This window comes from Stutzerimonas sp. Brlt_14 (assembly GCF_051948915.1).
GTDB classification, from domain to species: Bacteria; Pseudomonadota; Gammaproteobacteria; order Pseudomonadales; family Pseudomonadaceae; genus Stutzerimonas; species Stutzerimonas stutzeri.
Genome location: NZ_JAYJLM010000002.1, coordinates 573584 through 630490, shown reverse-complemented (window position 1 = coordinate 630490; position 56907 = coordinate 573584). Strand labels below are relative to the sequence as shown.

50 protein-coding genes, 4 tRNA genes and 1 pseudogene (2 of these 55 only partly in view) are annotated in these 56907 nt (G+C 62.5%); 32 read left to right on the top strand and 23 right to left on the bottom strand.

Features of this window, described 5'->3' with window-relative positions; translation table 11 throughout:
• The 3 genes from VF716_RS06770 to VF716_RS06760 form a co-directional block, all read right to left on the bottom strand.
• Window positions 1–308 carry the 5' end (the start) of a hypothetical protein gene (locus tag VF716_RS06770; RefSeq protein WP_036999343.1) on the bottom strand. Its footprint begins 466 nt before the window's first position, so 308 of the gene's 774 nt are visible here — the first part of the coding sequence; it begins with the start codon at window positions 306–308; the stop codon falls past the left edge of the window.
• A 775-nt stretch (window positions 309–1083) separates the two neighbouring features.
• Window positions 1084–1160: transfer RNA gene (locus VF716_RS06765), tRNA-Met, on the bottom strand.
• A 167-nt stretch (window positions 1161–1327) separates the two neighbouring features.
• Window positions 1328–1404, bottom strand: a tRNA-Met gene (locus VF716_RS06760).
• A gap of 399 nt (window positions 1405–1803) precedes the next feature.
• On the opposite strand from VF716_RS06760, the gene VF716_RS06755 reads away from it, so the two are divergent.
• The 3 genes from VF716_RS06755 to VF716_RS06745 all read left to right on the top strand — a co-directional run bounded on the left by VF716_RS06755 (window position 1804) and on the right by VF716_RS06745 (window position 3507).
• Window positions 1804–2124, top strand: coding sequence for a hypothetical protein (locus VF716_RS06755; RefSeq protein ID WP_125460480.1), 321 nt, complete (start codon window positions 1804–1806; stop codon window positions 2122–2124).
• 28 nt (window positions 2125–2152) lie between these two features.
• Window positions 2153–2452, top strand: a complete 300-nt coding sequence (locus VF716_RS06750; RefSeq protein WP_044315759.1) for a hypothetical protein — start codon at window positions 2153–2155, stop codon at window positions 2450–2452.
• A gap of 80 nt (window positions 2453–2532) precedes the next feature.
• Window positions 2533–3507: a tRNA dihydrouridine synthase gene (locus VF716_RS06745; RefSeq protein ID WP_125460470.1), complete on the top strand. Its 975-nt coding sequence runs from the start codon at window positions 2533–2535 to the stop codon at window positions 3505–3507.
• A 5-nt stretch (window positions 3508–3512) separates the two neighbouring features.
• Here VF716_RS06745 and VF716_RS06740 read toward each other — a convergent pair whose 3' ends face one another.
• On the bottom strand, window positions 3513–4259 hold the full coding sequence (locus VF716_RS06740) for an SDR family oxidoreductase (protein ID WP_239330576.1): 747 nt from the start codon (window positions 4257–4259) through the stop codon (window positions 3513–3515).
• Window positions 4260–4390: 131 nt separating this feature from the next.
• Here VF716_RS06740 and VF716_RS06735 point away from each other — a divergent pair, with 131 nt between their 5' ends.
• Window positions 4391–4837, top strand: a complete 447-nt coding sequence (locus tag VF716_RS06735; protein ID WP_013982514.1) for an Hsp20 family protein — start codon at window positions 4391–4393, stop codon at window positions 4835–4837.
• 57 nt (window positions 4838–4894) lie between these two features.
• Here the strand turns inward: VF716_RS06735 and VF716_RS06730 are convergent, their stop codons facing one another.
• Window positions 4895–5770 (bottom strand): LysR family transcriptional regulator, encoded by an 876-nt coding sequence (locus VF716_RS06730; protein ID WP_125460468.1) that lies wholly within the window; start codon window positions 5768–5770, stop codon window positions 4895–4897.
• Window positions 5771–5916: 146 nt separating this feature from the next.
• On the opposite strand from VF716_RS06730, the gene leuC reads away from it, so the two are divergent.
• The 14 genes from leuC to VF716_RS06660 all read left to right on the top strand — a co-directional run bounded on the left by leuC (window position 5917) and on the right by VF716_RS06660 (window position 22542).
• Entirely contained in the window at window positions 5917–7344 is a 1428-nt protein-coding gene (gene leuC, locus VF716_RS06725; RefSeq protein ID WP_440552323.1) for a 3-isopropylmalate dehydratase large subunit, read from the top strand.
• An 11-nt stretch (window positions 7345–7355) separates the two neighbouring features.
• Window positions 7356–8003, top strand: coding sequence for a 3-isopropylmalate dehydratase small subunit (gene leuD, locus VF716_RS06720; protein ID WP_079328721.1), 648 nt, complete (start codon window positions 7356–7358; stop codon window positions 8001–8003).
• 183 nt (window positions 8004–8186) lie between these two features.
• Entirely contained in the window at window positions 8187–9269 is a 1083-nt protein-coding gene (leuB, locus tag VF716_RS06715; RefSeq protein WP_011912927.1) for a 3-isopropylmalate dehydrogenase, read from the top strand.
• Between the two features lie 54 nt (window positions 9270–9323).
• On the top strand, window positions 9324–10436 hold the full coding sequence (gene asd / locus VF716_RS06710) for an aspartate-semialdehyde dehydrogenase (protein ID WP_011912928.1): 1113 nt from the start codon (window positions 9324–9326) through the stop codon (window positions 10434–10436).
• A gap of 134 nt (window positions 10437–10570) precedes the next feature.
• Entirely contained in the window at window positions 10571–11581 is a 1011-nt protein-coding gene (locus tag VF716_RS06705) for an aspartate-semialdehyde dehydrogenase (protein WP_011912929.1), read from the top strand.
• A 144-nt stretch (window positions 11582–11725) separates the two neighbouring features.
• The gene (locus tag VF716_RS06700) at window positions 11726–14470 is read left to right on the top strand and encodes a FimV/HubP family polar landmark protein (protein WP_011912930.1); all 2745 of its coding nucleotides are present in this window, start codon (window positions 11726–11728) and stop codon (window positions 14468–14470) included.
• 2 nt (window positions 14471–14472) lie between these two features.
• Window positions 14473–15333 carry a tRNA pseudouridine(38-40) synthase TruA gene (gene truA / locus VF716_RS06695; protein WP_011912931.1) on the top strand — a complete coding sequence of 287 codons (861 nt, stop codon included), beginning with the start codon at window positions 14473–14475 and terminating at the stop codon, window positions 15331–15333.
• A gap of 82 nt (window positions 15334–15415) precedes the next feature.
• A complete protein-coding gene (locus VF716_RS06690; protein ID WP_440552320.1) occupies window positions 15416–16039 on the top strand; it encodes a phosphoribosylanthranilate isomerase in 624 nt (207 codons plus the stop codon).
• A 215-nt stretch (window positions 16040–16254) separates the two neighbouring features.
• On the top strand, window positions 16255–17148 hold the full coding sequence (gene accD / locus VF716_RS06685) for an acetyl-CoA carboxylase, carboxyltransferase subunit beta (protein WP_017245300.1): 894 nt from the start codon (window positions 16255–16257) through the stop codon (window positions 17146–17148).
• Window positions 17145–18449, top strand: coding sequence for a bifunctional tetrahydrofolate synthase/dihydrofolate synthase (gene folC, locus VF716_RS06680; protein ID WP_041755454.1), 1305 nt, complete (start codon window positions 17145–17147; stop codon window positions 18447–18449). Before accD ends, folC begins: the two co-directional genes overlap by 4 nt.
• Window positions 18424–19068 carry an SPOR domain-containing protein gene (locus VF716_RS06675; RefSeq protein WP_013982528.1) on the top strand — a complete coding sequence of 215 codons (645 nt, stop codon included), beginning with the start codon at window positions 18424–18426 and terminating at the stop codon, window positions 19066–19068. Before folC ends, VF716_RS06675 begins: the two co-directional genes overlap by 26 nt.
• Before the next feature lie 98 nt (window positions 19069–19166).
• Complete coding sequence (locus VF716_RS06670) at window positions 19167–19712, top strand: CvpA family protein (RefSeq protein ID WP_017245303.1); 546 nt, start codon at window positions 19167–19169, stop codon at window positions 19710–19712.
• A 71-nt stretch (window positions 19713–19783) separates the two neighbouring features.
• On the top strand, window positions 19784–21289 hold the full coding sequence (purF, locus tag VF716_RS06665; RefSeq protein ID WP_011912937.1) for an amidophosphoribosyltransferase: 1506 nt from the start codon (window positions 19784–19786) through the stop codon (window positions 21287–21289).
• 41 nt (window positions 21290–21330) lie between these two features.
• Window positions 21331–22542, top strand: coding sequence for an O-succinylhomoserine sulfhydrylase (locus VF716_RS06660; RefSeq protein ID WP_014596456.1), 1212 nt, complete (start codon window positions 21331–21333; stop codon window positions 22540–22542).
• An 89-nt stretch (window positions 22543–22631) separates the two neighbouring features.
• On the opposite strand, the gene gspD is transcribed toward VF716_RS06660, so the two are convergent.
• Both gspD and VF716_RS06650 read right to left on the bottom strand, forming a co-directional pair.
• A complete protein-coding gene (gspD, locus tag VF716_RS06655; RefSeq protein ID WP_011912939.1) occupies window positions 22632–24566 on the bottom strand; it encodes a type II secretion system secretin GspD in 1935 nt (644 codons plus the stop codon).
• 3 nt (window positions 24567–24569) lie between these two features.
• Window positions 24570–25214 (bottom strand): type II secretion system protein N, encoded by a 645-nt coding sequence (locus tag VF716_RS06650; protein WP_011912940.1) that lies wholly within the window; start codon window positions 25212–25214, stop codon window positions 24570–24572.
• A gap of 256 nt (window positions 25215–25470) precedes the next feature.
• On the opposite strand from VF716_RS06650, the gene VF716_RS06645 reads away from it, so the two are divergent.
• Both VF716_RS06645 and VF716_RS06640 read left to right on the top strand, forming a co-directional pair.
• Window positions 25471–25546 (top strand) — tRNA-Val (locus VF716_RS06645).
• A gap of 37 nt (window positions 25547–25583) precedes the next feature.
• A tRNA-Asp gene (locus VF716_RS06640) sits at window positions 25584–25660 on the top strand.
• A 133-nt stretch (window positions 25661–25793) separates the two neighbouring features.
• On the opposite strand, the gene soxR is transcribed toward VF716_RS06640, so the two are convergent.
• From soxR to VF716_RS06600, 8 genes are all read right to left on the bottom strand, one after another.
• Window positions 25794–26270, bottom strand: a complete 477-nt coding sequence (gene soxR / locus VF716_RS06635) for a redox-sensitive transcriptional activator SoxR (protein ID WP_011912942.1) — start codon at window positions 26268–26270, stop codon at window positions 25794–25796.
• Window positions 26271–26396: 126 nt separating this feature from the next.
• Window positions 26397–26993, bottom strand: a complete 597-nt coding sequence (locus VF716_RS06630; protein WP_011912943.1) for a LysE family translocator — start codon at window positions 26991–26993, stop codon at window positions 26397–26399.
• A gap of 168 nt (window positions 26994–27161) precedes the next feature.
• Entirely contained in the window at window positions 27162–27857 is a 696-nt protein-coding gene (locus tag VF716_RS06625) for a GNAT family N-acetyltransferase (protein ID WP_011912944.1), read from the bottom strand.
• A gap of 279 nt (window positions 27858–28136) precedes the next feature.
• A complete protein-coding gene (locus tag VF716_RS06620) occupies window positions 28137–28451 on the bottom strand; it encodes a DUF2149 domain-containing protein (protein ID WP_011912945.1) in 315 nt (104 codons plus the stop codon).
• On the bottom strand, window positions 28451–28927 hold the full coding sequence (locus VF716_RS06615; RefSeq protein ID WP_020306125.1) for a MotA/TolQ/ExbB proton channel family protein: 477 nt from the start codon (window positions 28925–28927) through the stop codon (window positions 28451–28453). The genes VF716_RS06620 and VF716_RS06615 overlap by 1 nt, the downstream gene beginning before the upstream one ends.
• Window positions 28928–28946: 19 nt before the next feature.
• The gene (gene cobN, locus VF716_RS06610; RefSeq protein ID WP_041755456.1) at window positions 28947–32816 is read right to left on the bottom strand and encodes a cobaltochelatase subunit CobN; all 3870 of its coding nucleotides are present in this window, start codon (window positions 32814–32816) and stop codon (window positions 28947–28949) included.
• Between the two features lies 1 nt (window position 32817).
• The gene (locus VF716_RS06605; protein ID WP_197860934.1) at window positions 32818–34773 is read right to left on the bottom strand and encodes a TonB-dependent receptor domain-containing protein; all 1956 of its coding nucleotides are present in this window, start codon (window positions 34771–34773) and stop codon (window positions 32818–32820) included.
• Between the two features lie 89 nt (window positions 34774–34862).
• Window positions 34863–35120 carry a type B 50S ribosomal protein L31 gene (locus VF716_RS06600; RefSeq protein ID WP_011912949.1) on the bottom strand — a complete coding sequence of 86 codons (258 nt, stop codon included), beginning with the start codon at window positions 35118–35120 and terminating at the stop codon, window positions 34863–34865.
• 328 nt (window positions 35121–35448) lie between these two features.
• Between VF716_RS06600 and VF716_RS06595 the strand changes: the two are divergent.
• Window positions 35449–36495 (top strand): annotated as a pseudogene (locus VF716_RS06595) (threonine aldolase family protein).
• A 61-nt stretch (window positions 36496–36556) separates the two neighbouring features.
• Here VF716_RS06595 and VF716_RS06590 read toward each other — a convergent pair.
• Window positions 36557–37345 (bottom strand): helix-turn-helix transcriptional regulator, encoded by a 789-nt coding sequence (locus VF716_RS06590; protein ID WP_197860933.1) that lies wholly within the window; start codon window positions 37343–37345, stop codon window positions 36557–36559.
• Window positions 37346–37404: 59 nt separating this feature from the next.
• Between VF716_RS06590 and VF716_RS06585 the strand changes: the two genes are divergently transcribed.
• Window positions 37405–39015, top strand: a complete 1611-nt coding sequence (locus VF716_RS06585) for an MFS transporter (RefSeq protein WP_440552314.1) — start codon at window positions 37405–37407, stop codon at window positions 39013–39015.
• A gap of 131 nt (window positions 39016–39146) precedes the next feature.
• On the opposite strand, the gene VF716_RS06580 is transcribed toward VF716_RS06585, so the two are convergent.
• Window positions 39147–39494, bottom strand: a complete 348-nt coding sequence (locus VF716_RS06580) for a MerR family transcriptional regulator (RefSeq protein WP_197860930.1) — start codon at window positions 39492–39494, stop codon at window positions 39147–39149.
• 75 nt (window positions 39495–39569) lie between these two features.
• On the opposite strand from VF716_RS06580, the gene VF716_RS06575 reads away from it, so the two are divergent.
• The 4 genes from VF716_RS06575 (at window position 39570) to VF716_RS06560 (ending at window position 44651) form a co-directional block, all read left to right on the top strand.
• Window positions 39570–40409, top strand: a complete 840-nt coding sequence (locus VF716_RS06575; protein WP_197860929.1) for an aminotransferase class IV family protein — start codon at window positions 39570–39572, stop codon at window positions 40407–40409.
• A gap of 167 nt (window positions 40410–40576) precedes the next feature.
• Window positions 40577–41272 carry a response regulator transcription factor gene (locus VF716_RS06570; RefSeq protein WP_440552312.1) on the top strand — a complete coding sequence of 232 codons (696 nt, stop codon included), beginning with the start codon at window positions 40577–40579 and terminating at the stop codon, window positions 41270–41272.
• Between the two features lie 98 nt (window positions 41273–41370).
• Window positions 41371–42609, top strand: a complete 1239-nt coding sequence (locus VF716_RS06565) for a histidine kinase sensor domain-containing protein (protein WP_440552310.1) — start codon at window positions 41371–41373, stop codon at window positions 42607–42609.
• An 86-nt stretch (window positions 42610–42695) separates the two neighbouring features.
• Window positions 42696–44651, top strand: coding sequence for a TonB-dependent receptor domain-containing protein (locus VF716_RS06560; RefSeq protein ID WP_084901696.1), 1956 nt, complete (start codon window positions 42696–42698; stop codon window positions 44649–44651).
• A gap of 120 nt (window positions 44652–44771) precedes the next feature.
• On the opposite strand, the gene VF716_RS06555 is transcribed toward VF716_RS06560, so the two are convergent.
• On the bottom strand, window positions 44772–45680 hold the full coding sequence (locus tag VF716_RS06555) for a LysR family transcriptional regulator (RefSeq protein WP_014596474.1): 909 nt from the start codon (window positions 45678–45680) through the stop codon (window positions 44772–44774).
• Between the two features lie 101 nt (window positions 45681–45781).
• Between VF716_RS06555 and wrbA the strand changes: the two genes are divergently transcribed.
• Entirely contained in the window at window positions 45782–46408 is a 627-nt protein-coding gene (wrbA, locus tag VF716_RS06550; protein WP_125883777.1) for an NAD(P)H:quinone oxidoreductase, read from the top strand.
• Window positions 46405–47583, top strand: a complete 1179-nt coding sequence (locus VF716_RS06545; RefSeq protein WP_125871724.1) for an MFS transporter — start codon at window positions 46405–46407, stop codon at window positions 47581–47583. The genes wrbA and VF716_RS06545 overlap by 4 nt, the downstream gene beginning before the upstream one ends.
• 14 nt (window positions 47584–47597) lie before the next feature.
• Here the strand turns inward: VF716_RS06545 and VF716_RS06540 are convergent, their stop codons facing one another.
• Window positions 47598–48434, bottom strand: coding sequence for an isocitrate lyase/PEP mutase family protein (locus tag VF716_RS06540; RefSeq protein ID WP_125865357.1), 837 nt, complete (start codon window positions 48432–48434; stop codon window positions 47598–47600).
• 192 nt (window positions 48435–48626) lie between these two features.
• Between VF716_RS06540 and VF716_RS06535 the strand changes: the two genes are divergently transcribed.
• Window positions 48627–50825, top strand: coding sequence for a putative bifunctional diguanylate cyclase/phosphodiesterase (locus tag VF716_RS06535; RefSeq protein ID WP_125871723.1), 2199 nt, complete (start codon window positions 48627–48629; stop codon window positions 50823–50825).
• 8 nt (window positions 50826–50833) lie between these two features.
• Here the strand turns inward: VF716_RS06535 and VF716_RS06530 are convergent, their stop codons facing one another.
• Both VF716_RS06530 and VF716_RS06525 read right to left on the bottom strand, forming a co-directional pair.
• Window positions 50834–51166: a protealysin inhibitor emfourin gene (locus VF716_RS06530; RefSeq protein ID WP_011912956.1), complete on the bottom strand. Its 333-nt coding sequence runs from the start codon at window positions 51164–51166 to the stop codon at window positions 50834–50836.
• A gap of 9 nt (window positions 51167–51175) precedes the next feature.
• Entirely contained in the window at window positions 51176–52219 is a 1044-nt protein-coding gene (locus tag VF716_RS06525; protein ID WP_020306131.1) for a M4 family metallopeptidase, read from the bottom strand.
• Between the two features lie 199 nt (window positions 52220–52418).
• On the opposite strand from VF716_RS06525, the gene VF716_RS06520 reads away from it, so the two are divergent.
• The 3 genes from VF716_RS06520 to VF716_RS06510 are packed head-to-tail and all read left to right on the top strand — an operon-like array spanning window position 52419 to window position 55036.
• Entirely contained in the window at window positions 52419–53858 is a 1440-nt protein-coding gene (locus VF716_RS06520; protein ID WP_011912958.1) for a cytochrome ubiquinol oxidase subunit I, read from the top strand.
• Between the two features lie 3 nt (window positions 53859–53861).
• Window positions 53862–54869 carry a cytochrome d ubiquinol oxidase subunit II gene (gene cydB, locus VF716_RS06515; RefSeq protein ID WP_011912959.1) on the top strand — a complete coding sequence of 336 codons (1008 nt, stop codon included), beginning with the start codon at window positions 53862–53864 and terminating at the stop codon, window positions 54867–54869.
• Window positions 54869–55036: a DUF2474 domain-containing protein gene (locus VF716_RS06510; RefSeq protein WP_011912960.1), complete on the top strand. Its 168-nt coding sequence runs from the start codon at window positions 54869–54871 to the stop codon at window positions 55034–55036. Before cydB ends, VF716_RS06510 begins: the two co-directional genes overlap by 1 nt.
• Before the next feature lie 266 nt (window positions 55037–55302).
• On the opposite strand, the gene VF716_RS06505 is transcribed toward VF716_RS06510, so the two are convergent.
• Window positions 55303–56340: an AraC family transcriptional regulator gene (locus VF716_RS06505; protein WP_019407647.1), complete on the bottom strand. Its 1038-nt coding sequence runs from the start codon at window positions 56338–56340 to the stop codon at window positions 55303–55305.
• On the bottom strand, window positions 56337–56907 hold the 3' portion of the coding sequence (locus VF716_RS06500) for a carbon-nitrogen hydrolase (RefSeq protein ID WP_013982551.1). 443 nt of this gene lie beyond the right edge of the window; 571 of the gene's 1014 nt are visible here — the last part of the coding sequence; its start codon lies off the right edge, out of view; its stop codon occupies window positions 56337–56339. Before VF716_RS06500 ends, VF716_RS06505 begins: the two co-directional genes overlap by 4 nt.

The window sequence follows — 56907 nt, the reverse complement described above, 5'->3', positions numbered from 1 at the left end:
ATCACCAGGTAGATGCGCTTGCTTGGCGCCGCCTTGCCCGCGCCGAGCTGGTAAACGTCGTCCAGCAGCGACTGGAACTCCGGCGCGCTGCTCAACGTGGCAAGTAACGAGCCCGCTACCTGTTCACCGTCATGATGAGCAAAATATTCACCATGATGCTGTCGAGCCTGCTCGTGAACCTGCTCGCGCAGTTGAGTTAGTTGCAGATTGTTCAAGTAGCCGGGTATGCAGGCGTAGCCATTCTGATTGATATCCCGCGCAATCAATGCCTTGTCCTGATCTTCCGTTCCATAAAAGATCGTTGACACTGTAGTTCTCCCTGCGCAAAGGCGAGGCGAAACGGTTTGTCGAGCCGCAGCTACTACACGCTGCTGCTGGTCGGCGTTCTGAGTGGAAATAAAGAATTACGGCGTAATGCCTGGGCAGTAGGTTTTAGCCTGTGGCAAAAGTTAATACCGATCTAGAATATTTTTTATTAGACAAAGCTACCGCCATCGACTTGTTTATATGTCGAGTTGAATAACTTATACGTAATTCCCCGTCATCTGCGATCGGTAGCGTCCGCGTGCGGCTTTGAAAGAATCGGGCATGGCTACCGCACTCCGGGCACTCTGCGAGCCCCGATTCTCTCAATGCTTGTGGCGAACGAGCCTGCATCGCTTTACTAAAAGCGATACTAATCAGGCAGGGGATTTAACTCTTGCGCCGCAAAACTTGACCTGTCCAGTTGGTCTTAAACTGGTTTGCAACGTATTGCTCCCTGTTGCGACTATATATCCGTCATAACGTGAACCAAGTCAAGCCAGGGAGCCAAAAAAAAGTTGCGGATGGGGATCGCGAGGTGTTTAGGAGAGCCAACTTATTGAGTTGAAAAGAGTTTTGTTTTTGACGCGGGCTGGCCTAGGGCTATCATGAATGGTTATAGCGAATGTGGTAATTAGCTTCGGATAAAGAGTTAATTCTACGGACCCGTTGTTACAAGACGCGGCTGACTGGCCGAAAGAGGGGGCGCGCTTGTCTGTCCGTGACAAAAAAGACGCGCAAACGAAAAAGGCCACTCGTCTGAGTGGCCTTTTCGTGATTTGGTTGCGGGAGCCGGATTTGAACCGACGACCTTCGGGTTATGAGCCCGACGAGCTACCAGACTGCTCCATCCCGCGTCTGTGGGGCGCATTCTACAGCCTGATTACTCGATGTCAATCAAAAGGAAGGAAAAAGCGTATTTCATTCAAAAGGTTAGCGATTCATGCGAGGTCTGGTGCCAACACGAGCGCCTCAGAGTTTTGCGCGCACAAAAAAGGCCACTCATCTGAGTGGCCTTTTAAATTGGTTGCGGGAGCCGGATTTGAACCGACGACCTTCGGGTTATGAGCCCGACGAGCTACCAGACTGCTCCATCCCGCGACGCGCATTCTACAGCTTTAAACGCGGCTGTCACGGGTTTATTTGAAATCAGATGGAAATACCGGTCAGGCGTGCCATGAGGGCAGGGTGCCGGGAGCTGCTGGCTGGTGTGGCAGACACTGTTTGCTTGCCGGGCGAGCCTGCGGCGGGTGATGGCGACGAGCGATCCTCGTCATGCCCCAGAGCATGGAGAGCGCTACCGACAGCCAACCCAGGATCATCATCAGGAGTATCAGCGCAGGTTCCATCTGGAGCTTCCTCTTTGAATCCAATATTCGTCCTTGTGGTTGTTACCCCGCTCGCTGAAAGCGGTTCCGGCATGCCATCGGTCGCTCGCCGGCGCACTCGTTGGAATCGCCGCTGCCCAAGTATCAAGTGGATGATGCGGAGGTGTCGGACATGCGTATTCAGCTTGGTGTGCTGGTTGCAGCGCTTGCTTCAACAGTCAGCGCGCAGGATCTGAAATTACCGTTCGCTGATATCCCGTTGGCTCAGAACACGGGCGCGGCGGATCGCGGCGCCGCCGGCAATGGCTCGATGGGCATTGGCGACGGTATCGACTATCTGGAGGATGACCAGGGCCAGTCTGAGGCAGGTGACGCATCCTCCAAGAAGCCAGCGGCGGAGCAGTACGACGACACGGCCGAACCCGGCCATGGTGGCAATGAGACCGACATGGAGCACCGTCGCCGTCCCAAATTGGAAAGACGTAGTGATTAACGCAGTCGTTCAGCGATAGGAGGTAGCCATGAATCGGGCACTCACAGCGGTAACAGTATTGCTTCTGGCGGGTTCTGCGGGGGCGTACGCCGGTTCGGCGGAGAACGCCGATGACACTCGTCGTCCGGGAGCTGCAAACGAAAGCTCGGTTGAATCGAGCGAGCGTTCCGACCAGCACAGCGAAAAGTCGGAAGGCCATGACAGTCGGGACCACAAGGCGCAGCAGGGCAGTGACCTGGGCACCATGGGAACGGGCAATACCGGAACCACAGGCGGCATGGGTGCTACCACGGGAACCGACACCATTGGCGGGACCATCGAAGAATAGCCCGCTACCGGCCACGCAACATTCATAAAGCGGTCGGGCATCCGTACAATGCCCAACCTTTCAACATCTATTGGCTTGGTATGCAGATCGCTTTGGCGCCCATGGAGGGGCTGGTCGACGAAATCCTTCGCGACGTTCTGACTCGGATGGGTGGGGTCGACTGGTGCGTCACCGAGTTCATCCGAGTCTCTGATCGTCTGCTGCCGCAAAGCAGCTTTCGCAAACTTGCACCCGAATTGCAGGCTGGCGCCGTTACTCGCGCCGGAACCCCTGTGCGCGTTCAAATATTGGGCTCCGATCCTGCCTGTCTGGCTGATAACGCTGCCTATGCCTGCTCACTGGGTGCGCCTGCTATCGATCTGAATTTCGGCTGCCCGGCCAAGACGGTAAACAAATCGCGCGGTGGGGCCATCCTGCTCAGGGAGCCTGATTTGCTGCACGCCATCCTCTGTGAGGTACGGCGAACTGTGCCGGCGCACATCCCGGTCACCGCCAAGATGCGCCTGGGTTTCGACAGCCCGGACGGTGCACTTGATTGCGCTCGGGCGTTGGTCGACGGCGGGGCGGAGCAGCTGGTGGTGCATGCGCGAACGAAGGTCGAGGGCTACAAGCCGCCGGCTCATTGGGAGTGGGTGGCTCGCGTGCAGGAAGTGGTCTCGGTGCCGGTTTACGCCAATGGCGATATCTGGTCCCTGGAAGACTGGCGTCGCTGTCGAGAGGTCAGCGGTGCGGAGAACATCATGCTGGGTCGCGGCCTGGTTTCGCGGCCAGATCTGGCACGGCAGATCGCCGCAGCCAAACAGGGGCAAAACATCGCCGAGATGAGCTGGGCAGAGTTCCAGCCCATGCTGGTCGACTTCTGGCAGCAGGCGCGAGGCAAGATCGCACCACGCTATGCGCCCGGCAGACTGAAGCAGTGGCTGGCGCTGCTTACGCGCAATTACCCCGAGGCGGTGGCGCTTTTTGCCGCGCTGCGTCGGGAGAACGATTGCGCGCGGATCGACGCGATGCTTGGCGTCGATACTGTCGGTATTCCGGTGGCGGCGCTGGGTTAGGCCGATCAGCGTCCGCCGCTGACGTCCAGCAACGCGCCTGTGGTATAGCTGGCGTGCTCACTGGCGAGCCAAAGTATGGCTTCGGCAACTTCCTCGGCTTGCCCGCCGCGCCCCATCGGCACACTTGCCTTGACCCGCTCGACACGATCCGGCTCGCCCCCGGCGGTGTGGATATCGGTATGGATCACGCCCGGGCGCACCGCATTGACCCTGATGCCTTCGCTGGCGACCTCTTTGGCCAGGCCCAGGGTCATGCTGTCGATGGCGCCCTTGGCGGCCGCGTAGTCGATGTATTCGCCTGGTGCGCCGAGGCGGGCGGCCACCGAGGACAGGTTGACGATGGCGCCGCCCCTGCCGCCATGGCGCGTCGACATCCGCTTGATCGCCTCGCGTGCGCACAGGAAGCTGCCGATCACGTTGGTGCCGAGCACGCGCATCCAGCGAGCGGCATCCATCTGCTCCAGACGCATCTGTTGTTCGAGCATGCCGGCGTTGTTGACCAGTACATCGAGGCGGCCGAACTCGCGATCAATCATCTCGAACATCTGCACCACCTGACCCTCGTCGGCGACATCAGCCTTGACCGTGATTGCCGATACGCCCGCAGTGCGGACCTGTTCGAGCACCTGTTTCACCGCGTCTTCGCGTTGGTGATAGTTGAGGCATAGCGCGTAGCCCTGGTGGGCTGCAAGCCGGGCGGTGGCGGCGCCGATACCACGACTGGCACCCGTGATCAGCATGACTCTGGACATGGTGTTACCTCTCGTTGGCAGGCTCATTTTTCTGCGCCTTGAAATCTGCAGAACGGTTCCTATCTAGAGATCAGCGGGATGCCGAAGGCGGGTCCCGCCTGTTTCAACTCGCTGATTTCAGGAGGTTTATCATGAGTTCGTTCCCCATGGCCCCTCTGTTCCGGCAATCCGTGGGCTTTGATCGTTTCAATGACCTGTTCGAGTCCGCCCTGCGTAACGACACCGGCAGCTCGTATCCACCCTATAACATCGAGAAACACGGTGACGACCAGTATCGAATCGTGGTCGCAGCCGCCGGCTTCGAGGAGTCCGACCTCGATCTGCAGGTCGAGCGCAGCGTGCTGACCATCAGTGGCGGGCGGCGCGAAAGCGAGGCCGAGAATGTCACCTATCTGCATCAGGGCATCGCTCAGCGGGCGTTCAAGTTGTCGTTCCGGCTAGCCGACCACATCGAGGTGAAAGGCGCTGCGCTGAACAGTGGCCTGCTCAACATCGACCTGGTGCGCGTGGTGCCGGAAGAGGCCAAGCCCAAACGCATCCCGATCAATGCCGATCAGCGGCCCGCGCTGGAGGGTTGATCTGCAAAGAAGAGAAGGGCGCCATAGGGCGCCCTTTCTCGTAGTTGTCTCGTCTGGTCAGTCACCGCGTTCAGCATCCAGCAGTGTCATGAACGCCCTGGCCGCATTGGACAGGGTGCGCTCCCGGTGCAGGATGTAGCCGAGTTGCCGGTTCAGCTGAATGCCTGGCAGAGGCAGGCTGACTACCTGTTCGTCGAGCATGCTGCGCGGTAACACGCTCCAGGCAATCCCGATGGAGACCATCATCTTGATGGTCTCCATATAGTTGGTGCTCATGGTGATATTCGGCGTCAGGCCCTCACGCTCGAACAGCCGCTGGGCGATGTGGTGAGTGAAGGTGTTGCCGCCGGGGAATACCGCTGGATGGCCGGCGATATCCGCGAGGGTGATATCTGCCTTGGCGGCCAGCGGATGTTCCGGTGCGACGACGAAATCCAGTGGATCGTCCCAGACCTTTACCGCCAGCACCGGCTCGGCGGTCTGTGGCGCCAGGGTGATCACCGCCAGCTCGGCACGGCCGTGCAGTACCTCGTCATAGGCCACTTCCGAGTCGAGAAAGCGGATATCCAGGCTGACCTGCGGATGGGCGCGGGTAAAGGCGCGCAACAGCGGTGGTAGTCGATGCAGGCCGATGTGATGACTGGTCGCCAGGCTCAGTCGTCCGCCGATATCGCCGTTGAGGTTGGTCAGGGCGCGGCGGGTGTCGTCCAGTACATTCAGGATCTGATAGGCGCGGGGCAGCAGGGCGCGGCCGGCCTCGGTGAGACTGATCTCGCGGCCCAGTCGATCGAACAACCGCACGTCCAGCTGCGCTTCCAGCGCGGCGATGCGCTTGCTAACCGCGGGTTGGGTCAGGTGCAGCCGTTCGGCAGCCAGCGAGAAGCTGTGGGTTTCCGCGACAGCGATAAAGGCGTTGAGGTTGGCGAGGTCCATGAAAGTCTTCCGGTGCAGTGAATTCCAAACAGGAATGCATTGGATGAAAAATATGAATTTGAGTAATTCAACGCAAGCCCCTAGCATCGTCCCCATAAGCGCAAGGGCTATTCGCCCCGCATAGAAAGCAGATGAGGAAAAGTCCGATGGCCGGCAAGACGCTCTACGACAAGCTCTGGGAAATGCACGAGGTGAAACGTCGCGACGATGGTTCGTCGCTGATCTACATCGATCGTCACATCCTCCACGAAGTGACCTCGCCGCAGGCCTTCGAAGGGCTGCGTCTGGCCAATCGCAAGCCATGGCGCATCGACGCCAATATCGCCACGCCGGACCACAACGTGCCGACCACCAAGGGCGAGCGTCAGGGCGGCCTGGAAGCCATCGCCGACGAGGTCTCGCGCATCCAGGTGCAGACGCTGGACGAGAACTGCGACGATTTCGGCATCCTCGAATTCAAGATGAACGACGTGCGTCAGGGCATCGTCCACGTCATCGGCCCGGAGCAGGGCGCGACACTGCCCGGCATGACCGTGGTTTGCGGTGATTCGCATACCTCCACCCACGGCGCCTTCGGCGCGCTGGCCCACGGCATCGGCACCTCCGAGGTCGAGCATGTGCTCGCCACCCAGTGCCTGGTCGCCAAGAAGATGAAGAACATGCAGGTCCGCGTCGAAGGCAAGTTGCCGTTCGGCGTCACCGCGAAGGACATCGTGCTGGCGGTGATCGGCAAGATCGGCACCGCTGGCGGTAACGGCCATGCCCTGGAATTCGCCGGCAGCGCGATTCGCGATCTGTCCATGGAAGGGCGCATGACCATCTGCAACATGGCCATCGAGGCGGGCGCCCGCGTGGGCATGGTCGCCGTGGACGAGAAGACCATCGCCTACGTCGAAGGGCGGCCTTACGCCCCGAAGGGCGCGGATTGGGACAAGGCCGTGAAGCTGTGGCAGGACTTGGTTTCCGACGACGACGCGGTGTTCGACACCATCGTTGAACTCAAGGCCGAGGACATCAAGCCGCAGGTCAGCTGGGGCACTTCGCCGGAGATGGTACTGGCTGTCGATCAGAACGTGCCGGACCCGGCCGTAGAGGCCGACCCGGTGAAGAAGGATTCCATCACCCGCGCGCTGAAGTACATGGGCTTGCAGGCCAATCAGGCCATTACCGACATTCGTCTGGATCGCGTGTTCATCGGTTCGTGCACCAACTCGCGGATCGAGGATCTGCGCGCCGCAGCTGAAGTCGCCAAGGGGCGGAAGGTCGCCGCGAGCGTCAAGCAGGCGCTGGTGGTGCCGGGCTCGGGCCTGGTCAAGCAGCAGGCCGAGGCAGAAGGACTGGACAAGATCTTCATCGAGGCCGGCTTCGAATGGCGTGAGCCGGGTTGCTCCATGTGCCTGGCGATGAACCCGGACAAGCTTGGCAGCGGCGAGCATTGCGCCTCGACCTCCAACCGCAACTTCGAAGGCCGCCAGGGTGCGGGCGGGCGTACCCACCTGGTCAGCCCGGCGATGGCTGCTGCCGCAGCGGTTACCGGCCACTTCATCGACGTACGCGAATTGATCCAGGCCTGAGGAGACCAGACATGAAAGCCTTTACCCAACACACCGGCCTGGTCTGCCCACTCGATCGCGCCAATGTCGACACCGACCAGATCATTCCGAAGCAATTCTTGAAGTCGATCAAGCGCACCGGCTTCGGCCCCAACCTGTTCGACGAGTGGCGCTATCTGGATGTCGGTCAGCCGAACCAGGATTGCTCGCAGCGTCCGCTGAACAAGGACTTCGTGCTGAACTTCCCGCGTTATCAGGGCGCCAGCGTATTGCTGGCCCGCGAGAACTTCGGCTGTGGCTCCTCCCGTGAGCATGCGCCGTGGGCGCTGGACGAATACGGCTTCCGCGCCATCATCGCGCCGAGCTTCGCCGACATCTTCTACAACAACAGCTTCAAGAACGGCCTGTTGCCGATCGTGCTGAAAGAAGAGGAGGTGGACGAGCTGTTCCAGCAGGCCGAGGCGACCGAAGGCTACCAGCTGACCGTCGATCTGGCTGCGCAGACCGTTACCCGTCCGGACGGCAAGCAATACGGCTTCGAGGTCGATGCCTTCCGCAAGCACTGCCTGCTCAATGGTCTGGACGATATCGGCCTGACCCTGCAGGACGCCGAGGCCATCAAGGCCTTCGAATCTCGCCACCAGCAGAGCCAGCCTTGGTTGTTCGGCGCGATCAAGTAGTCTGTACGACAAGCAGGGTGGGGTTCGGTCTCATCCTGCGAAAAGATCCTCGCAATGGCGCCCCGACTGCTCGGCGCCATCTGGCAACGCAAAAAAGCCGAGGCTGGTGCCGAACAAAAAACCAGGTGGGCTCAGCCCATCGGTACGCCCTGCCTCGATGTGACCTCTTATAAGGAATAGGAAATGTCCAAACAGATTCTGGTTCTCCCCGGCGATGGCATCGGCCCGGAAATCATGGCCGAGGCGGTCAAGGTGCTGCAGCTGGCCAGTGACAAGTTCGATCTGGGCTTCGAGCTGAGCTATGACGAGCTGGGCGGCGCGGCCGTCGACAAGTACGGTGTGCCGCTGGCCGACGATACGCTGGAGCGTGCCCGCGCCGCTGACGCCATTCTGCTGGGCGCGGTCGGCGGGCCCAAGTGGGACACCATCGATCCGGCCATCCGTCCGGAGCGTGGTCTGCTGAAGATCCGTTCCCAGTTGGGCCTGTTCGGCAACCTGCGTCCGGCGCTGCTCTATCCGCAGTTGGCCGATGCCTCGTCGCTCAAGCCCGAAATCGTCGCCGGTCTGGATATCCTGATCGTGCGCGAGCTGACCGGTGGCATCTACTTCGGCCAGCCGCGCGAGAGCAAGGTGCTGGAGAACGGCGAGCGCATGGCGTACGACACGCTGCCGTACAGCGAGAGCGAAATCCGCCGCATCGCCAAGGTCGGTTTCGACATGGCCATGGTGCGCAACAAGAAGCTCTGCTCGGTGGACAAGGCGAACGTGCTGGCTTCCAGTCAGCTGTGGCGCGCGGTCGTCGAGGAAGTCGCCAAGGACTACCCGGAAGTCGAACTGAGCCATATGTATGTCGATAACGCGGCCATGCAGCTGGTGCGCGCGCCGAAGCAGTTCGACGTAATCGTCACCGACAACATGTTCGGCGACATCCTGTCGGACGAGGCCTCCATGCTCACCGGCTCGATCGGCATGCTGCCGTCCGCCTCGCTGGATGCCGGCAACAAAGGCATGTACGAACCGTGTCATGGCTCGGCACCGGACATCGCCGGCAAAGGTATCGCCAACCCGTTGGCGACCATTCTTTCCGTTTCGATGATGCTGCGTTACAGCTTCAACCAGATCGCGGCGGCCGATGCCATCGAACAGGCGGTAAGCGATGTGCTCGATCAGGGCCTGCGAACTGGCGACATCTGGTCCGAAGGTTGTAACAAAGTCGGTACTCAGGCGATGGGTGATGCAGTAGTCGCGGCCCTCGCGAAGTTGTAATCTTTCGGCCCGCCTTAATCTGCGCGGGCCACTTTTTCTATAGGTGTAGTTGCGATGAAACGTGTAGGTCTGATCGGTTGGCGCGGTATGGTCGGTTCCGTGCTCATGCAGCGGATGCTGGAAGAGCGGGACTTCGACCTGATCGAGCCTGTGTTCTTCACCACCTCCAACGTTGGCGGCCAAGGCCCCGATATTGGCAAGGAAACCGCTGCGCTGAAGGACGCCTACAGCATCGACGAGCTGAAAGGTCTCGATGTGATCCTGACCTGCCAGGGCGGCGACTACACCAACGAAGTCTTCCCCAAGCTGCGCGAAGCCGGCTGGCAGGGCTACTGGATCGACGCCGCCTCTTCCTTGCGCATGCAGGACGATGCCGTGATCGTGCTTGACCCGGTGAACCGCCGCGTGATCGACCAGCAGCTGGACGCCGGGACCAAGAACTATATCGGTGGTAACTGCACTGTCAGCCTTGCACTGATGGGCTTGGGCGGCCTGTTCGAGGCCGGCCTGGTGGAGTGGATGAGCGCCATGACTTATCAGGCGGCGTCCGGTGCCGGCGCGCAGAACATGCGCGAGCTGATCAAGCAGATGGGTGCCATCAATGCGGCAGTGGCCGACGACCTGCTCAATCCCGCCAGCGCCATTCTCGACATCGACCGCAAGGTGGCCGAAACCCAGCGAAGCGAGGCCTTCCCGGTCGACAATTTCGGCGTGCCGCTGGCCGGCAGCCTGATCCCCTACATCGACAAGGAGCTGCCGAACGGGCAGAGCCGCGAGGAGTGGAAGGCACAGGCCGAAACCAACAAGATCCTCGGTCGCTTCAAGAACCCGATTCCGGTCGATGGCATCTGCGTACGTGTCGGGGCCATGCGCTGCCACAGTCAGGCGCTGACCATCAAGCTGAACAAGGATGTGCCGATCTCCGACATCGAGGGGCTGATCAGCCAGCACAACCCCTGGGTCAAGCTGGTGCCCAATCATCGCGACGCCAGCATGCGGGAGCTGAGCCCGGCGGCAGTGACCGGCACGCTGAGCGTTCCGGTCGGGCGCCTGCGCAAGCTGAACATGGGCTCGCATTATCTGGGCGCGTTCACCGTCGGCGATCAGCTTCTGTGGGGTGCCGCCGAGCCTTTGCGCCGCATGTTGCGTATCCTGCTGGAACGTTGATGAGCATTGCTTGAAGTGCCGAAACGCCGCGATTCGTCGCGGCGTTTTCGTCTGCGCAGCGCGCCGCTCGGCGGCGCTGCTTGCAGCGATCAGCCATTTCGCTACAGTGCCCGTCCTGATGCATGGAGAAGATGATGCCCTCGCTTGTCGGAGTTGCGGTTGTAGGAGCGGTCAGCCTGGTAGGTGAGGCCCTGGTCGAAGTGCTCGAAGAGCGTGGATTTCCACTTTCCGAGCTGCACTTGCTGGATAGCGGCGAGGGTATCGGCCACAGCGTGCCGTTCAAGGGACGTAACCTGCGCACCGGCGATGCGGATCGGTTCGATTTCACTCGCGTGCAATTGGTGTTTCTCGTCGGAGCGAGCGATATGGCCGCTCGATGCCGAGTCAGCGCGAAGGCCGCTGGATGCAGAGTCATCGATCTGTCCGCTACGGTCGCGGTCGAGCAGCAGCCTTGTCTGGTGCCGGAGGTCAATGGTGGCCGAGTCGAGGCGATCTCCGATTGCCGCTGCTTCAGCAGCCCGCTGCCGGAGTCGGTCGCGCTCGCGATTGCGTTGGCACCTATCCAGCAGCAGTTGGATCTGCAGCGAGTTACGGTTACGGCTTGCCTGCCGGTCTCCAGTCGCGGTAGTGCGGGTGTCAAAGAGCTTGCGCGCCAGACCAGCGAGCTGTTGAACGCGAGGCCGCTCGAACCGCGGGTATTTGGTCGGCAAATGGCTTTCAATATGCTCGCCCAGGTCGAGGAGCTTGACGGCGCCGGGCATGCCGATCAGGAGCGACGTGTGGCAGCAGAGCTTCGGCAGCTGCTGGATCTTCCGAAATTGCGGGTTGCCGCAACCTTCATCCAGGTGCCGGTTTTCTTTGGCGAGAGTCTGGTGGTTTCTCTGCTGGGTGGCGCCGAAGCCGACATGCAATCGTTGACGGCAGCACTGGACGCGGCGCCCGGCATCGAGCTGGTCGAGGCTGGTGACTATCCGACCGCGGTCGAGGATGCCGTGGGGCAGGACGTCATTCATGTCGGCCGGGTCCGCCAAGGCACCAGCGACCCGCGTGAAGTCAATTTGTGGATTGTGTCTGATAACGTGCGAAAAGGCGCGGCACTGAATGCTGTGCAGTCCGGTGAGTTGTTGATAAAAGACTATCTGTAAAAGATACTTACTGGAAATTCAAAGAATATTTCTAGCCGATGCGCTGAACGGCTTATCGCTGAAGGGGAGCCACCGTAAGGTGGCGCGGGCAGTGAAATAAGACCCTCTCGTAGTTCGAGAAAAAGATAAACAAGGGATTAAATAATGGTTCGGGTTCGCAATCTGGTGCTGGCAATCGCGGCTGCTACCGCGCTGACTACAGAAATGGCCCATGCGCTTGGGTTGGGAGAGGTCACGCTTCAGTCGTCTTTGAATCAACCGCTGATCGCCGAAATCGAGCTGCTCGATGCCAAAAACCTGGCACCGGGAGAGGTGATTCCGGTTCTCGCCTCGCTTGAGGAATTCAATCGTGCCGGTATTGATCGCCAGTACTTTCTGACCGACCTGAAGTTCACGCCCGTACTGCGTCCAAACGGAAAAAGTGTCATCCAGGTTTCGTCGAGCAAGCCGGTACGCGAGCCATATCTCAATTTTCTCGTAGAGGTCCTCTGGCCTAACGGTCGCCTGCTGCGCGAGTACACGCTGCTGCTGGACCCTCCGCTTTATTCGCCTGAAACTGCTGCCGCTGCTGCGCCGCAGTTGCCTATTTCTGCCCCTGCTCGTGCCGTCGAGCCCGTTCGCACCGCACCGCCTCGTCCGGCAGCCGCACCTGCGGCGCCCGCTACTGGTGTTTCCGTGGCGGCGCCAGCGCAGTCCGGTAGCGAATACAAGGTATCGGCTCGCGATACGCTGTGGGATATCGCGGAGCGTAATCGTCGTAACGGCACGGTCCATCAGACCATGCTGGCGATCCAGGATCTGAACCCCGATGCCTTCATCGGCGGCAATATCAATCGAATGAAGAGCGGGCAAGTGCTTCGTCTGCCTGATGCAGAGCAGATATCCCGCCGTTCGCAAGCTGAAGCGATCACCCAGGTCGCCGAGCAGAACGCTGCCTGGCGTCAGAGCCGAGGAGGCGCTGTAGCAGGTGCTCGTCAACTGGATGCGACCCGTCGCACCGAGGCCGGTGCTGCGCCCTCCCGTAGCGACTCCGGAGACAACCTCCGTCTTGTGGCTGCTGACGCCGGGAAGTCGACGGCAGGATCCGAAACCGGCTCTGCCGATGGTGGTAAGGCTCTTCGTGACAAGCTTGCGGTAACTCAGGAAAGCCTCGATTCCAGCCGGCGTGAGAATGACGAGCTGAAAGATCGGTTGAATGATCTGCAAGGACAGCTGGAAAAACTGCAGCGGCTCATGCAGCTCAAAGATGATCAGCTGGCCAAACTGCAGGCGCAGCTCGGTGCGGAAGGGCAGGTTCCGGCCGCGTCCGGTGCCGAGAATGCCGGTCAGGCTGAGCCGTCTGCTGGCGCGCCGTCTGAAGGCGGTGCCGCCAACGAAAGCGCCGCACCTGATGAGCCGTCGGCTGGCTCGGGCACAGGTCAGCAAGACTCTGCGCCAGTCGCCGCGCCTGCCCCCGCTGAGCGTCCTGCGGCGGCGCAGCCGGCCGCCAAGCCCGCCGCGCCGGCCAGACCGGTCGCCCCCGCGGTAGAGCCTGAGCCTCGCGGGCTGATCGACGACCTGCTTTCGAACACCCTGCTGCTCGGCGTGGTCGGCGGTAGCGCACTGTTGCTGCTGCTGTTGGGGCTCATGGCCTTGTCACGTCGTAACGCGATGAAGGAAGCCGAACTGCAGGAAAGCCTGCTGGCTGAAGAGGCCGTCGAAGACCTGCGCGTCGGAACGCCTGCTTTCGTCGATATCGGACAGGAGCATCCAGAGCCCGCCCCCTTTTCCGGCTCCGCCAGCACTGCGTCGGACGAGCTGACGTCTACCACTGGGGATGCCTTGGCCGAGGCTGACATCTATATCGCATATGGCCGCTTCAATCAGGCTGCCGAACTCTTGCAGAACGCACTCAATGACGAGCCGCACCGACGCGACCTGCGCCTGAAGCTCATGGAGGTCTACGCAGAGCTTGGCAATCGCGATGGTTTCGCTCGTGAAGAAAGCGAACTGCGCGAAATCGGCGGGGCTGCCGGCGAAGTCGAGCAGCTCAAGCAGAAGTACCCAGCCATGGCCGCTGCGCTGGCAGGTTCGGCAGTTGCGGCTGCGGCTGCTCATAAGAATGTGGATAGCCTCAGTCTTGATGACCTGCAGCTTGACGAGCCTGTTGCGCCGGCTGCAGGGCAGGATCTGGATGATGCCTTCGACCTCAGCCTGGATGATCTGGATATCGATCTGAATAACGAGCGTCCTACGGCGGTACCGGCTGACGACTCGCTGAACTTCGATGACCTGATGCTGGATGAGACTCCTGTCGAGCGGAACGAGTCGCCAGCTACAAGTGACTTCTCTTTCGAACTCGATCAGGGCGAAAGCCTGCAGGAAACTTCGCAGGAGAATATCTCCGACTTCTCCTTCGATCTCGAGGCTGAGAAAAGCACGCCGGCCGATAGCGGGTTTTCGCTGACTCTCGACGACGAGCCGACCGAAGCACCCACGGCTTTCGATGGTGACGATCTCGATTTCGAACTGGCCGAGCCGGTCAACACGAACACGCCTGAGCAGCTGCCAGAAGATTTCGATATCTCCCTGGACGAGCCTGAGGTGGAAGCGCAACCCCAGAGTTTTGCCGAGCAGTTGAATGTGGTCGAAGCTGAGCTGGATGATCTGTCCAATGATCTGAGCGAACCAACCACAGTGCCGGCTGCGACGAGCGCTGCAGGCGGTGCGGACGATGACTTCGACTTCTTCTCCGATACCGATGAGACCACCACCAAGCTGGATCTTGCCCGCGCTTACATCGACATGGGGGATGCCGAAGGTGCTCGCGATATTCTGGACGAAGTGATTTCCGAGGGCAGCGACGTGCAACAGCAAGAGGCGCGCGAGATGCTCGCCAAACTAGCCTGATCATGAACCAAGCAGTACCCGAAACGGCAGCCGAAATGGCTGCCGTCGGCGTTTCCAGAATAGCTCTCGGTGTCGAGTACAAAGGATCCCGTTATCGCGGGTTCCAACGCCAGCGCGCCGGTGTGCCTTCCATTCAGGAGTCGCTGGAGAATGCCTTGACCAGAGTCGCCGGCGGGCATCCCGTTACGCTCAGTTGCGCCGGCAGAACCGATGCGCTGGTGCATGCCAGCGGCCAGGTGGTGCATTTCGACACCCCGGTAGAACGGAGCATGCACGCCTGGGTAATGGGGGCGAACATGAACCTGCCGCCCGATATCAGCGTGACCTGGGCCAAGAAGATGCCCCCGCATTTTGATGCGCGTTTCAGTGCAATGGCTCGTCGTTACCGCTATGTGATCTATAACGATCAGATTCGGCCGGCGCATATGGCGGAAGAGGTCACCTGGAACCATCGCCCGCTGGATATCGAGCGGATGCGTGCCGCCGCGGCAGCGTTGGTTGGCACGCACGATTTCAGTGCGTTTCGTGCTCGACAGTGTCAGGCCAAGTCGCCGATCAAGACCATTCATCATCTCGAGTTGCTCCAGTTCGGACGGCTCATCGTGATCGACGTACGCGCGAACGCATTCCTTCATCACATGGTGCGTAATTTTGCCGGTGTGCTGATGACCATCGGGGCAGGCGAAAGGCCGGTGGAGTGGGCTGCGCAAGTGCTGGAGTCGCGAGTTCGCCGCACAGGCGGCGTAACTGCTCATCCCTATGGCCTTTATCTGGTCGAGGTCGATTATCCGGCAGAGTTCGAACTACCTGAACGCTACCTCGGTCCGCATTTTCTTTCCGGCTTGCCAGATGTGCGGCGCTGATGGGAGAGGGCTCCGCAGCATTCGCTTGCAGCTGGCAGGTCTTTTGTTACCATCCGGTTTCCCTGTTGATAGGTAAGCTCCTTTGCTAGTCGTTCGCAGCAAGATTTGCGGCATAACCCGGGTTGAAGATGCGCTGATCGCAGCCAAAGCCGGCGCCGATGCCATTGGGCTGGTTTTCTATGGCAAAAGCCCGCGTGCGGTCAGCCTGCAGCGGGCGCGCGAGATCGTTGCCGCGTTGCCCCCATTCGTCACAACCGTAGGTCTGTTCGTGAACGCCAGTCGCTGTGAAATCAACGAGATTCTCGACGCCGTTCCGCTGGATATGCTGCAGTTCCATGGCGATGAATCGCCGGCACAGTGCGAAGGGTTCCACCGGCCGTGGTACAAGGCGTTGAGAGTAGGCGGCGGAGAGGATATAGCCGCGCAGGTGGCGCTCTATGCCAACGCCAGTGGCGTTCTCCTCGATACCTTTGTCGCCGGCGTTCCTGGAGGCACAGGAGAGTGCTTCGATTGGTCGTTGATTCCGCCGAACTTGTCCAAGCCGCTGATTCTGGCAGGAGGGTTGACGGCGGATAACGTCGAACAGGCCATTGCCCAGGTTCGACCGTACGCGGTGGATATCAGCGGTGGGGTGGAGGCGAGCAAGGGCATCAAGGATGCCGTCAAGGTTGAAACCTTTGTCAGGCGTGTGCGCTCGGTCATGTGACGCCTGACCAGCCGGGGCCGTCCAGTAACGAGTCGCCGGTGGACCGGCACCGTTTCGCTGATTCATCTCCCCTCGGGCGGTAATCAGGTTTTTGCGGCTGCGCCTCCAGGCGCGTCCGATAAGCGATCAGGAGAGCAGCAAGCCTCCGATCGCAAAACGATCAATCTGCCTGCAGCGCGTGTGCGCTCGGGACTGAAGCTTTGGAGAACAAGAGCATGAGCAACTGGCTGGTAGACAAACTGATCCCTTCGATCATGCGCTCGGAGACGCAGAAGAGTTCGGTACCCGAAGGCCTCTGGCACAAATGCCCCTCCTGCGAGGCGGTACTGTACCGCCCCGAGCTGGAGAAGACCCTCGATGTATGCCCCAAGTGCCAGCATCACATGCGCATCGATGCGCGTACCCGACTCGACATCTTCCTCGATGCCGACGGCCGCGAAGAGATCGCTGCGGAGCTTGAGCCGGTCGACCGTCTGAAGTTCCGCGACAGCAAGAAGTATAAGGATCGTCTGTCTGCAGCGCAGAAGCAGACGGGGGAGAAGGACGCTCTGATCGCCATGAGCGGCAAGGTCCTCAACGTTCCGGTAGTGGCTTGCGCATTCGAGTTTTCCTTTATGGGCGGCTCCATGGGTGCAATCGTGGGCGAGCGCTTCGTGCGTGCCGCTAACGTCGCTCTGGAAAAGCGCTGCCCGCTGGTGTGCTTCTCCGCCTCGGGCGGCGCACGCATGCAGGAGGCGCTGATCTCGCTGATGCAGATGGCCAAGACCTCCGCGGTCCTGGCACGCATGCGCGAGGAAGGCTTGCCGTTCATTTCCGTGCTGACCGATCCGGTCTACGGCGGCGTTTCCGCCAGCCTGGCGATGCTTGGTGACGTGATCGTAGCGGAGCCTAAGGCCCTGATCGGCTTCGCGGGTCCGCGAGTAATCGAGCAGACTGTGCGCGAGAAACTGCCGGAAGGCTTCCAGCGCAGCGAGTTTCTGCTTGAACACGGTGCGATCGATCTGATCATTCCCCGTGCCGAGTTGCGTAGCCGCCTCGCTCGCCTCTTGGCCCAGATGCAGAAACTGCCGACGCCGGTAGAGACATCTCAGGTAACGGCCAAGGCATGACCAGCCGGAGCCTGGCCGACTGGCTCGCCTACCTGGAACAGTTGCACCCGACCGCCATCGACATGGGCCTCGATAGGGTGCGCGCGGTGGCGGCCAGGATGGCCATGACACGGCCGGCCCCTCTGGTGGTCACGGTCACTGGCACTAACGGCAAGGGCTCCACCTGTGCCTTCATCGCCTCGTTGCTGAATGCTCAGGGGCTGAAAGTTGGCAGCTACAGCTCCCCCCACCTGTTGCGCTACAACGAGCGTGTCCTGCTGAGTGGTCGTGAAGCGAGCGACGCAGAGCTTTGCGAAGCGTTTGCCGTGGTCGAAGCGGCTCGTGGCGAGATTTCCCTTACCTATTTCGAAATGGGCACGCTGGCGGCGTTCTGGCTGTTCGAGCGTGCCGGGCTGGATGCCGTAGTGTTGGAGGTGGGGCTCGGCGGGCGGCTGGATGCCGTCAATATCGTCGATGCCGATCTGGCCGTGATCACCAACATCGGCCTGGATCATGCCGACTGGCTGGGCAATAGCCGCGAGAGCGTCGCGTACGAGAAGGCCGGTATCCTCCGCGAGGGCAAGCCCGCGCTCTGTGGTGACCTGGATCCACCACAGCCATTGCTGGACCACGCCAATTCACTGAGTGCCCCCCTGCTGCTGCGCGGGCGAGATTTCGATCTGGCGATGGGGGCAGGGGATTGGCATTGGCGGGGTGTCGACGCCGCTGGAGCGCCGCTGGAACTACACGGCTTGCCGCTGCTCACCTTGCCAATGGAGAACGCGGCGTTAGCGTTGCAGGCCTACGCAATGCTCGGTCTGCCGTGGGACCCGGCAAGGCTGGCCCGCGCGCTTCTGCAGACACGGGTCGTGGGGCGTCTCGATAGCCGACAGGTCGTCTGGAATGGTCGGCGGATTGCGCTGTTGCTGGACGTTGGCCATAACCCGCATGCAGCAGCTTTTCTCGCGCAACGTCTCGAACAACGGCCTGTCGCTGGGACAAGACTGGCGGTCTTCGGGTTGCTGGCAGACAAAGACCTGGCGGGCGTGCTCGATGCCCTGGTGCCATCGATTTCGGATTGGGCGGTGGCCCCGTTGCCTACGCCGCGGACGCAATCGGCTACACAGTTGGCTGCCGCGCTGCTTGAGCGCGGAGCATCGGTCAGCGAGTATGCAACTATCGAGCAAGCACTCGAGGCTCAGTGCGCCAGGGCGGAATCGGTCGACGAGATACTGGTTTTCGGTTCGTTCTACTGCGTGGCCGCGGCACTTGAGTGGCTGGAACAACAGGTAGGGGATGGTGGACATGGCACTGCTGGATAAAGGATTGCTGCAACGCATGGTCGGCGCGCTGGTGCTTATTGCGATCGCGGTCATATTCGTGCCGATGCTGTTCAATCGGCAGGACGACCTGCGGCATGTCACCGTTGATGCGCCCAGCATTCCAGCTGCACCAGTGGTGGCGGAGATCGAAATGGAGCCGGTCGACGTTCCGGAACCGCAGTCCGTACCCGAAGGCTTCGAGATCATCGAAGAAGGCGCCGAGCCGGACGCCGCGCCGCCTGCCGTCGCATCGGCTCCAGCACCCATCGAGCCCGTCGCGCCTGTCGCGCCGACAGCCTCCGCGCCAGCGACGCCCGAGCAGCCAGCACCAGCGAAGACCGAGCCACCGGTTGCGGAGCCGCGGCTCGACAACAATAACCTGCCTGTCAGCTGGTCGATTCAGCTGGCCAGCCTGTCGAATCGGGCCAGCGCGGAGAGTCTGCAGCAGACGTTGCGCTCCCAGGGCTACAACGCCTACATCCGCACGGCGGACGGCATGAATCGTGTGTTTGTCGGGCCGCTCGTGGAGCGCAGCGAAGCGAACAGGCTTCGCGATGTGTTGCAGCGCCAGCAGAAGCTGGACGGTTTCGTGGTGCGCTTCAAACCTGAAGGAAGCTGACTCGCTGAGCGGCTGGTCAGGCAGCGGGTGGCCAGCCGCAGTTGTCCTCTCATCGCCGGGTCACTGGCGCGTACCCCTGGCGCTTGCGCTCTGCTAAAATGCGCCGCCTTTTCCTCCTTGCAGAAAACATCGTGGCATTCACCTGGGTCGATTGGGCCATCATCGCCGTCATTGCCGTTTCCAGCCTGATCAGCCTGAAGCGCGGCTTCGTCAAGGAGGCGCTTTCGCTGCTGACCTGGATCATCGCTGGCGTGGTTGCCTGGATGTTTGGTGGTGCGTTGTCCCACCACCTCGCTGAGTACATCAGCACACCGTCGGCCCAGGTGATCGCGGCCTGCGCGCTGTTGTTCGTGGCGACCCTGCTGGTCGGAGCGCTGGTGAATTTTCTGATCGGCGAGCTGATCAGGGTGACCGGTCTGTCGGGGACCGATCGGTTCCTCGGCATGGTATTCGGTGCCGCACGCGGTGGCCTCTTGATTGTGGTGCTCGCCGGCTTACTGAGCCTCGGACCGGTGGAGCAGGACCTGTGGTGGCGCGAATCGGCATTGTTGCCACACTTTCTCCTGATCGCCGATTGGTCGAAGAACCTGATTCTCGGATTCAGCGGGCAATGGTTCGCTGGGTCGCTCAACCCGCCGGGTTGATGTCTTTCGTTTACGGATGCTCGGCCTGCCGCGGTATCCGGTCTGCCTGTAATAACTGAGAGGTTCCTTGCATGTGTGGCATTGTCGGCATCGTCGGTAAGTCGAACGTCAATCAGGCGCTGTATGACGCGCTTACCGTACTGCAGCACCGCGGCCAGGACGCAGCCGGTATCGTGACCAGCCACGATGGGCGGCTGTTTCTGCGCAAGGACAACGGCCTGGTGCGCGATGTGTTCCAGCAACGCCACATGCAGCGCCTGGTCGGCAACATGGGCATCGGTCATATCCGCTATCCCACGGCTGGTAGTTCGAGCTCGGCCGAAGCGCAGCCGTTCTATGTGAACTCGCCGTACGGCATCACGCTTGCGCATAACGGCAACCTGACCAACGTCGACCAGCTGACCAAGGAAATCTACGAGTCGGACCTGCGCCACGTGAACACCAGCTCCGACTCGGAGGTGCTGCTCAACGTGTTCGCCCACGAACTGGCCGTGCGCGGCAAGCTGCAGCCGACCGAAGAGGACGTCTTCGCCGCCGTCAGCAAGGTCCACGAGCGTTGCCGCGGTGGCTACGCCGTGGTGGCGATGGTGACCGGTTATGGCATCGTCGGGTTCCGCGACCCGAATGCAATTCGCCCGATCGTTTTCGGCCAGCGCCACACCGACGAAGGCGTCGAGTACATGATCGCTTCGGAAAGCGTGTCGCTCGATGTGCTCGGCTTCACCCTGATTCGCGACCTGGCGCCTGGCGAGGCGGTGTACATCACAACCGACGGCAAGCTGTTCACCCGTCAGTGCGCCGATGCACCGAAGCTTGCGCCCTGCATCTTCGAGTACGTCTACCTGGCGCGTTCCGACTCCCTGATGGACGGGGTTTCGGTGTACAAGGCTCGTCTGCGCATGGGCGAGAAGTTGGCCGACAAGATTCTGCGCGAGCGTCCGGACCATGACATCGATGTGGTCATCCCGATTCCGGATACCAGCCGCACCGCGGCGCTGGAGCTGGCCAATCGGCTCGGTGTGAAGTTCCGCGAAGGCTTCGTCAAGAATCGCTACATCGGCCGCACCTTCATCATGCCCGGGCAGGCGGCGCGCAAGAAGTCGGTGCGCCAGAAGCTCAATGCCATCGATCTGGAGTTTCGTGGCAAGAACGTCATGCTGGTGGATGATTCCATCGTGCGCGGCACCACCTGCAAGCAGATCATCCAGATGGCTCGCGAAGCCGGCGCGAAGAACGTCTACTTCTGTTCGGCGGCGCCGGCGGTGCGTTACCCCAACGTCTATGGCATCGACATGCCCAGCGCCCACGAGCTGATCGCCCACAACCGCACCACCGAGGAGGTGGCCGAGCTGATCGGGGCCGACTGGTTGGTCTATCAGGATCTCGAGGATCTGATCGATGCGGTGGGTGGCGGCAAGGTGAAGATCGAGAACTTCGATTGCGCGGTGTTCGACGGTAACTACATCACCGGCGACATCGACGAGGCCTATCTGCACAAGATCGAACAGGCGCGCAATGACCTGAGCAAGGCCAAGACCAATGCCGTCAGCGCGATCATCGATCTGTACAACAACTGATTCATGCCGGCACGCCAAGCGGTGCCGGCTGAGGTAAGACTATGACCATCGAATGGGAAGCCGGACGGCTGGATAGCGAGCTCGACGGGGTCGGCCTCGACACCCTGGCCGTGCGCGCTGGTCAGCGCCGTACGCCGGAAGCCGAGCATGGCGAGCCGCTGTTCTTCACGTCCAGCTACGTGTTCCGCAGCGCCGCCGATGCGGCCGCGCGTTTTGCCGGTGATGTACCGGGCAATGTCTATTCGCGCTATACCAACCCGACAGTGCGGGCCTTCGAAGAGCGTATCGCTGCGCTGGAAGGTGCCGAGCAGGCGGTCGCCACTGCCTCAGGAATGGCAGCGATCCTCGCCACGGTGATGAGCCTGTGTTCGGCGGGCGACCATGTGCTGGTATCGCGCAGCGTGTTCGGGGCCACCGTCTCGCTGTTCGAGAAGTACTTCAAGCGCTTCGGGGTGCAGGTCGATTACGTCCCGCTCACCGACTTCGCCGCATGGGAATCGGCGTTCAAGGAAAACACCAAGCTGGTATTCGTCGAATCGCCGTCCAATCCGCTGGCTGAGCTGGTGGACATCGCCGCGCTGGCGCACCTCTGCCACGGCAAGGGCGCCATGCTGGCGGTGGACAACTGTTTCTGCACGCCGGTGCTGCAGCAGCCGCTGAAACTGGGGGCCGATATCGTCATCCACTCGGCGACCAAGTACATCGACGGCCAGGGCCGCTGCCTTGGCGGTGTGGTTGCCGGGCGCAGCGAGCAGATGAAGGAAATCGTCGGCTTCCTGCGTACCGCCGGGCCGACGCTCAGCCCATTCAATGCCTGGGTGTTTCTCAAGGGGCTGGAAACCCTGCGCCTGCGCATGCAAGCTCATTGTGCCAGCGCTCAGATACTGGCCGAATGGCTGGAACAGCAGCCGGGCGTCGAGCGGGTGTTCTACGCTGGCCTGCCGAGCCATCCGCAGCACGAGCTGGCCAAGCGGCAGCAGAAGGGCTTCGGCGCGGTGCTGAGTTTCGAGGTGGTCGGAGGGAAGGAGGGCGCCTGGCGTTTCATCGACGCCACCCGGCTGATTTCGATCACCGCCAACCTGGGCGACAGCAAGACCACCATCACCCATCCCGGCTCGACCACCCATGGTCGACTTTCGGCCGAGGATCGCGCGACGGCGGGCATCCGCGATAGCCTGATCCGCGTCGCGGTTGGGCTGGAAGATGTCGACGATCTCAAGGCCGATCTGGCCCGCGGATTGGCCGCGCTCTGAGCCAATGATTTCTCAGCGGCAGCCGTTGGGCTTCCGCTGAGGGTTGTCTCATCTCCCGCAGGAGCGTTCAACGTTACCAGGCATCGTCGTTACTGACGTAGGTCGATGGCCGGCGCAGGCTCGCCTCGACCATCGAACAGCTGGGTGGGGTTGGCCGGAAGGATGGTCGGACTGGCCGAATCGGTCTCGATCACCCGGATGTCGCTGTACTTCTTCCCCGAAAGCGCGGCAAGGCCGGCGCGATCGCGAATAACCGTGGGCCGCAGGAACACCATCAGGTTGCGCTTGATGTGGGTTTCCTGGGTCGAGCGGAACAGCCCTCCAAGCAGTGGGATGTCCCCAAGCAGCGGCACCTTGGAATTGGTGCGGGTGACATCGTCCTGAATCAGGCCGCCAAGCACGATGACCTGGCCATCCTCGGCGAGGATGGTGCTTTTGATTGCGCGCTTGTTGGTCACCAGGTCGACCGCCTGGGCGGTCAGGCTGGCGCTGGGGGCGATGGAGGAAATCTCCTGCTCGATCTGCAGGCGCAGGGTCGCGCCTTCGTTGATGTGTGGCGTGACCTTCAGCGTGACGCCGATATCCTGGCGCTCGATGGTGGTGAAGGGGTTGTTAGCGCCCGCCGCGTCGGTGGTGTACGAGCCGGTCTGGAACGGGACGTTCTGGCCGACAAGGATTTCCGCTTCCTGGTTGTCCAGGGTCAGCAGGCTCGGCGTCGAGAGCAGATTGCTCTTGCTGTTGGACGACAGTGCAGTGATCAGCGCGCCGAAACTGCGCGTGCCGACGCCGATGATGGCGCCGTCGGGCAGGTTGTTGGGAATTTCATTTTCGTTGATCGCATTGAGCACGCTGCCGACGGAAATGCCGGTGTTGCCGAAATTGACCCCGCCCGCGCCACCCGTGCTGCCGCGCGCATCGATGGCCCACTGCACGCCCAGGGCATCGGTAATGTCACCGGACACCTCGACGATTGCCGCCTCGACCATGACCTGGGCGCGTGGAATGTCCAGCTGTCGGACGATGCTTTCCATGGTGCCGATCAGCTCCGGGTCGGCGAGCAGTACCAGTGCGTTCAGGCTCTCATCGGCACGGATGAGGATGTTCTGTGGGCGGCTGGTGGTGGCTTCGCCGCCTTCGGGGCTCTTCAGACCTTCCGATATGTCGCCCAGGGTCTCGGCCAGGGACTTGGCGTCGTTGTGGCGCAGCCGGATGACGCGCGTGTTGGCCGAACGGGTGGTGGGTGTGTCGAGGGTCTGCGCGAGCGCCGCGAGCTTGCTGCGCGCCTCGCTGGGGCCGATGAAGATCAGGCGGTTGGTGCGTGAGTCGGCGATGATCTGCACGCCAGCAGTGGACTTCGCTTCGCCGCGTACCAGTGAGTTGCGCAGGACCTCGGCTATGTCCACCGCCCAGCCGTGCTGCAGGTTCAGCACGCCGTAATCGTTGCTTTCAGCTCGGTCGAGCTGGCGCACCAGATCCTGGATACGAGCGATGTTGGCGCTGCGGTCGCTGATGATCAGTGCGTTTGCCGAAGATACGGCCGCGAGGTGACCGTACTGCGGCACCAGGGGGCGGATCAGTGGAATGAGTTCCGCAGCTGAGGTGTGCTGCACCTGGATGACCCGTGTTTCCAGCTGATCGCCACCGCTCGGGCCGCTGCCGGCCTCGGCCTTGGCTTCGGCATTGGGCACTACCCGTGCGACATCACCCTGGGTGAGCACGCTGAATCCATGGGTGGCCATGACGGAGAGGAAGAGCTGATACACCTCGCTCAGCGACAGCGTGGCGTTGGACACCACGCTGACCTGGCCCTTCACGCGCGGATCGACGATGAACGTCTGGCCGCTGAGCTGGCTGATCTGATCGATGAAGGCGCGTATGTCGGCGTCCTTGAGATTGATCGTCCAGCCATCTTGGCGAGTATTGCTGGGCTCGATGCCGGGTTCGGCGGCCAGCAGGGGCAGGGGGGCGGCCAGCAGGCTGGTGGCGATTAGGGCAAGCAACGGGCGCGAAAAAGGCTTCGACATCGGTCAATCGTCTTCCATGGGCTGGTCGTTGGAGGGTGCGGCATCCGGCTGGTTCACGGCTTCTTCCAGCTGCTGGCGCAGGGCGTCCATCTGTTGCTGCATCTGCTGTGTCTCCTCGTCCTGCGGTTCGGCATAGGGGACCTCATCCTGATAGGACACGTCGGCCGGCTCGTCCGGAATGTAGCTTGGCGAGCGCACCTGTGGGAAATGGAGCACCTCGACGGTACCGTTGCGCAGCAATTCGACGCGATCAGGGAACACCCGATGCAGGCTGACGCCGCTGCTGAGTTCCTCGCCTTGCCAGTACAGCCGCGGTGGCTGGCCATCGACCTGGACGATGGCGCTGGAGCGCTGCGGCTCGGCATGGACGAAACTGCCGCGCAGCGTGAATCCGCTCGCCGCTGCGGTTGGCGTATAGGTTTCGGAGGCGGCGGTGGTGCCAAAGAGGATTTCAAGTCGCTGCATGTCGGGCCTGCCCAGGCTAGCGGCCTGATCTTCATAAAGGTCGGCAGGTGCCGGGGCACGGGTCAACTGGACCCATTGCTCGATCTGGGTCGCCAGATAGAAAGCGAACAGGCAGAGAAGCACGGCGCTGAAAAACAAAGGGACGTAGCGGCGGTAACTGTGAAGTTTTCCCGGCAGTGGCAAGCGAAATACTCCGTGGCGCTTTTGTTGTTCGGTTCCCTGTACGCAGGTTGCCTCTGTCAGGCGTTACAGCATTTCTAGAACACTTTCGGCACTGGCGCAGCGAATTTGCCGGCACGTGCGACGACTCGATGATGGGCCGCCAAGATTACAAAGCGAGGTGGCAGCTCCTGTTGACCACGGTTCAGTAAAAAAAATTCAATGCTGTTGTTGACTTAGCTTAGGGGGGTGAGTAAATTGCGCGCCTCGCAAGGCGATCGGCTGATTAGCTCAGCTGGGAGAGCACCTGCATCACACGCAGGGGGTCGGCGGTTCGATCCCGTCATCAGCCACCAACCTTTGTGAGATTACGGACGAAAGTCCGGCCGACGCGCAGCGGTAGTTCAGTCGGTTAGAATACCGGCCTGTCACGCCGGGGGTCGCGGGTTCGAGTCCCGTCCGCTGCGCCATACATCGCCACCTTTCGACTGAAGGTGGAACAAGGAAAGCTGCCAAGGGCAGCTTTTTTTGTGCCCGCTGCTTGGCCCTTGGAAGTCAACACGAATGCCGCTTCGTAGGGGGTGGCTGCAACGTCGTCGCCCTTCATTCCTGTTCCGGCATTTCATCCGATAGCCACCGCCGCGGTCCCGTACCGCCATTGCCGGCCGAGTCGTTCGGATTGGCGAGCTTGCAATGCTGCAGCGAGAGGCAACCACAACCGATGCAGTGGTCCAGATCCATGTCGAGTCGTTGCAGTTCATTGATGCGCTGCGCGACCTGCTGCTTCCAGCCGCGAGAAAGCGCCTGCCAATCATCGTTGGTTGGCAGTTTGTCGGTGGGAAGGCGCGCAAGCTGCTTGCCGATCTCATCGAGCGAATAGCCTATCTTCTGCGCGAAGATGATGAAGGCCACTCGGCGTAGCGTCGAGCGTGGGAAGAATCGCCGGCTGCTGCCTTGACGCGAAGAGCTGATCAATCCGAGCGATTCGTAATAGCGAAGTGCAGACGCGGCCACGCCGCTGCGTTTGGTGATTTCACCGATCGGTAGCAAAGGATCCTTCTTGAACGCTTGTCCAGGCATCCGTTGGTCTCCCTGATTCGACAGACGAAGGTACGTTTGGGCTGGGGAAGAGCAGGGCATCGCCATGATCGAGAGCCCGTGTCTGGCTATTTACGGAAAACTGGCAATGCGTGTCATGGCGGCAAATCATCCAAACAGAAGCGGGTACAGCGACAGCACCAGCATTATCGCCATCGATACGTTGAATACCCGCAGGTGTCGCAGGTCGGTCAACCAACGGCGTAGGGCCGTGCCGAACGTAACCCAGACCGTCACGCTAGGGGCGTTCACCAGCGCGAACAGCAGGGCGAGCAACACGACCGCCTGCATGCCGCCCCCGGTGGGCAAATACGCCGTGATGGCCCCGATCGCCATGATCCATGCCTTGGGATTGACCCATTGAAAGCCTGCTGCTTTCCAGAACCCGAACGGCCGGCCATTGGGTGAGGCGTCCTGCATCGGCGCGGCCGTCGCGATCTGCCAGGCCAGGTACAGCAGGTAAGCGCCGCCCACGATGCGCAACGCGGCGTACAGCGAGGGATAGTCTTCGAAAAGACGCCCCAGACCCGCGCCCACTCCCACCACCATCACACCGAAGCCGATACTGATCCCTAGGACATGGGGCAGGCTGCGTACGAACCCGTAGTTCACCCCGGAGGCCAGCAGCATGGTGTTGTTCGGGCCAGGAGTGATGGAGGTCACGAAGGCATAGGTGATGAAGGCAAGCAGGGTCTCTGGCGGCATGGGTCCTCCCGGTGCTGTCGACTGGCAGCGGTGTGCTTTCGGCTGGCAGGCATGAGCCAGGAAGTTTCTGCCATCGGGTAACCGTGATCCATGTACAGCCGTCATCGAATCGACCCGGTCAGTGATCCCGCGGCCCTTGTGATTGCGGGTGACGGTGGGGCTCAAGGTTCAAGCTCTCCATTGCTCCCGGTCGGGGCTGTGCCACTTCATGTCGATATGGGTTTTCCCGCCTTGCGACGTGATGAACCCGAGGCGCTCGTAGAAGCGCCTTGCCGCCACGTTCGTCCTGAAGACGCTGAGCTCGATGGGCATATCACGTGCGGCTGCCTTCGCCTGGAGCTGGACCAGGAGGCGAGTACCGACCCCGCGGCCTTGAAGCACAGGCAGCAGCGCAATATTGCGCAGGTAGATCCGCTCTGCTTGATCCTGTACCTGCAGGTAACCCGCGAGCTCGTTGTCCACTTGCAGCACCCAGGTGCTGGCTGTGGCCATCTCTTCGAGGAAGTTGGCGCGTTGCCAGCGCTCGTCCCATCCCCAGATCCGGGCGATGTGGGGCAGGAACACGGCCCGGTGGATCTCGAACAGCTTGAGCAGATCACTGCAGGCGGCTCGACGAAGTCCCACCCGGCTCATTTGTGGCAACGAACAGCTGTGCAATGGGCCATGCGTGTCTGCTTCACTCTGGTCGATCGTGGTGCCCGGCCGTCCTGGGCCCTGCCCAGCACCAGCGGAGTCGGTATGGCGGTGGTCTGTGTAGCCGACCGTCTCGCCTGCATCCAACGAGAGCTCATTGAAAAGGCACATGGGCTTCTGGTCCTGTTGCGCGGAGTTGAAGGTGTCGTCATGAGCGAGCGACAGACGCAACGAACTCTAGAAGTTCAAGCGAACTTGAGGTCAATAGAGGGAGCGATGTTTTTCGGGTACTGGGTCTATGAGACCGAGTGCCATCGCTTCGCGGCGGAGGTGGCAATGGCTCGCAATGGAATTCCGTCCATGGCTCAATGCAGGCATGGTGAGCATCGCCCCAAGCTCTGATGCGCGGCAGCTGACGGTCAATGCGCCGCGCGCCTGCCGAGAAGGCCGAGGTCATCTCGACGTGACGCTGATCGGCATGCCATTGATCCATGCCCGAGGGCGCGTGAGTTAGTCGGTGCTTTCCGGCACGTAGATCATGCGTCCATCGTTCAGTTGGTAAGTGACGCCGGCCTTGGAGCCTTGCCCCTCGCCGATCTCGCCGCTGGAGTGGTACTGCTTCAGTTCCTTTCCGTCCTTGATCAGCATGCGCATGTTCGCTTCGCCCGGATTCTCGACGACCACGACCTTGTCTTGGCTGAACGGGTTGAGGGGGTTCTGCACGATGACGATGAGCAGGATCCCGATCACCACCAGAAAGAGGTCGATGAGGTTGACGACCGAAAGCAGTGGGTCGTCTTCATCGTCATGGTCGAGAAAACGCATCAGTTCTGCTCTCCCATGCGCTCGATGGCACGCAGCTCCTGAAGCAGCCAGCGGCGGCGCACGGTGAGCACGAAGAACGTGATGCTCGATGCGATTAACGCCAGGATAACGGCCGAAAAGGCGATCACCAGATTTTCACCGATGCCCTTGGCGTCGCTCTCCGTCAGCGCCAGCAGGGCAGGACCCATGGGGATCATGGTGGCCACGAGCCCCAGCATCGGAGCGCTGCGCGATGTCACCCGCAGCCATTCCAGGCGCTGCATGATCCACAGCTCGAGATCGTCACTGGTGCCGCCATGGACGCGCTGATGTGCGGCCAGCGCCGAGCGGTAGCGGCCGGCGCGGCGCTGCCAGGCCTCCATGACAAAACTGCCCAGCGCAAGAAACGCATAGGCCAGTGCCGCCAGGATGAGCAGCAGAACGGGTGCGAGAAATACTCGGGTAAGTTCGTACAGACTGGACTCAAGGATGCTCATCAGATTCTTTTCGTTCGTTTTAGGGAAGGACGGTGATACGGCGATTGGCCCGTTGCTGGTGCCCTGCACCGAGCAGCAGCAGAAGAAGCAAGGCGCTGGCGCCCAGCAGCAGCGGCAAGCGATCGTGTTCGCCGGTCGGCTCGGACAACGGCTGCACCACCTGTCCGCGTACCGTCTCGCCAGCTTCAGGCGCGCCGGATGAGGCCGACTCGGTAGGCGATTGCGCCGGTGTCGGTGCCAGACCGAAGCCGGACGCCAGTTGCTGGATGAACTCGCGAGTTACCGGCTCGCCGGCGTCGGCGCCCCGCTCGGTGGTCAAGGCTTGCCAGCGTTCGGCCAGCTCGCGCCGCGTCTGCGCCGGGGCATCCCAGTAGCCTTTGCGGATCGCCTCGACCATGCGCTCGATCAGCTGGGTCTGAGCCGTGGGATTGTGTGTCTCGAACCACTCATTTACGCCAAGCGCTCGCTGGTCCTTCACGAAGGTGTCGTGCAGCGCCTGCCATTGGTCTGCGCGCACCATGCTCCGGTCGGCCGCCTGCCAGCCACACAGGTTGTTGGCCACGTTCAGGACTTCCAGCGTGCCGGCGTATCCTTCCTGCTGCATGGCGGCGATCCATTGCGGGTTCAGATAACGACTGCGCAGCTCGCTGGCGAGGTAACCTGCCGCCCCTGTGGTGCGCGGTTCCCGCTTGCGCAGATCGGAGATGTAGAGCGATGGGCTCGTGCCATCAAGATGGCGGACGGCCAAGGAAAGCCCCCCGAGGAACTCAAATGGATGATCGGTGGCGAGCACGCCGTTGAGCTCGCTGGAGCGTGCCATGACCGCCGCCTGAACACCTTTCAGCTGTTCGGCGAAGAGATTCTGGCCGTCGACTTTTTCGCCCCAACTGCCGGTGCCGTAGGCGTACTGCAGGCGGGACAGGAACTGCTGCGCCAGCTCCGATTCCTCTTTCCAGCTCGTCGAGTCCAGCGTCAGCTGCGAGACGCCGGTGCCGTAATCACCTGGCTCGTTGCCGAACAGCCGTAGCTGCGAGAGGCGTTCTGCCTCGGCGGCTCCCAAACCCTGATCGCGCAGGCGGGTTGCCAGCGAGCGGCTGTTGCTGGCCAGGACGTTACCTGGTTCGTCCAGGCGGGAGAGCCGTTCAACCACCTCTGCCAGCAGGCGCATGAAGCCGTCAAACTGATCGCGGTAGACACTGGTGACCTGTACTACGATGTCGATGCGCGGCCGGCCGAGCTCTGCTGCCGGGATTATCTCCAGCGCCTGCACGCGCCCACCTGCGTCCCAGACGGGACGTACGCCCAGTGCGTGTAGAACCTGGCTTTCGAGGTTGCCCAGATGGCGCATCGCCTCGGACGACCACAGGCTGAAGGCGAGCTTTTCTGGCGACTTGCCTTCATGATCCTGGCGGTAGCTTTCGAGCAGCTGCTCGAATGCCTCGGCGCCTGCCTCGTAAGCTGCCCGAGTCGGCAGCTTGTCCGCCTCGAACGCATAGAGGTTGCGACCACTGGGTACGCCCGGGTTGCGTACCGGATCGCCGCCCGGTCCAGGCGCGACGAAGCCGCCGGCAAGTCCTGCGAGCAACGCTTGGAGCTCACCCGTCTCGGCCAGTTGCGCGTCCAGCTCTAGCGCTCGTTCGAGCTGCTCGCGCAGCCGAGCGTCGTCGATCGTGTCGAGGCGTTCGCCGTCGCGCAAGAAGCGCTGCAGGGTGCGGTAGGGGAGACTCGCCTGCAGCCCGGCGAAGTCCTCGGCTATTGGCTCGTCTTCGGCGAGGCCCAGTGCAAGAAGAAAGGGCTGCCCCAATTGCTGCATCACCGTTGCGAGGCGATGTTCGGGCTGCGCGGGCTCTCCGAAGGTATGCAGTCCCAGGGGCACGTTCGCTTGTGCCATCTCGTGCAAATGATCGTGCAGCGCTTGCATGAACCTCTGCGGCTCGGCGCGCATGCGGGCATCGTCCCAGCCCAGGTCCGCCAGCATCTTCGCCTCCACGGCCTTCTGGCGGATCTGCTCTGCAGTCGCTTCTTGCACCGCGCCCTCATCGAGCTGCTGGTATTCGTGGATCAGCGAGTGGAGATCGCGCAGCTCGTCGTAGAGCCCGGCGGGCGCAAACGGGGGCGTCTGATGGCTGATGATCACGGCACGACCCCGCCGGCGTGCCTGGATGGCCTCGCCGATGTTGTCCTGGATATAGGGGTAGAACACCGGCAGGTCACCGAGTGCGAGGAAGGGGTAGTCGCCGACGGCGAGCCCCCGATCCTTGCCTGGCAGCCATTCCTGAGTCCCATGGGTGCCGAAGTGGATCAGCGCATCGGCTCCGAACTCCTCTCTCAACGCCTGGTAGGTGGCGAGATAGAGGTGATCGGGCGGCACCTTGCTGTCGTGGTATGCCTCGCCTGGACGACCCGCACGTGGCGGTTGCGGCAGCAGCAATACGTTGCCCAGACGGATTGCGGGTATGACGAAGTGGGGCTGTCCTTCGATCTGCCGCAGCGCCCAGTGTGCGGCAGGATCACCCCAGCGCTCGACCAGGGGTCGCCGGCTTGGCTCCGGCAGCTCCGTGAGCCAGCCCAGGTAGTTGTCCAAGGGCAGCGAGATGGCGAGCTTGTCGGCGAGCAGAGTATCGAGCGTCTCCGGGCGGTAGTAGCCGCCCAGCAGGCGTTGTGCGGTTTCGATCAGCTCGGTCTCGCCGCGTTCGGGCACGGCATAACCCGCTTCCCGCAGCGCAGACGTCAGCTTCGCGAGGCTGCGCGGTACATTGAGGTTGGAGGCGGCAACGTTCTTTTCCCCATCGGGATGGTTCCAGAACATCAGCGCCAGACGCTTTTCGGGAGCGGGAAGATGACGCAGTCGGGCCAGACGATCGACCTTGTCTAGCAGGGTGTCTAGCTGCTCGGGAAGCGGTGCAGGCTCGCCATTCTCGATGGCGGCGATTACCAGCGGATCGGTCATTCCCCAGCTTTCCGGGACGGTCAGCATGGTCGCTGCCGTCCTCGGCGTGATCCCGCTGGTCGAGGCACGCCAGTGCGTACGGTCACCTTCGCGCCAGGTGAGGGCTGTCAGCACCGGGATGCCCAGCGCCAGAAACTCCGCCTGCCGTGCCGGCCCATTCTGCATGTGCTGCAGGTTGACGAGCACATCGCTGCGGGCGGGGCCCAGTGCATTCGTCAATGCCTCTGGGTCTCTGTCGTCCATCCAGAAGGCCATGGGCGCTTGGCCACGTGCCTCGCTGCGTGCAACCAGTGCGTCGATCAGCCGGAGCTGGTCGTCGACCAGCGCACCGCGATGAATAGCGAAGGCCACACGCGGCGCGCTCGGTGCCCAGCGGTCGGCACCCCAGGCCAGATAATCCTCCACTCGCTCGAAGGGGTTCGGTGCTGCAGGGTGGTAGTAGCCGGTTTCGGCCAACTCGGTTGGAGGCGCGATCGAGTCGGTAGGCTTGCCGTCATGCCAGGCGCGCAGATAAGCGAAGAGGGGCCTGAGATTCTGCTGGCCGCCATTGGCGTAATAGGCGATCAGCCGCCTGGCCACCGGCTCAGGCAGGTTGCCGAACGCGGGCGGACCGCCACCTACGCGAATCCAGGGTGCGCGCGTGTCGGACAGTGTCTCGCCTAGGGCACGCTGCACCGCGGAAAGGTCGGCTGGCCGAGGCGTGTCGAGGATGAGCAGGTCGGGGGGATCGGCCTCCAAGTCCGGCATGCTCAGGGCGGCACGGCTCAGCACGACGTGGGAGTCCGCTGCCAGCTCCTTGAGCTTGTCGATCTTGCCCTGCAATACGAACTCGGTCGCGACGACCCGTACAGCGAGGGGCTCGCGTGGCAACTGGGCGAAGGCAGGCAGGCTCGCGCCCGCCATCAGGATGGTGAGCCCGATGTGGATCAATCCGCGCATTTCAGAAGCTCAAGCTCACACCGACGTGATAGGTCCGCCCGGGCTCGGTAAAGGCGTAGTTGTCCGCGGCGTCGCTGAAATCTCTGTCCGTCAGGTTCTCGATCCCACCACGGATGCTCAGGGTGTCGCTGATGCGCTGGCTGATTTCCAGGTGCCAGAGGCTGTAGGCGGGAACTGCATAGGTCGTGTTGCTGGAGTAGGACAGTTGGCTGCCGACATACTCGCCGCGCAGTTGTCCGGTGAAGTCTGCGGTGGGCGTCCATTGCAGCCGGGTGTTGGCCAGGTGACGGGCACGGTCGCCCAGCCGGCGATCGGCGCTGCGATCGATGGCGTCGAGGTAGGTGTAGTTCAGCTCCCAGCGGAGATCGGCCGGCAGATCCAGACCGCCACCAAGCTCCAGGCCGCGGATTCGCGCCTTGTCGACGTTGTCGTAGTTGCGGACCTCACGGCCGCGGAGTCCGCAGCTGGCGACGCACACGGTCTGGATGAGCCCGCGAACATTGTTCTGGAACACGCCGCCATTGAGCGTCCAGCCACTGCCCTGGTAGTCCGCGCTGAGCTCGTAGGTGGTGTTGATCTCGGGTTCCAGATCGGGGTTGCCGTAGATGGTGAACATCCCGCCGCCGCCGATGGCCGAGTAGCCAGGGGAGAGCTGCTTGAGCGACGGCGCCTTGAAGCCGCGCCCACCGCCACCCTTGAGCGTCAGCGCATCGCTGACGTGATGCACCAGGTAGGCGCGCGGGCTGTTGTGCCAACCGTATTCCTCGTGCCGATCAAAGCGATTTCCAACGACGAGCGACCAGGACGGAGCGAACTCGATTTCGTCCTGCAGGAACAGGGCGCGATGGATGATCCGCGCATCACCGCTGGCAAAACCTCGGTCCTCAAGCTGCTCCTTGCGCCATTCGCCGCCGAGGGTGAACAGGTGGGTGTCGGCCTGGAGGGACGCGCTGCCATCGATCACGTCGTCGGTGAGCTCCTGGCGCGGCGAAGTTGGGATGACCCCGTTGGTGTAGCGATTGTTGCGCTCCAGTGAGTTGCGATAGGCGCGCACGGAGGTTTTGCCCCAGACCCAATCTCCACTGTGCGCAAGCGACAACCGCTCACGCTCGATGCGATCACGGGATTCATAGTCGACCGGTGCGCGGCCTGCACTGCGGGTATTGCGCCAACGATCTTCCTCGCCGCTTGCAAATCCGAGGTCGATGCGTTGTGCCGCGTCCGGTGTCCAACTAAGCGTTGCGCTTGCGCTTTGGGCGTCTCGACCTTCGATCTCGGACAGACGCGTATCCCGGTGCAGGGGTGTTTCCTGACGGCGCCGCGTCTCTCCTGTCAGCGACAGGCCAATCACGCCAGGCACCAGCGGACCGCCGGTATAAACACCTAACTGATGGGTCTGACCTCCTCGGCCATCTTCCCTCACTCCGCCGTTGAGCTGCGCCGCTCCCTGCCAGGCATCAGTGCTGCGGCGGGTGATGACGTTTACCACGCCGCCGAGGGCTTCGGAGCCGTACAGCGAGGACATCGGGCCGCGCACGACCTCGATGCGCTCGATGGCTTCGACCGGCACCCAGCCCAGATCGAAATCCGCGTGAGCCACGGCGCCGCCTGCGTTGCCGATGCGCTGTCCATCGATCAGTACCAGGGTGTGCTCGCTTCCCATTCCACGGATGCTCACGCCCCGGCGCGTCATGCCAACGCCGGTGAACTGCAGCCCGGCAGTACCGCGCAGCGCATCCTCGAGATCCTGAACCGGTCGCAGTGCCAGCTCATCCCGACTGATCACCGACACGCTGGCAGGCGCATCGCCAAGCTGTCGGACGGTCGACGTGGCGGTCACGACGGTTGGTTCCAGATGCAGCGCCTGGTCGGCGAAGGCCGACAGTGGAAGGAGGGCGAAGGCGGGGATCAGGCGAGCGCGGTGGCAGGCATTGCTCAGGCGGTTACGGCGGGACATCGGGTCGTCTTCCTTGAAGGATCGGGCGGACGGGCACAGCGGTGCCGTCCGCTCAAGAGAGCGGGTCGGATCGCTGTGACACGGGAGATTTATTTCTTCGTGGCGAAACCGGCGAAGCGCTTGTTGAAGCCGGCAATGCGCCCTTCGGTGGTGGTCTTGCGCTGCTTGCCTGTGTAGATGGGATGCGAAGCACTCGAGACATCGAGGGCGATGTACGGGTAGGTATTGCCGTCGGTGTGCTGGTGGGTGCGCGTTGTCTCGGCCGTCGAGCCGATCAGGAAATAAACGTCTGCTGCCGTGTCATGGAACAGCACAGGCCGATAGTCGGGGTGGATGCCTGGTTTCATGTCAGAGTCTCCGAGAAGGAATGCGCTGATGATGTTATATCATAACAATAGGTGCAAGCCTCCGGAGCCGGATATGACTTCAGACGTCGAACTTCTGCAGGATGCTTGAAGAATCCTTGAGCCATTCGCTGCGCCGTCCTTGTCGCGATGTGCCTTCGGTCTACACGGCAGGCCAGACCGAAGGTCGAATGACTAACCTGCGAAGCCAGGGCTGCGAGCCAGCCTAGCTGGTCGGTGGGCAATTCCCGTTTGCGCTCGGAGGCGCTGGGCTCTACAAACTAACGTGCTGCCCAGTAACAGTCCGGCAGTGCCACACGACGAGGACTCGATGACCACCGCCAATCAGCAATTTGCCAGCGACAACTATTCCGGCGTATGCCCAGAAGCCTGGGAAGCCATGGCCAGAGCGAATCAGGGGCATGACAGGGCGTACGGCGACGATCAATGGACAGCGCGCGCGGCCGATCACTTTCGGGCGCTGTTCGATACCGACTGCGAGGTGTTTTTCGCTTTCAATGGCACGGCTGCGAATTCCCTGGCGCTGTCGTCGCTCTGCCAGAGTTACCACAGCGTGATCTGCGCCGACATTGCCCACGTCGAGACCGACGAATGCGGCGCCCCCGAGTTCTTCTCCAATGGTTCCAAGCTGCTGCTCGGCCGGTCCGAGCAGGGCAAGCTGACGCCCGCGGCCATTCGTGAAATCGCCCTGAAGCGCAAGGACATCCACTACCCCAAGCCGCGCGTGGTGAGCCTGACCCAGGCCACCGAAGTCGGTACTGTGTACCAGCCCGAGGAGTTGCGCGCGGTCAGCGATACCTGCAAGGAGCTTGGCCTGCATCTGCACATGGATGGTGCCCGCTTTGCCAATGCCTGCGCTCATCTCGGCCTTGCTCCTGCCGAGTTGAGCTGGAAAACCGGGGTCGACGTGCTCTGTTTCGGTGGTACCAAGAACGGCATGGCGGTGGGCGAGGCCATCCTGTTCTTCAATCGGGATCTGGCCATCGATTTCGAGTACCGCTGCAAGCAGGCCGGCCAACTCGCCTCCAAGATGCGATTCCTTTCTGCGCCGTGGGTTGGCCTGCTGGAAAACGGGGCTTGGCTCAAGTACGCCGAGCACGCCAACCGCTGAGCTCGGCTGCTGGCCGAGCTCATAGGCGAATTGCCGGGGGTTGAGCTGATGTTTCCGGTACAGGCCAATGGTGTCTTCGTCAGCCTTCCGCCAGCGGCGCTGGAAGCGCTGAAACACCGCGGCTGGCTGTTCTACACCTTCATCGGCGTCGGCGGCGCACGCTTCATGTGCTCCTGGGATACCAGCGAAGCGCGGGTGAGGCAGCTGGCCGATGACATTCGTGCGGTCGTGATCGGATCGGTGTAGGTGCACCGTTGCGTTGCGTAGCTGACGTCATGCCCGATGACGAGCGGTTGCAGCTGGCGCTTCAGGTCTGGAAGTACACCACCATTCGAAGATGCCGATGTTCATCCACGATGAGCGTTTCGTGACGATAGCGATGTAGCGTGCCGCTCGAGTCGAGAAGATGGCTGATGCCGCGTTGCGCGACGACCCGGTGGGGGGCTTCCCATTCCTGTCGAAAGCCGGGGGACAGCAATCGGAGCGTCTCGATCAGGTCTAGCATCAACGGGTCGTCAGGGGCGACGGCAACGTCATACCTGAGTTGAGCCAGGAGCCCAGCGGCGTCGTCACCCCAGGCCGGCATTCGACGACGCATGCTGGAATCGGCGAAGACGAGTTCCAGCACGTTGCGCTCCTCTGGCACTTTTGAACAGAAGCGAAACAGATCATCCGCCGCCGTGTTCCACGCGATCGCATCCCAGCGCAGATTCTGAACGTAGGCGGGCCTTGGCAACTCGTCGAGCAGCTGCTGGATTCCCGCCGACACCGAGGTAGGTTGCCGCGCCTCGGGCGATGGAGGGCGGCGATGGGCGAGCAGGAACAGATGGCTGCATTCGGCATCGTCCAACTTGAGCGCGTAGGCGATGTTCAGCAGGAATTTCTCCGAGACATGAATATCGCGCCCCTGTTCGAACCAGGTGTACCAGGACAGTCCGACGCCGGCGAGCGCGGCCACTTCCTCCCGCCGCAGGCCAGGAGTACGGCGTCGTTCGGTGGACGGCAGCCCGACATCCGCTGGCGTCAGCTTCCGTCGATGGTGTAGGAGGAAGTCGGAAAGGTCTTTGCGAGTACGCTTGAGGCTACGGTCAGACATGGCTGTTGGTCCTGACAATAGGATAACTAGCAAAATTGTAATAGGTTAATGGTGCCCCGATGATGACGCCTCCGCAATCGACCATGCGTGAGGACACGATGACCCTTTCATTGAAATCCAAGTCTGGAGTGCCCGTCATTTCCTGCGTAGCCGAGCGTAACAAGCGAGCTGGGCCGCGTGCCTGGGCCGGGCTGGCACTGCTATCGCTACTCACGGTCATGCTGGGTCTGGACTTGACGCTATTGCATCTGACATTACCGGCGCTGGCGCTCGACCTCAGCCCGACCAGCACTCAAGCGCTCTGGATCATGGATGCATACGGTTTCTTTATCGCAGGCTTCTTGATCACCATGGGTACGCTGGGCGATCGGATCGGGCGACGCAAGCTGTTGATGATAGGTTCGGTCGCCTTCGCCATGGCGTCCGTGGTCGCCGCTTTTTCGACCAGTGCCAACATGCTGATAGCGGCGCGGTCGGCCCTTGGTGTGGCAGGGGCAACGCTGATGCCTTCGACGCTCGCGCTGATCAGCAATCTGTTCGTCGATCCGCGTCAACGGGCGCTCGGCATCGGCATCTGGGCAACGATGTGGGGAGTCGGTTCCGCATTGGGACCGGTGGTCGGTGGCCTCATGCTCGAGTGGTTCTGGTGGGGTGCGGCGTTTCTACTGGTGGTACCCGTTGTAGCTCTGCTGGTGCTGCTGGGACCTTTCGTCCTGCCAGAATACCGATCGCCCAGGGCCGACCGCCTGGATCTGTTGAGCGTCCTGCTTTCCCTGGCCGCGGCGCTGCCATTCGTTTATGGCCTCAAACAGGTGGCCAAGGAAGGTCTGGTGTCCAGTGCCGTTATGGCGACGATCGTCGGGGTGCTGTTTGCCTGGCTGTTTGTAAGGCGTCAGCGCCGTCTGACCGACCCATTGCTTGATCTCTCTCTTTTTTCCGACCGCGCCTTCTCCGTGGCGCTTGCCGTGCTGCTTTTCGCTCTGGTCGCGGTTGGCGGCACCATGTTGCTCGTCGCGCAGTACCTGCAACTGGTAGCTGGATACTCACCTTCAGATGCCGGTCTGTGGATGGGGTTGGCCGCGTTGGCGATGATCATCGGTGGTGTTGGTGCTCCGCTCGTTGCCCGAGCGATCCGCCCCGGCTTTGTCGTTGCGGGGGCACTGGCATTGTCGGCGGCGGGTTATCTCCTGCTCAGCCAAGTGACGGATGCAACTTCGGGCGTGCTCATGGCTGTCGCCTCGCTTGCCTTGGCCTACCTGGGCAACGGCACCATCGCGGCGCTGGGCACGGATCTGGTGGTTGGGGCAGCACCTGCAGAGAAGGCCGGGTCGGCCTCGGCCATGACCGAGATGGTGCAAGACCTCGGAATATCGTTCGGCATCGCGTTGCTCGGCAGCATCGCCGGGGCGGTCTATCAACGAACCATTACGCCCTTGCTCTCCGGCGAGCTGACCGCCGCCACGCGCGAGGCAGTGGCGGACAGCCTCTGGGCCGCGTCGTCAGTCGCCGCACAGTTGCCGCCGGAGCAGGTTGCTCATGCACAAGCCGCATTCGTGAGCGGTGTTCGAGGCGCAGCCTTGTTCAGCGCTGTGAGCGTTGCCGCGCTGGCGGTTGTTTCAGCGGTTACGCTGCGCCATCTGCGTTCCAGTGGGGTAGGGGACGGGCGCTAGCGATACGGTTATCGACGGGCTACAGGATGGGGTAGATGCATGAATCGCAAGATTGATCTCGTTGAGATGCAGCCCGGCTGACCGAAGAAGAAGGCAACATGCCTCGCCGAATCGCTCTCCGTTGGGATGGCTCACTGGATTTCCAGCAGAAACCTCTCGAGCACCTTGCGGCTCTGCATGAGTTTTTCGCTTTTCTGGTCGACCAGGGCGATCTGTTCGATCAGCGTGGAGCGGAGCTCATCGCACGGCTCCAGCAGATGACCTTCGCCCCGGATGCACGGCAGAAACTGTTTGATCGTGGCGAGCGTCATGCCTGCGGAGCCCAGCAGCTTGATCCGCTCGACAGTCTGCTCTTCACGCGGCCCGTACTCCCTGAAGCCGCTTGGGCTGCGTTGCGGCTTGAGGAGGCCTTCCCCTTCGTAGTAGCGCAGCATGCGGATGCTCACTTCGCATCGCCTGGATAGTTCACCGATCTTCATTGCTGGGCTTGACTCTAACAGTGCTGTCAGATTTTACACTCGATGCTCCCAATCGACAGACGAGGAGCATTTCCCATGGGATCACGCCCGCAAATCTACCCGATATTGCTCAACGAAGTAGCCGCAACGGCGGATGACCTGACGCCTCTCGCGTTCGCCGGCTTCGCGCACTTCACGGCCTTGCAGGTACGGGGGCGTCGAGTCAAAGGTCTCGATCTGCATTTGGCGCGCCTGCGAAACGCTTCGATCCAACTCTTTGATCGCGCAGTATCGGACGAAACCGTGCGGCGCAGCATCCGGCAGGCGATTGAGCTCGGCCCTCAGGATCAGTCGCTCACCGTCACGGCGTTTTCACCGGAGGGCGAATTCACCGCTGCAAGCGGTAGCGGCGAGCCGAGCCTGCTCGTTCGTACTGGTCCTCCATCGGATGGTCCCGAAGGGCCCCTTCGACTGGCCGTCGTCGAGCATGAGCGACACCTGCCAGCCATCAAACATGTGGGTGAGGGCGCGAAAACGCATTATCTGCGCAAAGCTGTGGCGCAGGGCTTCGACGACGCGGCCTTCATCGACCGGCATGGTCGCCTGGGTGAGGCGACTATCTGGAATCTCGCGTTCTGGGACGGCCGTTCCGTTGTCTGGCCGCGCGCGCAGATTCTGGCCGGAACGATGATGGGTATCGTGCAGCGTCAGCTGGGCAGCCTTGGGATCGCCCAGCGGCATGAGGATGTCTTTCTCGACGGCTTGGATAAATTCGCGGGCGCGGCCGTGATGAATTCCTGGACGCCGGGTGTGGCGCTCACCGCCATCGGTTCTGTCAGCATGCCTGAGGCACCGGAATTCCTAGATGCGTTGCGTGCCGCTTTCAACGCTGAACCCGATGTGGCGCTGACACCTAGCCGTGGACTGGCTCGATGAGTGCCGGGCGGGATGCCGGGGCGCCGGAGGAGCAGCCGAACCTGTTCGAAGTCCTGAAGTCGGTCAACGGGACGTTGTGTTTGTTATGGTTCGGGCGATCGTCTTGCCTTAAGCTATTTGAGAATTATTATCTTTAGCTACCGGTGTTTCAGGTGACAGGGAGTGGTATGGGAGCATCGCTCGTTGAAGTGCTGGTCATCGAGGATGATCAGGTGCTGGGCGCGCAGCTAGGCGAGCTGCTTCGGTTGCAGGGATACAGGGTGCGTTCGAGCCCGCTCGGCGAATGTGGTCTGGCAATGGCGCTCACCAAGGCGCCTGATCTCATTCTGCTGGATGTGATGCTGCCGGATGTGAATGGTTTTTCGGTACTACGGCGTCTGCGCGAGCAGCAACAGACGCCGGTTATCATGCTGACCGCGTGCGGCGCCGAAGAAGAGCGTATTCGTGGCCTGCGCCATGGCGCCGACGACTACCTCGCCAAGCCGTTCAACTCCACGGAGCTGCAACTGCGGATCGATGCCATATTGCGGCGCACCCGTACCGCTGATAGCCGCGCGATTCAACCGACCTCGTTAACTGTCGACGCCCTGGTGCTGGACAGGCAAACACTGCGTGCCCGCGTTGCAGAGCAGGATCTTGCGTTGACCCCCTTGCAGTTCCGGCTGCTGTGGCAACTGATCGTGCAGCGTGGCGAGGTGCTGACCAAGCCCTACTTGTACCGCGTCGTTTTCGAGCGTGAGCATAGCGGCTACGAACGCAGCCTGGACATGCACATCAGCCGCATCCGGCGTCGGTTGAATGAGGCCGGGCTGGCCGCGGACCGTCTGCAGACGATTCACGGGCGCGGTTACAGCTTCCAATGAACCGTCGCCTGTTCTGGAAACTCTGCCTTGGCGTAGCGCTTGGAAGCGTGGCGCTTTTCTGGGTCATCGCTCGCCTGAGCGGCCAGGCGCAGGAGCAGATGAGCTTCATCGACGCCGAGCATCAACGCACTCTGCGTGCGTATGGCGTACAAGCTGAAGCGCTGTACAGGGCCGGCAACGAGCAAGAACTGGCGCGCTGGCTACAGCAGCTTCAGGAACGAGAGCAGACCTGGGCGGCGATAGTCGACCCACAGCTGTCGGCGATTGCCGGCAGCGAGCTGTCCGAGCGGTTCAAACGGGAATTCTCTCTGGGGCGCGACCCGTCCTGGAAGATTCATCTGTACTTCCAGGACAACCCGATCATGGATGTGCCCTTCAGCGACGGGCATCTTCGCTTTCTGATTCAGCTGCCACAACGCATGCGTCCCGGGCATTACTGGTATCCGGCTCGCTTGCTGCTCGAACTGGTACTGCCGCTTGTACTTCTGATCTGTGGCTGCCTGCTGCTCTACCGCCATCTAATGCAGCCGCTGCGACGGCTTGAGCAGGCAACTCGGCAGTTCAGCGAGGGCGATTACTCGGCTCGGGCAGGGGTATTGCTGGGGGCGAGACGAGACGAGCTCGCCGGTGTGGCGTCAACCTTCGATTCCATGGCCGAGCGCATTGGCGGCCTGATCATTGACCAGCGGCGGCGTTTGGCCGAAATGTCCCATGAGCTTCGTACTCCGCTGGCTCGCATCGAGATGGCCGTCAGCCTGGCTGAACAGGGAGGCGACGCATCCACCTTGCTGTGTCGTATTCGCCAGGATTGCTCGGCGATGCGCCGCCTGGTCGAGGATGCCCTCACATTGAGCTGGCTCGAGACCGAGCGACCGACACTGCGTGCCGAGACGCTGGATCTGACGGATCTGCTCGACAGCATTCTCGACGATGCACATTTCGAGTACCCGGATCGCCAGATTGAAACCCAGCTGCCTGCCGAGGCGGAGCTGGTGGGCAGTTGCCACCGCGCGCTCGGCCAAGCCGTCGAGAATATCGTCCGTAATGCGCTCGACCATACGCCGCCGGGCAAGACGGTATGGGTTTGCCTTCATGCCGCTCCCCAGGCGTATCGACTGGAGATCATCGACCAGGGACCGGGCGTGCCGCCGCAGTGGCTAGAACGGATCTTTCAGCCGTTCGAGCGTGTAAGCGGCGACCGTCCGGGCTTCGGCCTGGGTTTGGCCTTGGCCCAGCGGCAGATTCGGGCAATCGGCGGGCGCCTGGCTGCGAGCAACCACGTCGACGGCGGCCTATGCATGACCATATGGTTGCCGCGCGGCGGCGCAGCAACGTAACAGTTGTAAAAGTGATACGTGGCCGATAGGGCACGGGGTCACAATCATTAATACGAAGCGTTCGTATTAATGATCAGGGGTTCGTCATGCAGCACTGTGCTTTCCGGCTATCACTTCTCGGTTCGCTGTCCTTTTCCGCGCTGTTATTCACCATCACCTGCCAGGCACAGATCAAGGAGCCGCTGGAGCTGAGCAGCAGCGAGGTGACGGCGCGCCACGAGCAAGGAGACAGCGTCGACGCCGAACAGCTACAGCATTATCAGGCAGCCGACTTGCAGGATGTATTCGAGTCAAGCCCGGAGGTTTCGGTTGGTGGCGGCCCCGGCGTGGCACAAAAGCTCTATCTTCGCGGGCTTGAAGACACACTTCTGAATGTGACGATCGATGGCGCCAACCAGCCGGGCCAGACCTTTCACCATACCGGCCGTATCGGTATCGAGCCGGAGCTTCTCAAGCGTGCCGAGGTCCAGCCGGGGACCGGCGACGCAACGGCTGGGCCGGGTGCGCTGGGAGGCGCGATTCGTTTCGTCACCAAAGACCCGGACGATCTGCTGCGCGCCGGCGAGCGCGTCGGGGCGCTGGTCAAGGGCAGCTATTTCAGCAATGCCGAGGGCTTCAAGAGCAGCAACAGCCTGTACGGACGGCTCGATGATGTCTGGTCAGCCATGGCCGTGGTGACGTACCAGGACCAGAACGACTACCAGGATGGCAATGGCCGGAGCGTCCTCGGTACAGGTGCTCGGCAACAACTGGGGTTCGCCAAGGTGGTCGGTCAGCTGACCGATGAACAGACGCTGAGAGTGGCGTATGAGCGGCGAACCGATGAGGGCGAACGCAGCCAGCGTCCGCAATGGATTCCAAGTGGCTTCAATCCGTTGTACCCCCTGGAGACCGAGCGAGAAACCCTGACCTTGAACTACGGCTGGAACCCGATGGACAACGATCTGCTCGATGTCGGGGTGACGGCGTACCACACCTCCACCGAGCTGCAGCAGGACGGCCGCTATGGCCTCTATATCGGCGATACGAGAAGCGCCGGCCTTGATGTGCGTAACACCAGCGAACTGGGTGCTCATCGGCTGACCTATGGCATCGACTATCGCGACGACCAGACCCGTCTCGGGCCGGACGGCGACCGCAACCTGGATGAAGAGAATGGCGACGTTCTGGGATTCTATGTGCAGGACAGCTATCAGGTGACTCGGAAGCTGCTGTTGGGCATGGGGCTACGCTACGATCGTTACCGCCTCGATGACCGGGACGGTCAAAGGTTTTCGGATTCCGGGGCCAGCCCCAATGCGAGTCTTCGTTATAACCTGACCCCGGAACTGGCGCTCCTGGCCAGCCATGCGCGAGCGCTACGCGGTGTTCAGGTGCGTGACGCATTCAAGCTCGATGCAGCTGGAAACGACGCGGACCTGCAAGCCGAAAAGGCGCGTACCAATGAAGTGGGGTTCGAGTATCGTCAGGGCGGCCTAGAGTTGTCGGGTAAGGTTTACGACACCCGCATTCGGGACGTCATCTACGATCCGAGCGGGCGCCCGAATCTGTATGTCAACGGCGGGACTTTGAAAAGTCAGGGTGTGCTGTTGCAGAGCGCCTACCATTGGCAACAGCTCAGCGTTGGGCTGAGCTATCACCACAACGATGTCGAGCTCGACGGCAACGAGCTCAATGTGTACGAGCACAACGGATTGGGTACGACGCTCGGTGATACCTGGATCGGTTTCGCTGATTACCGCGCGACAGATCGATTGAGCTACGGCTGGCAGGGGCGTTTCGTCACGGCTGTCGATTCGCTGCGCACCGGAGTCGGCACGCTCGATAAGCCTGGTTACGGCGTACATGACCTTTACGCTCAATGGTCCGTGCTGGGCGATGACCGCTTGGTACTGAACATGACGCTGAAGAACCTGTTCGACAAACAGTATCTGGATCACGCCAGTAACGAAGATTTCGAGAGCATCCCTGGCTATGAAGGTGTCCGTGGCAGCTACGAGCCAGGACGCGAGTTGCGTCTGGGTGTAACGCTGCGTCTCTGACTGAAATGGCGCGCAAGGGTGAGCCCGGCGCGCTTTTCAATGAGCGGCGGCCGCTTGCACGGTCAACCATCCTGGCGCGTCTCGGTTCAGCTTGTTGTCTGTTCGACTGCACTGAGGTACCTAGCCGCGAACCGGCTCGAGGAGTGCTCGACGGAATGCCTGGGCAACAGGGCCCAGCGGCTCGTCCAGGCGGTGCGCCAGGTAGGCTTCGGACTGCACCTCGCTGTTGCGCCCGAGGTCGGGAATGGGGACGCGCACCAGGCGGCCCGAATCCAGATCGTTCTGCACCTGCCATGTCGGCAGTCGCCCCCAACCGAGGCCCTCGCGTATCAGCGCCAGCTTGGCATCCTGAGTGTTGACCCTGCAGGTGAAGGGGGACAGAACGCCGAATGAGCGGCCCTCCGAGAGCGGGGTAGGATCGGTCAGAACGATCTGCAGATGATTGGCGAGATCGGCGATTCCGAGCCGCTCGCGCTCTTCCCGTGCAGCGAGGGGATGTGTAGCGCACACCACCGCAACCTGCTGTACCGAGCCGATGGCTTCCAGCGACAGCCGAGGATTACGGAAGTCCTCACCGACGATTATCGCCAGCGCGCAGCGCCTGTCCTCCAGCGCGGCGATCGGCCCTCCCAGCGCTTGCACATCCATGCGAAAGCAGGTCGACGGAAATTCGGCGCTCGCTGCGGCAACCGCCCGCGCCACCGACTCGATCGGGAACAGGGTATCGACTACCAGAGCCAGTTCCAGCTCCACCCCGGCGCCCAGCGCACGGGCGCGCGCCCGCATGGCATCGGCACGCAGCAGGATGTCGCGCGCATGCGCCAGCAGGGCCTCGCCTTCGGGCGTCAGTACCGGCCGATAACCGCTGCGATCGAACAGTTGCAGTTCCAGCTCTGCCTCCAGATTTGCAATCGCATGGCTGACCGCCGATTGCACGCGCAACAGCCGCGCCGCGCCGGAGCGAAAGCTGCCGCTGTCGGCAACCGTGACGAATGTCCGGATCTGATCCAGCGTCATTGCATCGAGCATGATCTGCTCCGTAGATCGTGTTGATCGAAATTTAATCACTCTTGCAGAGCATCGCCAGTGCTTATCGTTGGCTCGATCCAATGACAACGAGGATTCGAGCGATGACTAAGGTACTGGTGCTGTATTACTCCTCTTATGGGCATGTCGAGACGTTGGCCCACGCCGTGGCCGATGGGGTTCGTCAGGCAGGAGCGCTCGCACAGGTCAAAAGGGTGCCGGAGCTCGTTCCGGAGCACGTCGCACGCAAGGCGGGCTACCGGACGTCGCAGCCGGCGGATGTCGCTTCCGTTGCCGAGCTGCCCGAGTACGACGCCATCGTCATCGGCACGCCAACGCGCTTCGGCAACATGGCTGCACAGATGAAGAATTTCCTCGACCAGTGCGGCGGCCTGTGGGCGGACGACCGTCTGGTGGGCAAGGTTGGCAGCGTTTTTACCTCGACCGGCAGTCAGCACGGGGGACAGGAGAGCACGATCCTGGCGACCCATACGGTGTTGCTGCACCTGGGCATGGTGATCGTCGGGTTGCCCTACAGCTTCAAGGGTCAGTTACGGATGGACGCCGTCACTGGCGGATCGCCCTACGGTGCCTCCACGCTTGCCGATGACGGCAGCGGCGGCGACCGTCAGCCAAGTGAGAACGAACTGGAGGGCGCCCGTTATCAGGGCCGCCACGTCGCACGTGTGGCGGCCGCGCTCGCAGGTGCTGGCGGTGGTATCGCCGGATGAGCCGCTCGCTACGAGGCGCCCGATCGGCGCTTGCCAATTGGTTGGTGCTGGCCAGCGGCGTCGTCGCGGCACTGCATCTGGGCAAGGCCGCCATCGCCACCCCGATGCTGCAGACGGACATGGGGCTGAGTCTCGCTCAGGCCGGCTGGCTGACCAGTGTTTTCGCTGTGCTGGGCTTGCTGGGCGGTGCCCCGGCAGGTGCGCTGGCTGCCGTCATGGGACGGCGCACAGCGCTGTTGCTCGGCCTCGCGATCATGGCGCTGTCCGGTTTCGCCGGCACCCTGGTGCCTTCATTCGGCACACTGCTGGTTTCCCGGCTGCTGGAAGGGCTCGGGTTTCTGCTGGTGATCGTCGCCGGGCCGGCGATACTGGAGCGCCTAGCGACCGGTGCGGAGCGTGATCGTGCGCTGGCGCTTTGGAGCTGCTTCATGCCATGCGGGATGGCCCTGGCCATGACGGCCGGTCCGTTTTTCTCGGCCTGGCAATGGCTGTGGTGGTCCAGTTCGGCTCTGGCGCTAATCGCTGCGCTGGCGGTTTTCTACTGCGTCCCCGAGGACCCGAGGCACCGCGTGGCAGGTCGACTGTTCGACGGTGTTCGGCGGGCATGGTCCAGCGCCACGGTCCTGCTAGCGTCTACATTCGCGCTGTACAGCCTGATGTTCTTCGCCCTGTTCGCCTTTCTGCCGGTGCTTCTGATGGAGCGCATGGACGTCACGTACCGCGATGCCGGCTTGCTCAGCGCCTTGGCCAGTGCGGTCAACATCAGCGGCAACCTCGCCGCCGGCTGGCTGCTGGCGAGAGGGATCGGGCGCGGTGCGCTGATCCTCTTTGCCAGCGCGACCATGGGCGCAGCCGCGCTCGGAATCTTCCTCGGACTGTTCCAGCCACTGACGACCTTCCTGCTGTGCCTGCTTTTCTCGGCCGCTGGCGGCCTGATTCCGGCAACGTTGCTGGCATCGGCGCCGCTGGCGGCCCGGGAATCAACCCTGGTGCCTGTCGTGGTCGGTGTCGTCATGCAGGGAAGCAATCTTGGCCAGCTCTCAGGCCCGGTGCTGGTGGGAGGGATGACGGCAGCCCTTGGATGGGGGGCCGCCGGATGGATCGTCGCCGCCGCAGCCATGATCACTGGCGCCATCGCGCTCGTGCTTCAGGCTACGCTGGTCCGCAACGGCTGACGCGCAATCACGTGTTATGGCCTGTCTCGGCGATCGAACATCCCGTCGAGCTCTGCGCCGGAGGCCGCGTCGGCGAAACCATCGAAACGGCCGTGCTCGGCAAGGGAGCGAGCGGCGCGCAGGAAGCCTGCCCACGCCGTGCGGGCCAATGCACCGCCGACACTGATGCGCCTGACGCCGAGGTCCGCGAGGTCCTGCACGGTGAGATCGGTGTCCCAGCCGATCAGCACGTTGACCGGCTTCGGGGCCACCGCCGCGATCACCGCACTGATCTGCTCTCGCGTCCTGAGCCCCGGTGCATAGAGGCAGTCGGCGCCAGCATCGGCGTAGGCTTTCAGGCGCCGGATGGTGTCGTCCAGATCGGGACGGCCGACGAAAAAGTTCTCGGCGCGTCCGGTCAGGATGATTTCGCCGCCCGCCGCATCGATGGCTTGCCGCGCGGCCTGCATGCGTTCCGTTGCCTCGGCGATCTCGCGCAGGGGCGCGCGCGAATCGCCCGTCGAATCCTCGATGGATATCCCCGCCACGCCGGTCTCGATTGCCATGCTCACGTTCTCGGCGACGCCGTCAGGCGTGGCGGCGTAGCCGCTCTCGAAGTCGGCATTGATCGGCAGGTCTGTAGCGCGAGCCATCAGGCGCAGGTGGGCGAGGACATCATCACGCGTCATCTGTCCATCTGCATGCCCGCAGGACCAGGCGTAACCTGAGCTGGTGGTGGCCAGGGCCCTGAAGCCTAGGCTGGCGAGAGCCGCTGCGCTACCGACATCCCAGGGGTTGGGCAATACGAAGCAGCCCGAACGGTGAAGTTCGCGGAAAATGGCTCGTTTCTCGGACTGGCTGCGTTCGACCATGGGTACCTCGGCTGGCTGGTGGGCGCGCCGGATCGCATGCCGGCGCGGTTAAGCGTAGATGGTGCGCTGCGACTTGGCATTCGTGCCTGATTTCGGTGCGTCGAGACGATCGCTGCGCCTTTCTGGAGCGTACTGCACCTATTTGCAGCCTGCCCAGGCGGGTAGCCTGACGCAAACAGGCTGGAGCGTTTCTTGCTCGGTGATGGCTTTCTGCCTTTTCGCAGCCGACCGTACGGTCACGCGAAACACCTCAAGCCCGAAACGATGATCGATAAATCCGCCAACCGCCGCAGCAGCCTGCTCACCTGCGAGGTCCTAGACCGCTCTCGCGTACTCGATACCCTGGTCAACAACCTGGAAGGAATGGCCTATCGCTGCCGTAACGATGCGTCGTGGACGATGATTTTCGTCAGCCAGGGCTCGCTGGGGTTGTGCGGCTACTGCGCCGCGGCCCTGGTGGATGACGCGGAGGTGTCGTGGGAGCAGATCACCCATCCGGATGATCGCGCGCGGGTGCGCCGCAGCATCGATGGAGCCATCGCCGCCCTTGGCCGCTTCACCGTGCATTACCGGATCCGCACTGCGGCAGGTTTCATCAAATGGGTCATCGAGCGCGGCGTCGCGGTGCCGGACGAGCAGGGCGAAATCGTCGTCGAAGGCTTCATCGAAGACATCACCGCCCAGCGCGCCGTGCTCGAGGCACTGGAGCAGGCGGAGCTGCGCTATCGCAGCATCTTCGAGAACGCCTCGGAGGGGATCTTCCAGTCGACCCGCGATGGCCGCTACCTGGCTGCCAACCCCGCGCTGGCCCGTATCTATGGCTACGACAGCGCCTCCGAGTTGGTTGCCGACCTGGCGGACATCGAGCGTCGTCTGTACGTCCAGCCGGGGCGGCGCGAGGCGTTCTGCCAGCTGATGGAGCAGCATGGCGAGGTGCTCAACTTCGAGTCAGAGGTCTACCGGCGCGATTGCACGCGCATCTGGATTTCCGAGAATGCCCACGTGGTGCGCGGCCCCAATGGCGAGTTCATCTGCTACGAGGGCACGGTGCAGGACATCTCCGAGCGCAAGCATTACCAGCAGCAGCTGGAGCGGCAGGCCAACCATGACCTGCTGACCGGTCTGCCCAACCGCATACTGCTCAACGATCGGATCGAGCAGGGCTTGGCGCGGGCGGCACGCCTGGGCTACTACCTGACGCTGGTGTTCATCGACCTGGACAACTTCAAGTTCATCAATGACGGCCTCGGCCATGTCGCTGGCGACGAGCTGCTCAAGAGCATCGCGGCGCGCCTGGCCGGCAGCCTGCGCGGCTCCGACACCGTGGCGCGGGTGGGGGGCGACGAGTTCGTGCTGGTGCTAGGAGACCATTACCGCATCAGTACCGTGATCTCTTTGCTCGAGCGCGTGCTGAACGAGATTCGTCGCCCTGTGACCCTTGCCGGGCGCGAATTCCAGGTTGGCGCCAGCCTCGGCGTGGCGATGTTCCCGGATGACGGAGAAGATGCGCAAACCCTGCTCAAGCATGCCGATATAGCCATGTACGCGGCGAAGAAACGGGGACGCAACAACTTCCAGTTCTTCACCCATGACCTCAACCGCATCGCCGATGAGCGTCTGAATCTCGAGGCTGCGATGCGCACCGCACTGGAGCGCGACGAGTTCGCGGTGCATTACCAGCCGAAGGTGGATGCCCAGCGGCGCATCGTCGGCTTGGAGGCGCTGGCCCGCTGGACACACGCCGACCTTGGGGTGATCGGCCCCGATCGCTTCGTGCCGGTGGCCGAGGAAAGCGGCCTGATCATGCCCCTGACGCTGGCCGTGCTGCGCCGCGCATTCAGCGACGCCCGGCGCTGGAATGCGGGACGCCAGGTACCGCTGCTGGTGGCGGTGAACCTCTCACCGCTGCTGTTTCTCGGCAACGATGTGGTCGAGCGGGTCATGGCGGTGCTCGACGAGGTGGGATTGTCGCCGCTGCTCGTCGAACTGGAGATCACCGAAACGGTGTTTCTCGGCGATGGCAGCCGCGCCGTATCCATTCTTGCCGACTTCAAGGCACGCGGCTTTCGCCTGGCCATGGATGATTTCGGCACCGGTTACTCGGCGCTCGGCTATCTGCGGCGGTTCCCGCTGGACATCATCAAGATCGACCGTTCACTGGTCACCGGTCTGGAGCAGGAGGACGAGGTGGCGATGATCGCCCGCGCCGCCATCTCGCTGGGCAAGAGCCTGCACAAGACCGTAGTCGCCGAAGGCGTAGAGAACGCCGCGCAATTCGAGTTCCTGCGCCACAACGGCTGTGACGAATTCCAGGGTTACCTGCTGTCGCGGCCGTTGCCGGCGACGGGAATCGACGCGCTGCTCGCCGCAGGGGACGAGCTGCGCTTCTAGCCGTTCGCTCAGCCTGGCGGATCGGGGATCGCGCCGTCCTGCCAGAGCCGCAGCAGCTCCTTTGGCGCGCGCTCCTCGGCGATCTGCAGGATCATCTCGGCATCGCTGTCCTCGCGGCGATAGTGCAGTTCGACCTTGAAGAAACGCTGGTCGCCACGACCGACGTCCTTGCTGGCGACCGGCAGGCAGCGCTCCACAACCGAGCAGAGGCCACGGCGCTGCGCCGGGTCGCAGTCGGCGAATTCGATCTGCCGGGGGCGGGCGAGCGCTGGCGCGGCAACGAGACCGCCCTGGCGCGAGATCCGCAAGGATGTTTCAGGGCCCAGGGCCGGCATCTTCATGTTGCCTCCTCAGCGCGGTGAAACGCCGACCTGCAGCCATGCCTGCTGCACGGCTTCGGCTTCGCTGGAGCCGCGGCCGAACAGGCGCGTCGCCTGTTGCAGCGTGACGCCTGCAAACGTCGCGAAATCGGCATCGTTGGGTAGTTGCGGGTCGCAGATGGTGGCGTACCAGATACGCCCGGCCTGTTCCCATGCGTACCCGCCCAACGCCATGGCCGCGAGATGGAATGCGCGGTTGGGGATGCCGGAATTGAGGTGCACGCCGCCGTTGTCTTCGCGGGTTTCGATGAAATCGCGCATATGCGCCGGCTGCGGGTCGCGGCCGAGCAGCGGGTCGTCGTAGGCGGTGCCGGGGTTGGCCATGGAGCGCAGCGCCACGCCCTGGACCTTGTCGGTCAGGAGTTCGGCACCGACCAGCCAGTCGGCTTCGGCGGCAGTCTGGCCAAGCGCATGTTGCTTGGTCAGCACCCCGAAGACGTCGGAAACCGACTCGTTCAGCGCCCCTGGCTGGTTGTAGTAAACCAGCGCGGCCTCGCTCTCGATCAGCCCGTGGGCCAGCTCGTGAGCGACCACGTCGAGGGAGCGGGTGAAGCGTTGGAAGAGCTCACCGTCGCCATCGCCGAACACCATCTGCTCGCCGTTCCAGAAGGCGTTTTCATAACCCTGGCCATAATGCACGGTGCCGATCAGCGGCATGCCCAGATCGTCGATGGAGTCGCGCTGGAACACCTGCCAGAAGAAGGTGTAGGTCGCGCCCAGAGCATCGTAGGCCTCGTCCACCGCGGGGTCGCCTGAAGCGCTCTGACCCTCGCGGCGACGGAGCGTGCCGGGCAGCTGCATGCGCTGCTCGGCATCGTGGATGCGCCGTTGCGGATGACCGGGCGTGCGCAGCTCGCCTAGCTCCGCGATCGCCGTGGGGCGTGGCGGTCCCGGGTTGGGCAGCAGGCTCTGCACGTGGTCCAGCGTTTCGCGAGCACAGCTGCGCAAGTAGGGCGAGCCGCGATCGATCATGCGGTCGAGAATGTACGGCGGGATGAACGAACGGATGGGCACCGGCGAAACTCCTGGTCGGATGCGGCTAGCTGCAGCATAGACCGCTCAGGTTCGATCGGGCGGACCGCCGATCCAGAGGCTGCGACGACTTGCTGCGGCGGTTGCGCTGCACCCTTGGCGCGATCTGCTGTCACTTGTGCTGGACCCCGTATTCGCCGTCACAGACGAGGCGGGAGGTCATCAGACGAGGAGTTGCCCAATGTTCGGACTGGAAGCACTCGAGCTGGCACGTGTGCAGTTCGCGTTCACCATTACCTTCCACATCATCTTCCCGGCCATCACCATCGGCCTGGCCAGCTACCTCGCCGTACTCGAGGCGCTGTGGCTGAAGACGAAGCAGGAGGTCTACCGGGACCTCTACCACTTCTGGCTGAAGATATTCGCGGTGAACTTTGGCATGGGCGTGGTCTCGGGCATCGTCATGGCCTACCAGTTCGGCACCAACTGGAGTGCCTATTCGGAGTTCGCCGGTAGCGTCACCGGGCCGCTGCTGACCTATGAGGTGCTGACGGCCTTTTTCCTCGAGGCCGGCTTTCTCGGCGTGATGCTGTTCGGCTGGAATCGCGTCGGGCCCAAGCTGCACTTCTTCTCCACGGTGATGGTGGCCGTGGGCACGCTGATCTCCACCTTCTGGATCCTCGCTTCCAACAGCTGGATGCACACGCCGCAGGGCCACGAGATCATCGATGGCGTGGTGGTGCCGGTGGACTGGCTGGCGATCATCTTCAACCCGTCATTCCCCTATCGCCTGGCGCACATGTCGGTAGCGGCGTTCCTTGCCACCGCGTTCTTCGTCGGCGCTTCGGCGGCCTGGCATCTGCTGCGCGGCAAGGACAACCCGGCGATCCGCAAGATGCTCTCGATGGCGATGTGGATGGCGCTGCTGGTCGCTCCGGTACAGGCGGTGATCGGTGATTTCCATGGTCTGAACACCCTCGAATACCAGCCGGCGAAGATCGCTGCGATGGAAGGGCACTGGGACAATTCCGAAGGCGGACCGACGCCGCTGCTGCTGTTCGGCTGGCCGGATATGGAGGCCGAGGAAACCCGCTACAAGATCGAGATTCCCTATCTCGCCAGCCTGATCCTCAATCACAGCCTGACCGAGCCGATCCCGGCGCTGAAGGACTTTCCGCCCGAGGACCGGCCGAACTCGACCATCGTGTTCTGGACGTTCCGCATCATGGTCGCGCTCGGGCTGCTGATGATCATCACCGGCATCTGGAGCCTGCTGCTGCGCCGTGGCGATCGGCTGTATAGCTCCCGGGCGTTTCTGCGCATGGTGTTGCTGATGGGGCCGTCCGGGATCATCGCCATTCTCGCCGGCTGGTACACCACCGAGATCGGACGTCAGCCCTGGGTCATCTACGGCCTGATGCGCACCGCCGACGCGGTCTCGAATCACGGCGCGGGGCAGCTGGGGCTCACCCTGGCGATGTTCGTAGTGGTCTATTTCGCCGTTTTCGGCATCGGCATGGTGTATGTCCTGCGGCTGGTGAAGAAAGGGCCGGTGATCAGCGAAGGGCGCGAGAAAGGTGCCGGAGGGCCGGGCGAGGCGCGCACGCCGATGCGTCCGATATCCGCCGCGGACGAGGCGATCAACCATGAACAGGGCGATCAACTGGGCGAGAGGAACTGAGCCATGGGTATCGATCTTTCACTTATCTGGGCAGTGATCATCATCTTCGGGATCATGATGTACGTGGTGATGGACGGCTTCGATCTCGGCGTCGGCATCCTCTTCCCGTTCGTGCAGGACACTTCCGATAGGGACGTCATGATGAACACCGTGGCGCCGATCTGGGACGGCAACGAGACCTGGCTGGTACTGGGCGGGGCAGGGCTGTTCGCGGCCTTTCCGTTGGCCTATTCGGTGGTGTTATCGGCGCTCTACCTGCCGATCATCTTCATGCTGATGGGGCTGATCTTCCGCGGCGTGGCATTCGAGTTCCGCTTCAAGGCCAGCAAGCAGCGGCAGCACATATGGGACAAGGCCTTCATCGGCGGCTCGCTGGCGGCGACCTTCTTCCAGGGCGTGGTGCTCGGCGCATTCATCAGCGGCCTGCCGGTGGAGGGGCGCGCCTATGCCGGCGGCGCATTCGACTGGCTGACGCCGTTCTCGCTGTTCTGCGGGCTGGCGCTGATCGTCGCCTATGCACTGCTCGGGTGCACCTGGTTGATGATGCGCACCGCCGGCGAGCTGCAGCGGCGCATGCACGACATCGGCATTCCTCTGGTCTGGGCGGTGTTGGCAGTAACCGGCATCGTCAGCCTGTGGACGCCGCTGACCCACCCGGATATTGCCGAGCGCTGGTTCAGCATGCCGAACCTGCTGTACTTCATGCCGGTCCCGGTGCTGGTTCTGCTATGTGCCTTCGGCCTGCTGCGCTCGATCCAGCGGTACGCCAACTACACGCCGTTCCTGCTCACCCTGGCGCTGATCTTCCTCGGCTATAGCGGGCTGGGTATCAGCCTCTGGCCGAACATCATCCCGCCATCGGTGACCATCTGGGAGGCGGCCGCACCGCCGCAGAGCCAAGGCTTCACGCTGGTCGGGGCACTGCTGATCCTGCCGCTGATCCTGATGTACACGGCGTGGAGCTATTACGTGTTCCGCGGCAAGGTCAGTGCCGAGGATGGGTACCACTGATGGCCCCGCATGAACGAAAGCCCGCCGGCGAGGGCGAGCCGAAGCCACTCTGGCAGCGCATGAGCTGGCTAGTACTGATCTGGAGCGGCAGCGTGCTGGCGCTGGGCGTCGTGGCCTGGCTGCTGCGCCTGGCAATGAACGCGGCGGGGTTGTCCTCGCCGTCCTAGCTGCACACCTGCTCCAGCTGCCGGCGACAGTCGATCGTTGGCGTCGCCCCGTGCTCTCCGGACACGATAGGTTCACCAGCGGGCTGTAGGCTCCCTGGCATGAAGCTTGATAACTGATCGATGAACATTGGCTCGACGTAGCCGCAGGCTGGGAGATTCGCGATGGACGACTATCAGGATGAACTATTGGAATGGCATGCCGCCGAGCATGATCATCCGGACAGTGCCGAGGACGCCGTCGAACTCTAGTCCGAAGGGTCGACTGGTCAGCCGCCGCGCCGCTGCGCGCGCCGGTAATCACCGGGCGTCTGACCGCTCCAGCGCTTGAAGGCGCGCTGGAACGCCTCCGCGGAGGAAAAGCCGAGCAGCCAGGCGATTTCGCCGAAGGCCGATTCGGTATCGCGGATATAGGCCATCGCCAGATCGCGACGTGTGTCGTTCATGATTGCGCGGTAGCTGCTGCCTTCTTCGGCCAGTTTGCGCCGCAACGTCCAGGCGGGCATCTGCAGGCGGGAGGCTATCTGCTGCAGGTCTGGCTCCTGCCCCTTGAGCATGGGCCCGAGCATCTGCGTGACGCGTTCGCGCAGGCTGCGTGTGCGGGTACGCCGCTCCAGCTCGCCTTCACACAGCTCGACCAGGTGCCTCCAGGTGCCGGGACAGTGCTCCGGATTGCGCAGGGCCAGCGCGCGCTGATCCAGCTGCAGCTGGTTCGCTTCGGCGCCGAAGGCCACCGGGCGACCGAACAGCGCTTCGTAACGCGCCGCATATTCCGGTGCCTCGAACTCGATATGGATTGCCGCGGGCACCAGCGGCTGCCCGCACAGGCGTGTCAGCTGGGCGATCCAGCTGGCGAGCACGGTGTCGACCACGAAACGGTTGTAGGCGTTGTACGGGCTGATGGAATAGAAGCGCAGCCAGGCACCGGCGGCGTCTTCGTGGAAGCTCGAGCTGCCGCGATAGTTGGAGGCATACAAGGGTTCGTAACGGATCAGAGCCCGCGCCGCGTCTCGCACCGTCGGCGCCTGGGCGGCGGTCAGTCCGGCGAGCCCGAGGTGGCTCGGCTTGCGCAGACGTCCCATCTCCAGGCCGAGCGCGGGATCGCCGGCCAGCTGAATCGCCGCATGGCCGAGCCGCATATAGCGCGGGATGGACAGCCGTGCATGAGGCTCGGCGAGGCGCTCTGCATCCAGCCCATAGGCCTGCAGCAGCGGTTGCGGATCCTGCCCATACAGCTGCAGCGCCTCGCCCAGACTGTGCAGGAAGCCGACCGAAAGATCGCCCAGCCGCACCCGTTGCGCATTCATGGCGCGCTGCCAAGCCAGTGGTTCTTGATCTGTACCGGAATGCCATGTCCCGGTGGGGCCGGGCGGCGCGGGGAGCCGAGCAGGTTCCAGGGTACGGCCAGAGTATGCACGGACATGGCTGAGGGTTCGGCGAGCCGGTTGTCGGGTGCGCTGCCGCAGGCAGATTGTGGGTCCGCCAGGGCGCCCGGTACCGCCAGCAGTCTCGCCTCGGCTGGTGGTCGCTGCAGGTAGGCATCGCAACCTAGCAGCACCGCCAGCGAGCCTGCGGGCGTTTCGATCAGTCGGTGCGGTTCGGGGATCGGGGCGACGCTGTAGCGTCGCTCGTACCGGCTCAAGGCGTGCTTGTACTGCAAGGCACCGAGCGGCTTGCCGCGGCCGTCGAAGGTCAGGCTGATCTGGCGCAGCGGTCCGTCGCCGATCTTGAGCCTGTCGTTTTCCAGATAGGGCTCGGGCAGCACGATCGAGCCCGCTACCAGGGTGACGCCGAACTCCTTGGCGAGGCCGCCGAAAATCGCCTGGTACTCTTCGGCCATCTGCCGCGCTTTGAGGCGCAGCACGGCACCGGTG

Bases quoted from the DNA above. Each gene is read 5' to 3' on its own strand.
- VF716_RS06755 (WP_125460480.1), top strand. From the start codon at position 1,804: ATGCGTATTCAGCTTGGTGTGCTGGTTGCAGCGCTTGCTTCAACAGTC.
- VF716_RS06565 (WP_440552310.1), top strand. From the start codon at position 41,371: ATGAGCTTCATCGACGCCGAGCATCAACGCACTCTGCGTGCGTATGGC.
- VF716_RS06575 (WP_197860929.1), top strand. From the start codon at position 39,570: ATGGGATCACGCCCGCAAATCTACCCGATATTGCTCAACGAAGTAGCC.
- VF716_RS06675 (WP_013982528.1), top strand. From the start codon at position 18,424: ATGGTGGACATGGCACTGCTGGATAAAGGATTGCTGCAACGCATGGTC.
- VF716_RS06740 (WP_239330576.1), bottom strand. From the start codon at position 4,259: ATGTCCAGAGTCATGCTGATCACGGGTGCCAGTCGTGGTATCGGCGCC.
- leuD (WP_079328721.1), top strand. From the start codon at position 7,356: ATGAAAGCCTTTACCCAACACACCGGCCTGGTCTGCCCACTCGATCGC.
- accD (WP_017245300.1), top strand. From the start codon at position 16,255: ATGAGCAACTGGCTGGTAGACAAACTGATCCCTTCGATCATGCGCTCG.
- leuB (WP_011912927.1), top strand. From the start codon at position 8,187: ATGTCCAAACAGATTCTGGTTCTCCCCGGCGATGGCATCGGCCCGGAA.
- VF716_RS06745 (WP_125460470.1), top strand. From the start codon at position 2,533: ATGCAGATCGCTTTGGCGCCCATGGAGGGGCTGGTCGACGAAATCCTT.
- gspD (WP_011912939.1), bottom strand. From the start codon at position 24,566: ATGTCGAAGCCTTTTTCGCGCCCGTTGCTTGCCCTAATCGCCACCAGC.
- VF716_RS06520 (WP_011912958.1), top strand. From the start codon at position 52,419: ATGTTCGGACTGGAAGCACTCGAGCTGGCACGTGTGCAGTTCGCGTTC.
- VF716_RS06615 (WP_020306125.1), bottom strand. From the start codon at position 28,927: ATGAGCATCCTTGAGTCCAGTCTGTACGAACTTACCCGAGTATTTCTC.
- leuC (WP_440552323.1), top strand. From the start codon at position 5,917: ATGGCCGGCAAGACGCTCTACGACAAGCTCTGGGAAATGCACGAGGTG.
- VF716_RS06735 (WP_013982514.1), top strand. From the start codon at position 4,391: ATGAGTTCGTTCCCCATGGCCCCTCTGTTCCGGCAATCCGTGGGCTTT.
- truA (WP_011912931.1), top strand. From the start codon at position 14,473: ATGAACCAAGCAGTACCCGAAACGGCAGCCGAAATGGCTGCCGTCGGC.
- VF716_RS06540 (WP_125865357.1), bottom strand. From the start codon at position 48,434: ATGGTCGAACGCAGCCAGTCCGAGAAACGAGCCATTTTCCGCGAACTT.
- VF716_RS06660 (WP_014596456.1), top strand. From the start codon at position 21,331: ATGACCATCGAATGGGAAGCCGGACGGCTGGATAGCGAGCTCGACGGG.
- VF716_RS06730 (WP_125460468.1), bottom strand. From the start codon at position 5,770: ATGGACCTCGCCAACCTCAACGCCTTTATCGCTGTCGCGGAAACCCAC.
- VF716_RS06705 (WP_011912929.1), top strand. From the start codon at position 10,571: ATGCCCTCGCTTGTCGGAGTTGCGGTTGTAGGAGCGGTCAGCCTGGTA.
- VF716_RS06545 (WP_125871724.1), top strand. From the start codon at position 46,405: ATGAGCCGCTCGCTACGAGGCGCCCGATCGGCGCTTGCCAATTGGTTG.
- VF716_RS06570 (WP_440552312.1), top strand. From the start codon at position 40,577: ATGGGAGCATCGCTCGTTGAAGTGCTGGTCATCGAGGATGATCAGGTG.
- VF716_RS06530 (WP_011912956.1), bottom strand. From the start codon at position 51,166: ATGAAGATGCCGGCCCTGGGCCCTGAAACATCCTTGCGGATCTCGCGC.
- VF716_RS06580 (WP_197860930.1), bottom strand. From the start codon at position 39,494: ATGAAGATCGGTGAACTATCCAGGCGATGCGAAGTGAGCATCCGCATG.
- cobN (WP_041755456.1), bottom strand. From the start codon at position 32,816: ATGCGCGGATTGATCCACATCGGGCTCACCATCCTGATGGCGGGCGCG.
- VF716_RS06585 (WP_440552314.1), top strand. From the start codon at position 37,405: ATGATGACGCCTCCGCAATCGACCATGCGTGAGGACACGATGACCCTT.
- soxR (WP_011912942.1), bottom strand. From the start codon at position 26,270: ATGCCTGGACAAGCGTTCAAGAAGGATCCTTTGCTACCGATCGGTGAA.
- VF716_RS06505 (WP_019407647.1), bottom strand. From the start codon at position 56,340: ATGAATGCGCAACGGGTGCGGCTGGGCGATCTTTCGGTCGGCTTCCTG.
- folC (WP_041755454.1), top strand. From the start codon at position 17,145: ATGACCAGCCGGAGCCTGGCCGACTGGCTCGCCTACCTGGAACAGTTG.
- VF716_RS06510 (WP_011912960.1), top strand. From the start codon at position 54,869: ATGGCCCCGCATGAACGAAAGCCCGCCGGCGAGGGCGAGCCGAAGCCA.
- VF716_RS06700 (WP_011912930.1), top strand. From the start codon at position 11,726: ATGGTTCGGGTTCGCAATCTGGTGCTGGCAATCGCGGCTGCTACCGCG.
- cydB (WP_011912959.1), top strand. From the start codon at position 53,862: ATGGGTATCGATCTTTCACTTATCTGGGCAGTGATCATCATCTTCGGG.
- VF716_RS06600 (WP_011912949.1), bottom strand. From the start codon at position 35,120: ATGAAACCAGGCATCCACCCCGACTATCGGCCTGTGCTGTTCCATGAC.
- asd (WP_011912928.1), top strand. From the start codon at position 9,324: ATGAAACGTGTAGGTCTGATCGGTTGGCGCGGTATGGTCGGTTCCGTG.
- VF716_RS06620 (WP_011912945.1), bottom strand. From the start codon at position 28,451: ATGCGTTTTCTCGACCATGACGATGAAGACGACCCACTGCTTTCGGTC.
- VF716_RS06605 (WP_197860934.1), bottom strand. From the start codon at position 34,773: ATGTCCCGCCGTAACCGCCTGAGCAATGCCTGCCACCGCGCTCGCCTG.
- VF716_RS06590 (WP_197860933.1), bottom strand. From the start codon at position 37,345: ATGTCTGACCGTAGCCTCAAGCGTACTCGCAAAGACCTTTCCGACTTC.
- VF716_RS06560 (WP_084901696.1), top strand. From the start codon at position 42,696: ATGCAGCACTGTGCTTTCCGGCTATCACTTCTCGGTTCGCTGTCCTTT.
- wrbA (WP_125883777.1), top strand. From the start codon at position 45,782: ATGACTAAGGTACTGGTGCTGTATTACTCCTCTTATGGGCATGTCGAG.
- VF716_RS06555 (WP_014596474.1), bottom strand. From the start codon at position 45,680: ATGCTCGATGCAATGACGCTGGATCAGATCCGGACATTCGTCACGGTT.
- VF716_RS06750 (WP_044315759.1), top strand. From the start codon at position 2,153: ATGAATCGGGCACTCACAGCGGTAACAGTATTGCTTCTGGCGGGTTCT.
- VF716_RS06630 (WP_011912943.1), bottom strand. From the start codon at position 26,993: ATGCCGCCAGAGACCCTGCTTGCCTTCATCACCTATGCCTTCGTGACC.
- purF (WP_011912937.1), top strand. From the start codon at position 19,784: ATGTGTGGCATTGTCGGCATCGTCGGTAAGTCGAACGTCAATCAGGCG.
- VF716_RS06670 (WP_017245303.1), top strand. From the start codon at position 19,167: ATGCGCCGCCTTTTCCTCCTTGCAGAAAACATCGTGGCATTCACCTGG.